Source organism: Luteimonas sp. A277, assembly GCF_054052045.1.
Genome location: NZ_JBSVRG010000010.1, coordinates 56,411 through 114,081 on the forward strand (window position 1 = coordinate 56,411; position 57,671 = coordinate 114,081).

The following is a 57,671-nucleotide window of genomic DNA, read 5'->3' on the forward strand; positions in this document are numbered from 1 at the left end:
AATAGCGCTGGATTACGCGCTGGACTACACGCCGGGCTGAACCCGCCGCCGCTGGCTCGTGCTCAGAGGTTCAGCCGCGTGCGCGATCGCATCCGCACGCCGGTGATGATCTGCAGCGCACCGTAGAACAGCGCGCCAATCCCCACCCAGGCCGAGATCGCCACCAGGCCGATATCCGGGCGCGCCAGGAACAGGATGCCCAGGGCAAGGGCCAGTGCGCCGCTCAGGGCCAGCAGCCATTCCCCACGGATCAGCTTGCGCACCTGGACCGCGAACACGATGCGGGCGATGCCGGCCAGGATCAGCCACAGCGCGATGACCCAGAGCATGGCGGTGGCCAGGTGAACCGGCCACATGAGCGCGGCAATGCCGAAGCCGATCGATATCAGGGCATAGGCGGCCAGCAGCCAGCGTGGCAGGGCCAGGTCGCGGCGGATGGCGCTGAGCAGGCTCACCAGGCCGTCGGCCAGCGACAGCACGCCGAAGGCCATCACCAGCGCCATCACCGAGTACGTGGGCCACAGCAACAGCGCCACGCCGAACACGATGGCCAGCAGTCCATATAGAAGGAAGATCCACCAACTGCGGCGCAGTCCCATCTGGAAACTCGATCCCATTGCCACACTCCATGCCGATGACAACCGTCCGGATACGCTGCCCGCGCCGCGCCGTCAAGGCGCGCGTGCGCAGATCCACGCGTCGACGCGGCGCACGCCGGCCTGGCGCAGGGCGTAGGCGGCGGCGTGCAGCGTGGCCCCCGTGGTCATGACATCGTCGATCAGCACCACGTGCGATGGCAGTGGGTCGGCTGGATTGGCCTGGAATGCGCGATGCAGGTTGCCCGCCCGTTCGGCGGCATCCAGCCGCGTCTGCTGGGCGGTGGCGCGCACCCGTCGCAGCAGATCGGCGCGGACATCAATTCCCAGCGCGCTGGCCAGCGGGCGGGCCAGTTCCAGGGCCTGGTCATAGCCGCGCTGGCGCAGTCGCGCGCGGTGCAGCGGCACCGGGACCAGTGCGTCGGGCCGCGGCAGGGCGGAGCAGTGTTCGGCCATCAGTTGGGACAGCAGCCGGCCTGCGGCCAGGTCATGGTGGAATTTGAACCGTGGCAGCAGGCGGTCGATGGGCGCGGCATACAGGCACGGGGCGTGCACTTCGGTCAGCGGCGGCGGATTGGCCAGGCAGGCGCTGCATGGAGCGGCCTCGCTCGTCCCGACGGCGGACAGTGGCAATGCGCAGCGCGGGCAGGCGGGCCCAAGCCACGGCAGGCTGGACTGGCAGGGAATACACAGGTCGATGGCCTCGGTGCCACCTTCTCCACAGGACAGGCAGCGGCCCGGCCACAGCAGGCGGGTGGCATCGTTGCTCAGCCAGAATCCGATCCGGCGACGCAGCTCGTCAACTTTTTCGCGGCCGGTTTGGTTGACAGTCGCTGGCATGCTTTCCAGACTGGCCGGCTTGTCCCATCCATTCCATCGGAAAACCGCCATGCCTGCAGTCAGTGAAACCCGCGATCTGCGCAACGACTGGTCGCGCGCCGAGATCGAAGCGCTGTTCGACCTGCCCTTCCCGGAGCTGCTGCACCACGCCGCCACCGTGCACCGGGCGCACTTCGACCCCGCCGAGGTCCAGGTCAGCACCCTGCTGTCGGTGAAGACCGGCGGCTGCCCGGAGGATTGCGCCTACTGTCCGCAGGCCCAGCGCTATCACACCGGCGTGGATGCGACCAAGCTGATGGCCACCGACGAGGTGCTGGAAAAGGCCCGCCAGGCCAAGGCCGCCGGTGCCAGCCGCTTCTGCATGGGTGCGGCCTGGCGCTCGCCCAAGGATCGCGACATCCCCAAGGTGGCGGAAATGATCCGCGAGGTGAAGGCGCTGGGGCTGGAGACCTGCGCCACGCTCGGCATGCTGTCGGGCCAACAGGCCGCTGCGCTCAAGGTCGCCGGGCTGGACTATTACAACCACAACATTGACACCGATCCGGAGTTCTACGACGAGATCGTGGGCACCCGCGATTTCCAGGATCGCCTGGACACCCTCGGCCACGTGCGCGACGCGGGGTTGAAGACCTGCTGCGGCGGCATCGTGGGCATGGGCGAATCGCGCGCCCAGCGCGCCGGCCTGCTGTTTGCGCTGGCTACCCTGCCGGCGCATCCGGATTCGGTGCCGATCAACCGCCTGGTGCAGGTGGCCGGCACCCCGCTGGCCGACAAGAACACCGCGGCCGAGCTGGATCCGTTCGAATTCGTGCGCACGATTGCGGTGGCCCGCATCCTCATGCCGCGCTCGATGGTGCGGCTGTCTGCAGGACGGGAAGAGATGAGCGATGAGCTGCAGGCGCTGTGCTTCCTGGCCGGGGCCAACTCGATCTTCTACGGCGAGAAGCTGCTGACCACCGGCAACCCGGATACCGAGCGCGACCTGGCGCTGTTTGAGCGCCTGGGGCTGCGGCCGATGCACGTGGAGGTCGATGCCGCCGATCATGACCACGGCGGCACCGTGCATGCGGATATCGTGGCCGGCGCCCGGACCTGCGCGGCGTGATGCCCTGGTACGCCTGGGCGTACCTGGTGATGCTGGCACTGATCGGGCTGGCCGGATTCCGGGCGCGCCTGCGCGCCGGCAAGCGACCGCCCGCGGCGCTGGGCTGGCTGGCGGCGATGGCCGTGGTGATGCTGGGCGTGGTGCTGTTCTATCGCGGCGCCGGCGCGGGCCTGCTGTTCATGGGGGCGCTGCTGCTGTCGGTGCTGGTGCTGGCGCAGCACTCGGTGGCCCAGGCACAGCGTATGCGTGAGGCGCCGATTCCTGCCGGTGAACGCCTGGTCACCTCGCTGGGCGGGCTGGCTACGCTGCCGGCGATTGCCATGGGCGCGATCGCGGTGTGGGTGCGCCAGCTTGTCTGAGCGCGAAAACCTGCGTACGCGCATTGCCGCGCAGCGGGCCGAGCGCGTCGCTCGTGACCGGCTGCGCACGCGCCGCACCGTGCTCCGCCGCGACGGCGTGCGCTGTGAACTGGCCGCCGAGGGCGGTGCGAGCCGCTGGCTGGTGAACTTCTGCGGTAATGATTACCTGGGCTTGGCCCAGCAATTTGCGGTGGCCAATGCGCTGGCCGACGGCGCCATGCGCACCGGTGCCGGGGGCGGGGCTTCGCACCTGGTCTGCGGCCATTCGCAGGAGCACGAACTGCTTGAACGCGAGCTGGCCGACTGGCTGCAGGCGCCGCGCGCGCTGCTGCTGGGCAATGGCTACATGGCCAACCTGGCGGTGTTGCAGACGCTGCTGGGCGATGGCGACGTGTGCGTGCAGGACCGTCTCAACCACGCCAGCCTGATCGACGCCGCGCTGCTGGCCGGCTGCCGCCTGCGCCGCTATCCACATGGGGATGCCGGCGGGGCGCTGCGCCAGCTGCGGGCCACGCCCGGCGGAGCGGCCATGCTGGCCACCGATGGGGTGTTCAGCATGGATGGCGACGTGGCGCCGCTGCGTGAGCTGGCGGTGGCGGCCCATTCGCAGCAGGCGCTGCTGTACGTGGATGACGCCCACGGCGTGGGCGTGCTGGGTCCGGAAGGGCGCGGCAGCGTTGCCGCCGCACGCCTGGGAGTGGAGCAGGTGCCGCTGCAGCTGGTTACCCTGGGCAAAGCACTCGGCGGCTACGGCGCTGCGGTGGTGGGCGAGGCGGACCTGATCGAACACCTGGCCGGTACCGCGCGTCCCTACATCTACACCACCGCCCTGCCACCGGCGCTGGCCACGGCGTCGCTGGCGGCGGTGAAGCTGGCCCGGCACGAGCACTGGCGCCGCGGCAAACTTGCGGCCCTGGTGCACCGGCTGCGGCGCGGTTTGGGGGCCCACGGCTTCGAGCTGATGCCTTCCGATACGGCCATCCAGCCGTTGCTGTGCGGCGAGGATGCCCACGCGCTGGCCCTCTCGCGGGCGCTGGAGGAGCAGGGTTACTGGGTGGCGGCTATCCGCCCACCCACCGTGCCCGAAGGCCGCGCGCGGCTGCGGATCACCCTGTCCGCGGCGCATGAAGAAGCCCATGTGGACGGTCTGGTGGAGGCGCTGGTGCGGGCGCGCGACGGACTTGAGGCGGGCCCGCCGCAATGACTCCACCGGCATTGGGCGTGGAGTCTTCGCCGGCGCGCGTCGCGCTGGTCGCCCTTGGCGTTGCCTTGCTGGCTTCGCTGTTTTTCACCATGACCTACGTGCTCAACCGCGCCAGCGCGCTGGAAGGCGGGCACTGGGCGTGGATGGCATCGCTGCGTTATCTCATCACCCTGCCGCTGATGCTGCCGCTGGTGTGGTTCCAGGGCGGCGCGCGGCCGGTGCTGCGGGCAATTGCCGCGCATCCGTGGGCGTGGATCCGCTGTGGGGCCATCGGCTTCGTGCTGTTTTACTGCATGCTCAGCCTGGCGGCGGCCAGCGGACCGGCCTGGCTGGTGGCCGGCAGCTTCCTGGTCACCGTGGTTACCGGCATGCTGTGCGCGCCGTTTCTGTACAAGGACGAGCGCCGCCGGATCCCGCCGGCAGGGCTGGCCGTGGCGGTGGTGATCCTGGCGGGGGTGCTGCTGATGCAGATCGGCTACGCCAGTTGGCCGCTGGATGGCTCCGCGTGGCTGGCGCTGGGCTGCGTGCTGGTGGCCGCGTTCGCGTTTCCACTGGGCAACCGCCTGCTGTTGCTGCACCTGGAGCGCAGCGGGGAAAACTTCAACGCCACCCAGCGCGTGTTCGGCATGACCCTGGCCAGCCAGCCGCTGTGGGTTGCAGTGGCACTGTACGCCGGAGTGCAGTCGGGCGTTCCGGCGGCCTCGCACGTGTGGCTGGCCGCCGGGGTGGCATTGTTTGCCGGGGTGATCGCCACCATCCTGTTTTTCCAGGCCACCGGCATGGTCCGCAACCAGCCGCTGGCGCTGGGCGGGGTGGAGGCCATGCAGGGCTCGGAAGTGGTATTTGCGGTCCTGCTGGGCGCGCTGCTGCTCGGTGAAGCCTGGCCCGGCCGGCTGTCGATGTACGGCGCGCTGGTGGTGATTGCCGGGATCATCACCTTCGCCTGGACGGTGGCGCGGCCCGCGGCCGGCAGCGCGAAGACGGTCCAGGTCCTGCGTACCGACAAGGGAGCATGATCAGGCAATGAGCACATTGCACGTGGAGACGACCGGCAGCGGGCCGGATGTGGTGCTGCTGCACGGCTGGGCGATGCACGGCGGCGTGTTCGCGCCGCTGGTCGAGCGCCTGGCAGCGGATTACACCCTGCACATCGTGGATCTGCCCGGGCACGGCCACAGCGCCGGGGCCGGGCTGCCGCTGGCGCCGGGACCGGTGGTGGACGCGCTGGTGGCCCAGCTGCCGCGCGCTTTGTGGCTGGGCTGGTCGCTCGGTGGTCTGTTCGCGCTGCAGGCGGCATTGACACGCACGCCGGCGGTGCGCGGAGTGGCGCTGCTCTGCTCAAGCCCGCGCTTCGTCCGCGATGGTGCCGGCGAAGGCAGCTGGCGCTACGGCATGTCGCCGGAAATCTTCCAGGACTTCGCCGCCGGCCTGCGCCAGGACTGGCGCGGCACGCTGGAGCGGTTCATTGCGCTGGAGGCGTTCGGCTCCGATCACGCCAAGGAAGAGTTGCGCACGCTGCGCGACGGACTGTTCGCCCGCGGCGAGCCGGCGGCGGGAGTGCTGGCCGATGGCCTGCGCCTGCTGCAGGAAGCCGACCTGCGTCCGGCATTGCCGGGTCTGCCGGTGCCCAGCTTGTGGCTGGCCGGCCGCCGCGACCGCGTGGTTGATCCGCGCGCCATGCGTGAAGCTGCGGCGCTGGCTCCGCGGGCGCAGTTCGAACAGGTGGAGCATGCCGGTCACGCCCCCTTTCTCACCCATGCCGATGTGGTCGCCAATGCGCTGCGCCGGTTTGAAGCCTCACTGGATCCGTAGATGTTTGATTCCCGCCACATCCGCCACGCTTTCGGCCGCGCCGCCGATGGCTATTCCGCCGCCGCCGGGCTGCAACGCGAAGTCGAGGACTGGCTGCTCGAATCGCTGATGTACCTGGACGACACCCTGCCGGACACCGTGCTGGATCTGGGCGCCGGGCCGGGCAACGCTTCCGTCGCCATGCGCAAGCGCTGGCCAAAGGCGCGCGTCGTGGCGATGGACCTGGCGTTGCCGATGCTGCAGCAGATCGATCGCCGCGCCGGTGGCGGTCTGGCCGCGGGCCTGGGCCTGCGCCGGGGCATCGACCGGGTCTGCGGCGACGCGGCAGCCCTGCCGCTGGCCGATGGCAGCGTGGACGTGCTGTTTTCCAACCTGTGCCTGCAGTGGGTGGAAGATCTGCCTGCTGCGCTGGCAGGCTTTCGCCGGGTGCTGCGGCCGGGCGGCCTGCTGCTGCTGTCCACCTTCGGCCACGACACCCTGCACGAGCTGCGCGGGGCGTTCGCGGCCGCAGACGAAGCGCCGCACGTGAGCCCGTTCGTGACTATCAGCGATTTCGGCGATGCGCTGATGCAGTCGGGCTTCCGCGACCCGGTGATCGACCGCGAGATGATGGTGCGCGGCTATGACGACCTGCCCACGCTGATGCGCGAGCTGCGTGCGATGGGAGCGACCAATGCGCTGGCCAGCCGTCGCCGCACCCTGACCGGGCGGGCCCGCTTCTCGCGCGCCGCCGAGGCCTACGAACCGCTGCGTGGCAACGGCAGGTTGCCGGCAAGCTGGGAGGTGATCACCGGCATGGCCTGGGCACCGGAACCGGGCGCGCCGATCCGTCTGGGCGGTGAAGAGGTGATCAGCTTTCCCGCCGACCGCATCCCGGTCCGCCGGCGCAAATAGCCTGTGGCCGGCGGCCACACCGGAGCGATTCATGTGCCGCTGCCTACACTCGGCGCCGTCATTCTCCCAACTGTTTCCGCCATGCGCGCACTGCTGCTTGCCCTGTCACTGAGCTGCCTGTCGCTGTCCGCCAACGCGCAGCAGCACACCTATGAGATCGACCTGTCCGGGATCGATCCGGCAATGGTCCTGGCCGGTGCCGAAGACGTGATGCTCCGGGCGTCGGACCGTGACATGGATGGCCTGTACCAGGCGGTGCTGCATGCCGCCGCCACGGATGAGGAGGCGCGGCTGCTGTGCGCCCTGTTCGATCCGGCCGCCGATCGCAGCCTGGTCGGGCTGCAGCGCGTGGCCAATGGTCTGGGCCCGGAAAGCAGGGCGCGCTTTACCGACGCCGCGGTCGCGATTGCCGTGGCGGGCATGCAGAACCCGCTGCAGCCCTACGACCAGGACCATGCCAGCCAGGTGCTCCGGCGTGCGGGCGCGACGGCCATGCTGGTGCACGACGGGTTCACCGCGGGCATGGTTGCCACCGGTGATGACCAACGCAGCCGCGAGGCCCGCTGCCGCTCGTTCCGCCAGTTGGTGGGCGTGCTGCAGGATTTCGAACTGGCCGAACGCGCCGCCGCCACCCGCTATCTGCTGCTGGAAGGAATGACCCGCTACGGCCGCGAGCTGTAGCCGCTCAGCGGTCGCTGGTCAGCTCGATCCAGCGGTCGCGGTGGAAGAAATACACCTCACGCAGCAGGAACTGCCAGCGCGACTCCAGGCTGCGGAAGCGGGTCGTGGGGGTGGCTGATCCCAGTGCCTCGATGCCCTGCCCACGGGCCAGCCGCAGCGCCCGGGCCATGTGCAGCGGATCGCTGACCACGATGGCCCTGCGCATGCCGCGCTCGCGCATCAGCATCGCGGCCTGTTCCAGATTCTGCCGGGTGGTACGCGAGACGGTTTCGATGAGGATCCGTTCCTCCGGCACGCCACGCTCGATCGCGTAGCGCCGCGCCACTTCCGATTCGGCAAAGCGAGCGCCCTCGCCGCCGAAGCCGCCAGTGAAGATGATCCACTCGGCCAGCCCCTGTTCGTGCAGGTTGATGCCGTGGGCGATGCGCTGCTCGAACACCGGCGACGGGCGGGCGTCGTAGGCCGCGGCGCCCAGCACGATGATCGCTTCCGCCGGCGCGGCCTGGTCGCGCGCACCGGTCCAGGCGATGTACGCCGCCACCCCGCCCAGCCACAGCAGGGCCAGCACGCCCAGTTTGAACAGGCCGCCCAGCAGCCGCCGGAAAATTCCTGGCCGGCGCCGGGCGCTCACCCCTGCTCCTCGGCCATCCGCAATATTTCCGGCGCCACCACGCTGCAGGTTACGCCGCGGGTGCTGGGGGCGGGGACGTTCTGGAGGCCGGCGGCAGGGAGCGAAGATGCCATCGGCCAAAGCGTAGCCGAAGCCGGGTCCGTTCAGCTATCACAACGCCGCTTCAGCTGAATTAAGCCATGATTCAATGGCCTGGGCCCATGCTGGACACCAGTCACAGAGGGGCGATCCAATGAAAATCCGCTATATCGTCGCCGTTGGGCTTGCCGCGCTGCTGCTAGGCGGCTGCGCCACCTACGGCTACCGCGGTGGCAGCGGTGACTACTATTACGACCGCTCTTCCACCGGTTACTACGGCGCGCCTTATGGCAGCGTGGGCTACGGGAGTGTTTACGGCGCCTACGGCAGCGTGGGTTATGGCTACCCCGGCTACGCCCGTTACGGTGATCGTTACGGTTACGGGTCGCGCTATTACGGCTATCCGTCCTACGGTTACTACCCCGGGGCCTACTACGGTCGCCCAATCGTTGTGCGCCCGCGTCCTGATCACAACCGACCGCCCCGCGAGAGTCGTCCCAATTCTCCTTGGCGAAATCTGCAGGGCGTCACCCGGGTTGAACATCGTGAGCGCGCCCAGCGCATCGGTCGCGGCAACACCGCGGGTCCGCGTCCGCAGAGCCAGCGACGCGAGCGCATCCAGCAGTCGAATCCGTCCACCAGGCCGTCCACCGGCCAATCGAGCCGCAGTTCTCCGTGGCGGGCGGGTCCTTCCCAGCAGCGGAGCTCGCAGCCGAACCGCAGTCGTCCCACGCCTGCCGCTACGCGTCAGTCTGTGACCCCGGCACGTCAGAATGCGTCCCCGCGGCCTGCACGCCGTCCGGCACCGGCTTCGCGATCGCGGGACGGTGACCGTCATCGCACTATTGAGCCCTAGTGCCCCTTGCACTGCCCAGATTGTGGGCGCAAGCTAGGGCCATGTGACAGCCAGCGTCGCATTGCGACGCGCGCAAGCCGTCTATGCCGACCCCCGGCGGGAGACTTCCGGATCCCCCCTGTTCCGCTCCCGCCGGGTGTCGGCAACCCGATCAAGAGGCCAGCAAGGCCGATCCGCAAAAAAAACGGGGCCGGATGTCCCCCGACATCCGGCCCCTTCGCTTCCCCGGGTTGCGCGTGGCCAGCCCCTGTTCCAGTCCAGCCGCGCCCTCTGGGCGCTTGCCTTCCCGGGTGCAGTGGATACGTACGCAGAATGCGTGCCAATCCCGCTGGAATTCATGAATGGGGGCGAGGGGCGATAATGGCCCGGCGCCGGCCTTTGGCCGCGCTTCGACACAGACAGGCAGACAGATGGGTACGGACTTTTTCAGCCATGACGTGATCGTGGTCGGCGGTGGCCATGCGGGCACCGAGGCCGCGCTGGCGGCCGCGCGTGCGGGTGCGCGCACCCTGCTGCTGACCCACAGCATCGAAACGATCGGCGCGATGAGCTGCAATCCCGCCATCGGCGGTATCGGCAAGGGGCATCTGGTCAAGGAGATCGATGCGCTGGGTGGGGTGATGGCCAAGGCCGCCGACGCAGCTGGTATCCAGTGGCGGCGGTTGAACGCATCGAAAGGCCCAGCCGTGCGCGCCACCCGCTGCCAGGCGGACCGGTCGCTGTACCGGGCTTTCATCCGCCAGGTCGTGGAGAGCCAGCCCGGGCTGACGGTGTTCCAGTCGGCCGTGGACGATCTGGTCATCGAGGGCGATGCCGTACGCGGGATCATCACCCAGGGCGGGCAGCGCTTCAGCGCGCCCACCGTGGTGCTGACCGTGGGGACCTTCCTGGCCGGCCGCGTGCACGTGGGGGAAGCGCAGTACTCCGCGGGGCGGGCCGGTGATCCGCCTGCCACCACCCTGGCCCAGCGCCTGCGCGAGCGGCCCTTCGCGGTTGGCCGGCTCAAGACCGGCACGCCGCCGCGGCTGGATGGGCGCAGCCTTGATTACTCCCGCATGACCGCGCAGCCCGGGGATGATCCACGCCCGGTGTTCTCGTTCATGGGCAGCCGCGCTGATCATCCGAATCAGGTGGAGTGCTGGATCACCCAGACCACCGGGCGCACCCACGAGATCATCCGCGGCGCGTTGCATCGTTCGCCGATGTATTCGGGACAGATCGAGGGCATTGGCCCGCGCTACTGCCCGTCGATCGAGGACAAGGTGGTGCGCTTCGCGGAAAAAGACAGTCACCAGGTGTTCGTCGAGCCGGAAGGCCTGGACGTGGCCGAGATCTATCCCAACGGCATCTCCACCTCGCTGCCGTTCGACGTGCAGCTGGAGCTGGTGCGCAGCGTGGTGGGATTCGAGAACGCACACATCACCCGCCCCGGCTATGCGATCGAGTACGACTATTTCGATCCTCGCGGGCTGAAGGCTTCGCTGGAAACCAAGGCCGTGGCCGGGCTGTTCTTCGCCGGCCAGATCAATGGCACCACCGGTTATGAAGAAGCCGCCGCCCAGGGCCTGCTGGCCGGAGTGAACGCCGTGCGCCTGCTGCGCGACGAGGCGGCGTGGTCGCCGCGGCGAGACCAGGCCTATATCGGCGTGCTGGTCGATGATCTGATCACCCACGGCACCACCGAGCCCTACCGCATGTTCACCAGCCGCGCCGAATACCGCCTGCAGCTGCGTGAGGACAATGCGGACCTGCGCCTGACCGCCATCGGTCGGGAACTGGGTCTGGTGGACGACGCGCGCTGGGCGCGCTTTGACGTCAAGCGAGAGGCGATCGAGCGCGAGACCGCACGGCTGGGTGGGCTGTGGGCTTCGCCCAACAACGCCGCCGGCCGCGAGGCTTCGCACACGCTGGGCATTGAGCTGACTCGCGAGAACAGCGCGCTGGACCTGCTGCGTCGCCCGGAGTTGGATTACGCGAAGCTGGTGTCGCTGCCGGCGTTCACCCCGGAGGTACCGGTGGTTGCGGATGTCGCGGAACAGGTCGAGATCGAAACCAAGTACGCCGGCTACCTGCAGCGCCAGCGCGACGAGATCGCCCGCCAGCAGCGCCACGAAGGCACGCCCATTCCCAACAGCTTCGAATACGGCCAGGTGCGTGGGCTTTCGGCTGAAGTGCAGCAGAAGCTCGAGCGCGTGCGCCCGGAGACCATTGGCCAGGCGCGCCGCATTTCAGGCGTCACCCCAGCGGCCGTCTCCCTGCTCCTCGTCCATCTGGAGCGCACCCGCCGCGCTACCGCCGCCTGATCCACCCAAATGCAGGAGCGCGCATGGCGCGCTCCTGCGTGCGCTCAGGCGATGGCTTCAGCGATCGGCGTGTCGCCGTCGTAGAAATCCACGGTCTGGCGACTGGCGGCAGCGGTTCTGATGACATGGGTGATCACCTCGGCCACGTTGTCGCGTGAGGTGACCCGCTTGTCCTCGGCCAACTCGGCGCCGGTCGTTTCCGCCCGCTGGATCCTGCCGGTGGCCGGCTCCAATGTCAGCAGGCCTGGGCCCAGGATGGTGTAGTCCAGCGCGCTCTCGCGCAGCTTTGCATCGGCATCGTGCTTGGCCTTGGCATAGGGATAGAACGAGTCGGAAGGGTCAAGCCGATGCACGTCCTTGTCGGCGCCGGCGTAGGACACCATCACGAACCGCTTCGCCCCGGCCTGTTCCGCCGCCTGCATGGCGCGCGTTGCGGCTTCGTAGTCGACGGCACGGGTTCGCTGCGGATTGCCGCCGCCCGCGCCCGCGGAAAACACGATGGCCGAAGCGCCTTCGAAGGCCTTGGCCATCGCGTCCACGTCGGCCGATTCGATATCGAACACCACGGGGTTGCCGTCCGCGGCACGCACGCTGTCGGCGTGATCGGGGTTGCGGATGATCGAATCCACACGGTATCCGGCGGCCTTCAATTTCGGAGCGGCCAGCAGGGCCACCTTGCCGTGGCCGCCGATGATCACGACGCGATCTTTGTCAGTCATGTCTTTTCCTCAATGGATGGATGCGCGTTAGCAGAATGCAATCGGGGCCGGCAGATGCCGACCCCGTGCATATGTCGTTTCTGCGGAAACATCAGAAATCAAAGCGTACCTGTACCTGCGCAAGGTCCACGTCAACGTCGTCCATTTCAAAGCGGCTGTACTCGCCGCGCAGGGCTACGGTGTCGGTGAAGCGGTACTGCAGGCCCAGGCCGTAGGTGGGATCGGTGCCATCGTCACTGACGCGGCCAACGCCGGGCATGTCCACATCGGCATCCCAGCGGTTGAAGCCGGCCTTGGCATAGCCGGAGAACCGCTCGGTGAAGGGCAGCGTGCCTACGGCGACCAGGGAGAATGCGTCGGCATCAAGCTCGCCGACCCCACCGGTCACGTCTACATCGCCGAAGTTGGTATAGGCCGCTTCCAGCCCGAAGTACGGGTTGAACTGGTAGCCGCCGAACACCTGAAACCCGACGTCTTCGTCATCGGCAAACCACTCGTCCACCATCGACTGGCCCACACCGGCGCCAGCGTAAAAGCCGGTCGGCTCGGCCGCCTGGGCATTGAATGACAGCGCGCCCAGCGCTGCGGCAAGGATGGAAGTGGCAATCAGGTTGGTCTTGGTCATGGGGGAACTCCTATCGATCATGCGGGGAAGCCCGCTCAGAGCAGATATGGAGTCCGGGCGCACGATTCAAACGATCGTTTGTGGGATCCACCGTCCCATGGGCCATGGAACGGTCTTTTGCCAAGGCGTTTTGGGTGAATTCCGCCCTCGGAATGTCGGTCTGCGGGTGGATGACGGATGTGCGCGCACTGCAGGAGAGGAGCAATAGCCGGCTCAGTAAAACTTAGGAACCGGTGAGCTATGTTTGAAGGCGTTTCTTCAGAAGGGATCGGCATGGATCCGCGAATTGATACGGTGATCGACTTCTGGCGCGACGTTGTCGCCGATGGCCGCTGGATGCAGAAAGACGATGCCTTCGACCAGCTGTTCCGCGAGGGCTTCCTTGGCCTGCACATGGACGCCGCTGCACGCCGCTGCGACGAATGGATCAAAAGCCCGGAGGGCGCGCTGGCGTTGATGGTTCTGCTTGACCAGTTCCCCCGCAATGCGTTCCGCGGTACCGCACACATGTACGCGACCGATGGCCTGGCGCGCATGTTTGCCTGGGAGTCCGAACGCAGGGACTACATGGCGCGGGCGGAAGAGGGCTTCCGCGTGTTCTTCATCTTCCCGTTCACCCACTCCGAGGAACTGGCGGACCAGGAAATGTCGATCGCCCTGAGCGCCCGGATCAGCGAGGAGCGGGCGCAGCGGGTCAGCGGACACCGCGACATCATTCGGCGCTTCGGCCGCTTCCCGCATCGCAACCCGGTGCTGGGCCGCGAACACACCCGTGAGGAAGAGGCGTTCCTGGCCGAAGGCGGGTTTTCCGGCTGACCGGCAGTTAGTCCAGTTTCAACGTGCGCAGGCGCAGGGCGTTGGCGATCACGCTCACCGAGGACAGCGACATCGCCGCGGCGGCGAAGATCGGCGAGAGCAGGATGCCGAACGCGGGATACAGCACGCCGGCGGCGATCGGGATGCCGGCGGCGTTGTAGATGAAGGCGAAGAACAGGTTCTGGCGGATGTTGGCCATGGTGGCTTCCGACAGCCTGCGGGCCTTGACGATCCCCATCAGGTCGCCCTTGAGCAGGGTCACGCCGGCGCTTTCGATCGCCACGTCGGTGCCGTGGCCCATGGCGATGCCGACGTCGGCCGCGGCCAGCGCCGGGGCGTCGTTGACGCCGTCGCCCGCCATCGCCACCACCCGGCCTTCGGCCTTGAGCCGGTTGACCACGGCGTTCTTTTCATCGGGCAGTACGTCGGCCTCGACCTCGTCGATGCCCAGCTCGCGCGCGACCGCTTCGGCGGTGGTGCGGTTGTCGCCGGTCAGCATGACGATGCGGATGCCGTCGGCGTGCAGCGCCTTGAGCGCCTGGGCCGTGGTTGGCTTGATGGGGTCTGCGATGGCGAAGATGCCCGCGGCCACGCCGTCGATGCCGATGTAGATGGCAGTGGCGCCGTCGTGGCGCAACCGGTCGGCGGCCTCGGCCAGGGCGGCGACGTCGACGCCGTGCTCCCGCAGGAAAGCCGCGTTGCCCAGCAGCACCGACCTGCCTTGGACCGTGCCGATAACGCCCTTGCCCAGCGGCGAGTCGAAGCCGGTGACCTGCGGTAGTTCGATGTCGCGCTCGCGCGCGGCGGCGACGATGGCCAGCGCGAGCGGGTGTTCGGAGACCTGTTCCACCGCGGCGCCCAGGCACAGGATCCCGGTCTCGTCGAAGCCCTGAGCGGCAGTGATCGCGGTCACCGACGGCTTGCCCTCGGTCAGGGTGCCGGTCTTGTCGACCACCAGAGTGTCCACTTTTTCCAGCCGCTCGAGGGCCTCGGCGTTCTTGATCAGCACCCCGGCACGCGCGCCCTTGCCCACGCCGACCATGATCGACATCGGCGTGGCCAGGCCCAGCGCGCAGGGACAGGCGATGATCAGCACCGACACCGCAACCACAAGCCCGTAGGCCATGCGCGGTTCGGGACCGGTCAGGCTCCAGACGATGAAGGCGACGACCGCGATCACGATCACCAGTGGCACGAACCAGCCCGAGACCTGGTCGGCCAGGCGCTGGATCGGCGCGCGCGAGCGCTGGGCGTCGGCAACCATCTGCACGATCCGCGACAGCATGGTGTCGCTGCCGACTTTCTCCGCGCGGATCACCAGTGCGCCGGTCTGGTTCAAGGTGCCGCCGATGACGTTGTCACCGGCCGTGCGGGTGACCGGCATCGACTCGCCGGTGACCATGGCTTCGTCGAGCGAAGAACGGCCATCCTCGACCACGCCGTCGACGGGAACCGATTCGCCGGGGCGGATCCGCAGCCGGTCGCCGGGCACCACGGCTTCGACCGGTACGTCTTCCTCGCTGCCGTCGTCGCCGATCCGGCGCGCGGTCTTCGGGGCAAGGTCCAGCAGGGCCCGGATGGCGCCGGAAGTCTGCTCGCGCGCGCGCAGCTCCAGCACCTGGCCCAGCAGCACCAGCACGGTGATCACCGCGGCGGCTTCGAAGTACACCGCCACCGTGCCGTCGACGGCGCGGAACGCGTCGGGGAAGATCCCCGGCGCCAGCGTCGCCACCACGCTGTAGCCCCAGGCCACGCCGGTACCCATCGCGATCAGGGTGAACATGTTGAGGCTGCGGTTGACCAGCGACGCCCACGCGCGCTCAAAGAACGGCCAGCCGCACCACAGCACCACCGGCGTGGCCAGCACCAGCTGGATCCAGATCGAGGTGCGCATGGGCACCAGTTCGAGCAACGCCGGAAACACGTGCCCGCCCATCTCGAGCACGAACACCGGCAGCGCCAGCGCCAGGCCGATCCAGAACCGACGCGTCATGTCGGCCAGCTCCGAGCTGGGCGCGCTGTCGCGGGTGACCGTCATCGTCTCAAGCGCCATGCCGCAGATCGGACAGCTCCCCGGGCCATCCTGGCGAACTTCCGGATGCATCGGGCAGGTCCAGATCGCGCCTCCGCCCGCGGCCGGGACTGCGGTGTCGCCGGCCTGGCCGAGGTCGTGTCCGTGTTCGTGCTCGTGATCGTGCTTGTGCTTGTGCATTCCAGTTCCCACGTGATCTTTGTTCCGAAGCCCCGAGGGTAGCCGCCCGGCCGGCCAGGCGCTGTGCGTGAACGAGGTGGCCACTGCACAACGCAGTGGTTTACAGCGAGCGCGCAGGCTTCACCGGCATCAGGCTGCCGGGCCGGGACGTCTCAGAACCGCCAGGTCGCCCGCACGTAAAGGTCGTCATCACGACGGGCGCCCGCGGCGGTGGCGGGCAGGTGGATCTCCTCGCGGCGACGCAGGCGGGCGTCGAACTGCCAGGCCGGCGTAGCCTGCCAGACCCAGCGCGCTTCGAGCAGCCTGTCATTCGGACGGAAGTCGCTCGACAGCAGCCAGCCGTCGGCGACGCGTCCGTAGACGATGCCGAAGTCGTGGTCGGGCCGGATGTCCATGAAGTTGAACGAGGCCTGCCAGGACAGCGCGTCTGCGTCGTCGGTGCCGGAGTTCATCGCCTCACGGCGCGGCGTGTCGGGCGCCCAGCCGACCTCTGCGCCCAGGCGGAATTTCGTCCCGGCTTCGCCCAGCGGCCACTCTGCGGCGGTCTTGGCGGTCACCGCCAGGTAGTCATCCAGCGCCGGGTCGGCCAGGCCGTTCGGGCGCAGCGCCGACGGCAGCCAGGTCAGCGTGACCATGCGCTGCACCAGCGGGCCGACCGCTGTCTTCGATTCGGCTGCGAGGAACAAACCCGCGCGCGAGTCACCGTCGGCGAAGTCCAGCGGCCGGCGCAGCGTGCCGGTGGGGCCGCGGCGGTCGTTGTGGCGCGCAATGACGTGCGTAGTCCAGTCGCTGCCGCGCCATTGCCACCAGATGCCGTCGGTCCAGGTGATATCGAAATTGGGACTGTCGTTCTGGTCCAGCGACTTTTTCATGATGTCGTCGATGCCGAACGCGGCCTGGAAGCGCCCGACGCGCAGGCTCCAAGGCGATTCCGCAGGGCGGTATTCAAGGTAGGCCTCGTCAATCGTGGCCTGGCCGTCCTGCAGGCCTGTAGGACCGGGTGCGTAGGTTCGCAACCAGAACTCCTCGTCCGACTGGTTGGTGTCCAGCCGCGCAGCCACCCGGCCGCTGGCGTGCCAGCCGCCGCCGACTTCGCCCCGCACGCGGAACCTGGCCCGGGTGCGGAAGCTGTCGGCATCAGAGGTGGCGTCGCTGCGGGTGCGGGTTTCGGAGGCAACGTAGCCAGCGCGGATGTCGCCACTGGTCTGCCATCTGTCGGCGGCCTGGGCACCGGCCGCCGACAGCGCGAGGGTCAGGGCCAGAATCGTGCGTGCGTACATGTGGACCTCCACGCAGGGGTGGCGCCGCGGTCCGACGGTGGAGAAGGTCGGCCCGGGTCGCAACACGATTGTGCTCGCGCACCGGGGCCGGACTCTTGATCAGGATCAAGCAGGTGCGCGACGCCGCTGCCAGATGATCACTGCGGTTCGCGGCGGATCGAACTCACGCGCATTTCCGGCACGGCGACATGGATGAAGGGCACGGCCTCCGCCAGGTGGCAGGCGTTGCAGCTCGCGGACAGGGCCTGGAACGCCTGCCCGAAAGCATCCGCGTCCTGCGCGGAGACCGCGGCCTTCACTTCGTCCAGGGCGGGCTCCAGCATGGCTGCGCTCGCGGCGCGGTTGGGCCGTCGCTGCAGTCCGTACCCGATGGCCTCCTCCATCTCCTCGATCTGGTATGCGGCGTAGTCCCAGTTCCGGTCCTGGCCGGCGAAGTACATCTCGCGGTAGCGATGGTCGACTTCCACCATGGCCGCGCCGAAGCCGCGCAGCTGGTCGGCCACGGTGTCCAGGCGCTCCTCCACCGTGCCTTGCAGCCAGCTGTCGGAAGGTGTGGCGGAGGCCTCCTCCGCGGCGTGCGACGCGCCAGGAGCGGGTGCGGTGACGGTGCACGCCGCAAGGGCGGCGGCCGTCAGGGCGGCCAGGCAGCCGCGTGCAAGGGTCTTGTTCATGGTTGCTCCCGGGGTGGGTTGATGGTGGCGGTCGCGTCGAAACGCTTGCGCAGGGTGCTGGCCAGGCTGGCGCGGGTGAGTTCGCCCATGTGGGTGTCCACCAGGCGGCCGCCAGCGTCGAAGAACAGGGTGGTGGGCAGGGCGCGCGCACCCATGTCGCGCATTGCCTGCGAGTGCGGATCGAGCAGGATGTGTTCCAGGACCAGGCCCTGCTGCTGCAGAAACGTCTGGATCTCATCGCGGCCTTCGCCCTGGTTGACCAGTACGAAGGCGACGCCGGGGTAGCGCCGTTGCGCGTCTTCAAGCACAGGCATCTCGCGCCGGCAGGGCGGGCACCAGGTGGCCCACAGGTTGAGCACGATTGGCCTGCCGGCGTGGGCATCGAGCGTGGTTGGGCTGCCGTCGAGCGTGGCCAAGGCGGTGCCCGGCAGCGGCGGTGCGGAGTGTTGCAGCAGCGCCAGGGTGCCGTTGAACGCCAGCCAGGCCAGCATGCCCGCGGTAATGCCGGCCAGCAGCGGCCGCCGCAGCGCAGGCAGTCGTCGTGCCCGCCACCAGGCGAAGGCAACAGCGGCCGGCAGCCCGACCCACCACAGGAAGCCACCATCGCCAATGGCGATGAGCGACATCGGCGCCGCAGCGTATTCTGGCCACCAGCGCAGCACGAAGCCCAGCCGTGCGGCCAGCAGGCCGACCAGCGCGGCGTCCAGCAACCACGCGCCGGCAGGCTTGTGCGGCGACTCCGGCAGCCGCCGTGCCCACGCGCGCACTACAAGCCAGGCGGCCAGCAGCGCCAGCGCGACAATCACCGCGCGCATCGGGAACGGCCCCAGTGCGCTCATGTGCGATATCCCATCAGGCAGCCCGCTTGCTCAAGGCGCGGATGATCCACTAATCGCCCTGGCCCGGGTTGCGCTCCAGCCACTTGGCCAGCTGCTGGCGGTAATACTGCAGCTCTTCCGTATAGCTGTCGTGCACGCACGGATCGCAGCCGCTGTCGCAGCAGTCGCTGGGCAGGGGCGCTTCGGGCGGCTCCGGGCGCGGATCGTCGTCGCGGACAAGGGCGAGGTTCAAGGGGGCGGATTGCTTCTCCATCGTCAACAGGATGGGGCTGGTGCGACAGGTTTCAAAGCCGGTGTTCAGTTTGAACGAGTTGCCCCGTCCCGCGGACGCCATGACCACAGCAGCAACAACAGTCCGGTGATGATGAAGATGGCCGCGCCCGACAGCAGGAACGGATCCACCCACCACGCCTCGGCCAGGCGGAACTCACCGGCATTGATCCGCCGCCAGTGCGAGAAATGCTGGGTGGCACCGACAACCATCCCGAAACCAGCCAGGGTGGCCGCCGGCCAGCGGACCAGCCAGTGGCGCGGATCCGGCACCAGCATCAGCAGGCCCAGCAGGCCGATCACCGTGCGCTGGGCGCGGCAGAACGGGCAGTTGTAGACCAGCCCGGCCAGGTCCACGGCCCAGGTGAGCGCGCTGAGCGCGATCGCCAGCGCGGCGATCAGGCGGAAGTGGCGGTGCAGGGTGTCCAGATAAGGCATGTAAGCTCCTGTTGCGTTGGTATTGATCGGCCGGGTGGTGCGGGCGGAAGGCAAGGAACGTATCAGTTTTCCCGGTATTCGCCCTGTCTTTCGGCCCGGGCTGGGATCCCGCCGATGGCGGAGAATCCGCACTCGAGCATCGTCTTGGTTAAAGGGGCTCGGAAAATCCGGCCCTCCATTGGTAGCGATCGACTGGGAGGGGAGCCGATGCAGAGCAATTTTGGGGTCCTGGCGCGGGCAATCCGGTTTGGGGTGCTGGCCACGGCGATGGCCGCGGGGCCGCTCATGGCCCAGGATGCAACGTTCGACGTTGCCGGCGGCAGCCTGGAGCAGGTGTTGCCTGAGTTCGCCCGACAGGCGGGGTTGCAGATCATTGCCCCGGCGGGGGATCCGACCGCATCCGTGGCCCGGGTCCGCCCCTTGGTGGGGCAGATGGACAGCAGGCAGGCGCTTGCGCAGCTGATTGCCGGAACCGGGCTGCGGGTGGCGGCCGATGACGGCGACACCATTACCCTGTACCGGCCGGATCTGCTGGCTTCGCTGGGAGGCGCCGGGACGCCGCGGCCGGCTGCCGTTGGCCAAGCCGCGCCGGCCGTGCCGGCTACGCCGCCTGTGGAGGCGGTGCCGGAAGCGGCTGTCGCCGCCCAGGACCGGTCCGACGTGGCGACCCTGGAGCAAGTAACCGTGGTCGGCACGCAGATCCGCGGCTCGAGCGCGGCCATCCTGCCGGTGATGACGATGCAGGCCGAGCAGATCGCGGCAACGGGTGCGATCTCCGGTGACGACCTGTTCCGCGCCATTCCGCAGATGGGCGATGTGTCCTTTGTCGGTACCAACGGCGGCAACAGTTCCAACTACGCCCGCGGCGATATCGCGTCGGTGAACCTGCGTGGCCTGGGGGTGGGCAATACGCTGCTGCTGATCAACGGCCGTCGCACCGTGGTGCACCCGACCAGCCAGGCCGACGGCAACCTGGTGCCGGTGCTCACCTACAACGCCAACGCCATTCCGGTGGGCAACCTGCAGCGGGTCGAGGTGCTGCTCGACGGCGCGGCGGCGATCTACGGGACCGACGCGGTAGCCGGCGTGGTCAACAACGTCCTGCGTGACGACATCCACGGCGGCGAGATCACCGTGCAGGGAGGCGTTGGCGAGGGCACGGACCTGCGCGACTTCGGCGTGAGCGGGATCGTCGGCCGCAATACCGATGACCTGCGCGGCAACGTGACGCTGTCGTTCAATCATTACCGGACCACCGGCATCGACTCGTTCGACTACGACTGGACCGCCACCGGAGACCGGCGGTTCGACTTCGTCGGCACGCAGTTCGAGGGCATCGGTACCCTGGACTCGCGCCACGCCACCAGCGCCTGGGGCAACTTCAGCACGCGCACGCTGGTGACGCGCGACGGGGCGCCGGTGACGTCTGCGGCGGGTGCCTTCCATGTACAGCCGGTCACCAATCCGGACTGCGCCGCGGAGCTGGGCGACGGCAATTGCGTGGCCAGCGGCAGCAAGGCCAGCTCCGGGGCGGACCGGAACCTGCGTTCGGACGCACAGGCGCAGTGGCCGCTGTCGGTGACGCCAGAAGTGCGCCGCACCAACCTGTTCCTGACGTCCAAGTGGGACTTCGACAGTGGCGTGACGTTCTTCAGCGAGCTCGGCTACTACCACGCGGACGCCGACAGCCTGCAGAATCCGGTCAATTCGATCGGCGCGCTTCCGGTGGTGGTCCCGGCCAGCAATTACTGGAACCCGTTCGGCAGCAGCGCCAGTCCCCATCGCCTGGACGGCCTGGACATCGGCCCCGACGGCCTGCCGGTCACGATCTCCTCTTACCGTTTCGAGCGGCCGACGATGATCCAGGTTGAAAACCAGCAAGCCCGGGCCCTGGCCGGCCTGCGTGGCCACCACTACGGATATGACTGGGAAAGCGCCCTGCTCTATTCGCGGGCCAAGGTGGTCGACACCCAGCAGGTCGTGAGCATGACGCTGTTCCAGCAGGCGCTGGCCGACCCCACCTCCGGCGCCTACAACCCGTTCTGCGGTGGTTGCAACGCCGACGGCGTGCTTGACCGCTTCTACGTTGACGGCGTGCGCAAGAGCCAGACCGAGCTGTGGCTGTGGGACCTGAAGGCCTCGCGCCCGGACCTGTTCACCCTGCCGGGCGGCGACGTTGGCCTGGCCGTTGGCGTGGAGGCCAGGCACGAGCGGCAGCGCGACGACCGCGACCCACGGGTTGACGGCACCCTGGGGTACATGGACGCGGTGACCGGTGCGGAGATGCCCAGCGACATGTATGGCGTCAGCCCGACGCCTGACACCGAAGGCTCGCGCACCGTGAGCGCCTTGTTCGCGGAGCTGTCGGTGCCGTTGGTCTCACCGGGCATGGCGGTGCCGCTGGTGCGGTCGCTGGAGATGCAGCTGGCCGGGCGCGCAGAGCACTACAGCGATTTCGGCAGCGTCGCCAAGCCGAAGCTGGCGCTGGGCTGGGAAATCGTCGATGGCCTGCGACTGCGCGCCTCCTGGGCGGAGGGGTTCCGGGCGCCGAACCTGGAGCAGATCAACGCGACCCTGATCAGCCGTTCCAACACCCGCACCGATTACATCCAGTGCGAGGCCGACGTGCGCAGCGGCGCATCCAGTGCGTTCACCAATTGCGCCCATGGGGCCTCCACCACGGCGCGCCGCTCGGGCAACCCGGACCTGGATCCGGAGAGCTCCACCAATACCAGCGCCGGCCTGGTCTGGCAGCCGCGCTTCCTGCCGGAAGGCGCGGGCCGGTGGTCGTTCTCTGTCGACTACTTCAAGTACGACCAGGAGGACATCATCGGGCTCTACGGCGAGGGCAACGCGCTGATCCTCGACTACCTGCTGCGCATGCAGGGGTCGTCCAACCCCGAGGTGGTCCGCGCCGATCCGACCGTGGACGACGTCGCCCGCTACCAGGGCACCGGGCTGGATCCGGCCGGACGGGTGCTCTACGTCAACGACCGCTACGTGAACATGCAGCCGCAGACCGTCCGCGGCGTGGACTACGGCATGACCTGGCGCTCGGCCGTGACCCGCTTCGGCGAGTTCGGCCTGGCCGTCAACGGCACCCGTGTGATCGAGTTCTACCGGGACCTGTCACCCGACATCCAGGTACTGGCCGACGCGCGTGATACCGGGCTCATCGATGGCTCGGTGTGGATCGCCGGCGGCGGTGACCTCATCGGCCAGAACGGCACGCCGGAGTGGAAGTGGAGCAGCACCGTCACCTGGCGGCGTGGCGGGCTGAGTCTGGGTGGCGGCGTCCGCTACACCGGCGCGGTCACGGACACCTGGCTGTCGGACAGCGATGGCAACCAGTGGCGCATCGATTCGCACACCGTCGCCAACCTGTTCGGGCGCTATGAGTTTTCGCAGGCGGGCGCGCTGGACGGCGTGTCAGTCAAGCTGGGCGTCAACAACATCGCCGATGACCGCCCGCCGGTCAGCTCGAGCATCTACGGCTACCAGTCCAACATGTATCAGCCCTACCCCCGGTACTGGTACATGAGCGTGAGCAAGAAGTTCTGATGTCCGCATGCGACTTGGATACACCGCTGCCGGCCGGGCGGGCGGCGTGGCTCGCGGAGCGGATCCTGCCGCACGAGCCGGCGCTGCGCGCATGGCTGGGCGGCCGGCTGGCGCTGCCGGCGCAGGACGTGGACGACATCGTCCAGGAAAGTTACGCCAAGCTGGCCGGGCTCGCCGACGTGGAGCACGTGCGCGAGCCGCGGGCCTACCTGTACACCGTGGCCCGTTCGCTGGTGCACCAGCACCTGCGGCGGGCCCAGGTGGTGGCTATCGAAACCATGGCCGAGCTGGACGGGCTCGGCGTACACGCGCCGAATGCCTCTCCCGAGCGGTTTGTCTCGTCCCGCCAGCAATTGGCACTGGCACAGCGCCTGCTGGCTGGGCTGCCGACGCGCTGCCGGCAGGTATTTCGGCTGCGCCGCATAGAGGGTCTGTCGCAGCGGGAGATCTCGACGCGGTTGAAGATCAGTCAGAGTACGGTCGAAAAGCACATGGTGAAAGCACTGCGGCTGCTGATGGCAGGCGTTCAGGCCGGTGACGGCAGCGTGTCCGCATCCCGCGACAGCGCCGACGTAGACAAGGGGGAGCGGTCGCATGGACGTGGCTGACCGCCAGGATATTCACGCTGCTGCGGCCGGCTGGGTAGTCCGCGAAGACCGTGGCCCGCTGACGTCGTTCGAGCGCGCTGAGCGCGAGCGTTGGCTGGCGGCATCGCCGCGGCATTTCGGCGCCTATGCGCGCGCGCGCGCAGTGTTGGCTTGGAGCGACCGCATGGCGGTGGCCGTGCCGCCCGCGCGCGCGTCGCGCGCGCCGCGCGGGCGGCGCTGGAGTCTGGCCGCCGCCGCCGTATTGCTGGTCGCGCTCGCGGGCGCGCTGCTGCTGGTGTCGCCGCGCGGGATGCTGCACCAGACCGCGCGAGGTGAGATCCTCCGGGTGGCGCTTGAAGACGGCTCCACCATGACGCTGGATGCGGATTCGCAGGTCCGCGTCCATTTCGGCCGCGATGGACGCAGGCTTCAGCTGCTGTCGGGCATGGCGCTGTTCGACGTGGTGCATGATCCCCAGCGCCCGTTCACGGTGACCGCCGACCGCACCCGGGTGGTTGCGGTGGGCACCCGTTTCACCGTCAGCATGGACAAGAGCCGCGGCGGTGGGCCGGGACCGGTGGAGGTGCTGGTCAGCGAAGGCGTGGTCGACGTGGCTGCGGCCGGATCGCATCCCGCGCCGGCACGGCTGCACGCCGGCATGCGCGCGCTGGCGCGCCCGGAGGTCGGGGTGGAGGTGGAGCAGGTCGACGAACAGGACCTCGGCCGCCGGCTGCTATGGCGCGAAGGCATGCTGGCCTTCAACGGCGATACGCTGTCGGTGGCGGCGGCGCGGTTCCGTCGCTATAGCGACTTGGCCATCATCATTGACGATCCCAGCGTCGGCAGCCGGCGCGTAGTGGGTCTGTACCCCGCCAACGATCCGGCGGGCTTTGCCCGCAATGTCGCCCTGAGCCTGGGGCTTGAAGTGGAGCAGCGCGCGGACGGCGTGCGGCTTTCGGCGCCGGCGCTGCGCGATGGCGTCAGCCCTTCCATGCCGCGCATGCAGTGAGGATTCCTTGAAGATGCACAGGCACCGTTTCCATCCGACCGCGCTGGTCGCCGTGCTGCTGGTCCTGTCGCTGCTTGCCGGCGCCGCACACGCGGGCCTGCTGATCCGCGATGCGAGGGTGTTCGATGAGGGCACACGGCAGCCTCGGACGGTGGATGTCCTGGTTGAAAACGGTCGCATCGTGCGGATCGGAAACGGCATCGCGGCCGTGCCTGGCACTCGGACCGTCGATGCCGACGGGCTGGCACTGGTGCCCGGCATGCTCGACCTGCACACCCACTGGACTCCCAATACCCGGCCGGCTGCATTGCCGGAGGTAGCCAACGCCTACCTGGATGCCGGAGTAACCACGGTGGCCGACTACCACCAGCCTCCGGAGGCGCACGCGCCACGGCGCGAGTGGCTTGCCAATCTGGCGGCGCCGACCGTCCATTTCGGTGCACGCATGAGCACACCGCTGGGCCACGGCGCGGACTGGGCCGACCAGGCCACCACGCGCTGGGTCAATTCGCCCGAGGCCGCGCGCGCGGCGGTGCGGGACATCGCCGCCTACCGGCCCGATTTCATCAAGGCGTTCACCGACGGCTGGCGCTACAACAACGCTGCCGACAACACGAGCATGGACGAGGCCACGCTGACCGCGCTGGTCGAGGAGGCGCACCGCCACGACATCAAGGTGTTCACCCACACGGTGACGGTCGAGCGCGGCAAGCAGGCGGCGCGCGCCGGCGTGGACCTGATCGCCCACAGCCTGCTGGACCGCGAGGTTGACGATGAGCTGATCGCGCTCATGCTCGAACACGGCACGGCCTACGGCCCGACGCTGGCGGTGTACGAGCCGGTGCGGGTCGGCGATGCGCCGCCGCGGGATCCGGACAGCCCGGTCCTGCGCCAGCGACGAATCAACTTCGACATGGCGCTGGCCAATGTGAAGCGCCTGCATGACGCCGGAATCCCCGTGGTGGTGGCGACCGATGCCGGTATGACCGGTACTCCGCACGGCCGGGCTACCAGCCGCGAACTGGAACTGCTGGTGCAAGCAGGACTGACCCCACGCCAGGCGCTGCACGCCGCCACCGTAGTGGCAGCCACGGTGTTGGGAACCACTGACCGGGGGGTGATCGCCGAGGGCAGGCGTGCAGATCTGGTTCTGGTGGAAGGTGCGCCATGGGATGACGTCGCCGCGATGCAGCGCGTGCAGCGCGTGTTCCTCGCGGGGGTGGAGGTGACCGGGCCGGATGCCAATCGTCCGTCGGAAAATGCCCATGCAAGCCTGCCGGCGGTGTCCTTGCCCGCACTGATCGACGACTTCGAGCGCGAGGATGGCCGGACCGCCGTGGATACCCTGCGCGTCACCGATGCCGACGGCGGCAACGACCGCACCTGGCAATCGAGCCTGCGCATTGCCCGCCCTGACGGGGACGGTCATGTGCTGTCCACTCACGCCCGTCTCTCGCATTCCGACCGGGCCAATGCGGCGGTGCTGCTGCCGCTCTCGCGTGGCTCGGTGGCACCGGCCGATCTGGACCCCTGGGCCGGGCTGTCGTTCCAGGCCCGTGGCGAGGCCGGGACCGCGCGGGTGGAAATCCGCGGCCAGGAGGGAAAGCGCTGGGCGCATGAGTTCACCCTTGGACCGGACTGGCGCGAGTACCGGATCCCCTGGACCGGCTTCGCCGGCCTGCCGCCGTGGCGGGGTGACGGTGATCCGCCGGCCTGGCGTGGCGATGATGCGGTGCAGATCGCCTTTTCCGTGGGCGGTGCGCCGGGCGATACGGCCTGGTTCGAGCTGGACGACGTGCGCCTGCTGGATCCGCAGGAAGGAGAGGGGTCTTGATCGGCCGCCAGCTCGTGGCCGGCCTGCTCGTCGCGGTCGGCATGTCTGTCACCAGCGTCAGCGCCGCAACAGGGGGTGCAGCGGCCATCAACGCCGGTCAGGCCATGGTGCGAGCCGAAGTGGAGGCCTGGGCCGCGCCCCAGGCGCAGCTGGCCCAGGCGATCTGGGAGCAGCCGGAGCTGGGCTATCAGGAGCAGATGGCTTCTTCGCTGCTGCAGGAGCAGCTGCGCCAGGCCGGGTTCGAGGTTGAGGCCGGAGTGGCGGGCATGCCGACCGCGTTCGTCGCCCGGGCCGGTCGCCGCGGTCGCGGGCCGGTGATCGCGCTGCTGGCAGAAATGGATGCGCTGCCCGGAATGTCGCAGCAGGCGGCACCTCTGCGTTCGCCGCTGCCCGGACACGACGCCGGCCATGCCTGCGGGCACAACCTGTTTGGTGCCGGGGCGGTGGGCGCCGCGCGCGCCGTGGCACGGTGGCTGGAAGACAGCGGCCAGGAGGGTGAGATCCGGGTGTACGGCACACCTGCCGAGGAAGGCGGCTCCGGCAAGGTGTTCATGGTCCGTGCCGGGCTGTTCGACGATGTCGATGTGGCCCTGCACTGGCACCCCTCGGACAGCAACTCCGCCGCGCAGTCCACCAGCCTGGCCAACATCAGCGGCAAGTTCCGCTTCCATGGTGTTGCCTCGCACGCCGCCATCGCCCCCGAGCGTGGCCGGTCTGCCCTGGATGGAGTGGAAGCGCTCAACCACATGGCCAACCTGCTTCGGGAGCACGTGCCCGACGGCACGCGCATCCATTACGCGATCACCGACGGCGGCCGCGCACCCAACGTGGTGCCGGCCTATGCCGAGGCGTATTACTACGTGCGGCACACGCGCGGTGAGGTGGTGGGGGAAGTCTTCGAGCGGCTGCACGCTGCGGCCCGCGGTGCCGCGCTGGGGACGGGAACACAAGTGGAGTTCGAGCCCCTGGGCGGGGTGCACGGGCTGTTGCCCAACGATGCCCTGGGGCAGGTGTTGGACCGCGCATTGCGCCTGGTTGGCGGGCTCCAGTACAGCCAGGATGAGCTCCAGTTCGCGCGTGAGCTGCAGCAGAGCCTTGAGCGTGCGCCGCCGCTGGAGTCAGCCACGCAGGTGGCGGAGTACCGCGCTGACGTGCAAGGGCTGGCTTCCACCGACGTAGGTGATGTCAGCCAGGTGGTTCCGACTGCGGGCCTGTCCACCGCCACCTGGGTGCCGGGCACGCCGGCCCACAGCTGGCAGGCGGTAGCCGCCTCGGGCATGTCGATCGGCCAGCGCGGCGCGCTCAACGCTGCCTCGGTGCTGGCAATGGCAGCGGTTGAGCTGTTCTCCAATCCGGAGCTGGTGATTGCGGCGCGTGCCGAGTTTGAGCAGCGCCGTGGCGACAATCCTTACGTACCGCTGCAGCGACGCGAGACGCCACCGCTCGATTACCGCGTTCCCACCCGCACGGGATCCTGAGCGGCTTCCGATGCGCTAGCCTGCCCGATGGGCGTGCAGGCGGAGAACGGGTCAATGGCGGTTGGGCGGTCACGGTGGCGGCTGGAGGTGGATACCGAGCAGGGCGTGCTGCGCATCTCGATCGCGGTGATCGTGGTGTTCGCCGTGCTGGGGGTGGTGTTCGGGCTGCTGTCGGGCTCGTTCGCCATCGTGTTCGACGGGGTGTATTCGCTGATCGATGCGAGCATGACCACAGTGGCCCTGCTGGTGGCGAACCTGATTGCCACGTCAACCGCCGGCGACCTGCGCAACAAGCGCCTGGTGGAGCGGTTCACCATGGGCTTCTGGCATCTGGAGCCGATCGTGCTGGGGGTGACCGGGCTGCTGCTGACCGGGGCGGCGATGTACGCGCTGATCAGCGCGATCGACTCGTTCATGACCGGTGGACGCGAGCTGCGTTTTGGACGCGCGCTGGTATATGCGGCCCTTACCCTGGTCACCTGCATTGTGATGTGGGTGTTCGAGACGCGTGCCAACCGGCGCATCCGCTCCAGTTTCGTGGCCCTGGATGCCAAGGGCTGGCTGATGGCAGCGCTGCTCGCCGGGGCGCTGCTGATCGCCTTTGTGGCTGGCCTGCTGGTGGAAGGGACGCAATGGGCGTGGATGGCGCCCTATATCGATCCGGCGGTGCTGATGCTGGTGTGCCTGGTGATCATTCCGATGCCGCTGGGCACCATCCGCCAGGCGCTTCGGGACATCCTGCTGGTCACTCCGCCGGACTTGAAGGAGCACGTGGATGCCGTGGCCAGGGAGGTGGTCCAGCGCCATGGCTTCATCGATCACCGGGCCTATGTGGCGCGGGTCGGGCGCGGTCGGCAGATCGAACTGGTGTTCATCGTGCCGGCCAATGGGCCCGCGCGCAGGGTGGAGGAGTGGGATGTCCTGCGCGAAGGCGTCAGCGAGGCCCTTGGCGGTGACGATGCCAACCGCTGGCTGACGATCGAGTTCACCGCTGATCCGGAATGGGCTGACTGACGGTCAGCCCTTCCGTATCCGCCCCTCAGCTGCGCTTGGCGCGGGCGAAGGCCTCGGCCAGGGCGTTGTTGGCCGGCGGCGCGGAGGTCTTGGCCCCGCCGCCGCCCGGACGTCCGCCGCGCGGTCCGCCACCCGGTCGGCCGCGTCCATCCCGCTCGTTGCGACGCGCATCCTGGCGCTCTTCCCGCGGTGCGGGCGCGTCGTCCAGGCGTCGGGTCAGGGCGATGCGCTTGCGCGCCACGTCGACCTCCAGCACCTTCACCTTGACGATGTCACCGGCCTTCACCACCTCGCGCGGATCCTTCACGTAGCGGTCGGACAGCGCGGAAATATGGACCAGGCCGTCCTGGTGCACGCCGATGTCGACGAACGCGCCGAACGCGGCCACGTTGCTGACCACGCCTTCCAGGATCATGCCTTCGCGCAGATCCTTGATGTCCTCCACCCCTTCGGCGAACACCGCCGCCTTGAACTCAGGGCGCGGGTCGCGACCCGGCTTTTCCAGCTCGGCGAGGATGTCACGCACGGTCGGCTCGCCGAAGCGCTCGTCCACATAGTCGCGGGCCTTGAGCGTGCGCACGAAGGAGGCGTCGCCCACCAGCGCGCGGATCGGCTTGCCGGTCGCGGCCACGATGCGCTCGACCACCGGATAGGTTTCCGGGTGCACCGCGGAAGCGTCCAGCGGCTCGTCGCCGTCGGCAATGCGCAGGAAGCCGGCGCACTGCTCGAACGTCTTCTCGCCCAGGCGCGGCACCTTCAGCAGGTCTTTCCTGCGCTTGAACGGACCGTTGGCATCGCGGTGGGCAACAATGTTCGTGGCCACCGTGGACGACAGGCCGGACACCCGCGCCAGCAGCGGTGCCGAAGCGGTGTTCACGTACACCCCCACCGCGTTTACGCAGTCCTCCACCCGGGCATCCAGCGCGCGGGCCAGCTTGAACTGGTCCACGTCGTGCTGGTACTGGCCGACGCCGATCGCCTTGGGCTCGATCTTGACCAGTTCGGCCAGCGGATCCTGCAGGCGGCGGGCGATCGACACCGCGCCGCGCAGCGATACGTCCAGGCCCGGGAATTCCTTCGCCGCCAGCTCGGAGGCCGAGTACACCGAAGCGCCGGCCTCGCTGACCACGATCTTCTGCATCTTCAGCTCCGGCACAAGTTTCAGCACGTCGCCGGCCAGCCTGTCGGTCTCGCGCGAGGCGGTGCCGTTGCCGATGGCGATCAGCTGCACGCCGTGCGCGGTGCAGAGTTTCTTCAGAGCGGCCAGCGACTGGTCCCACTGCCGGCGCGGCTCATGCGGGAAGATGGTGTCGGTGGCGACCAGCTTGCCGGTGGCATCGACCACCGCCACCTTGACGCCGGTGCGCAGGCCGGGATCCAGGCCGAGGACTGCCTTCGGGCCGGCGGGCGCGGCCAGCATCAGGTCCTTGAGGTTGTCGCCGAACACCGCGATCGCTTCGGCCTCCGCCTTCTCACGGGCTTGGCCGAACAGATCCAGCATCAGGTGCAGGTGCAGCTTGGCCTTCCAGGCCAGTCGGCAGGCGGTCCGCAGCCAGGCATCGGCCGGACGGCCCTGGTCCTGGATGCCGGCATTGCGCGCCACGCGGCCTTCGGCATAGGCGTGGCCGGCGTCGGCATCGGTGCCGGGCTCCAGATCAAGGGTGAGGAATTCTTCGCGGCGGCCGCGGAACAGGGCCAGCAGGCGGTGCGAAGGGATCTTCGCCAGCGGCTCGGCGTGATCGAAGTAGTCGCGGAACTTCTCGCCAGCGGCTTCCTTGCCTTCGATCACCTTTGCGCGGATTACGCCTTCGCGGGTCAGCCATTCGCGCAGCTCGCCCACCAGCGCGGCGTCTTCGCCCCAGCGTTCGATCAGGATCGCGCGCGCGCCATCCAGCGCCGCCTTGGCGTCGGCCACGCCCTTGTCGGTATCCACGAAGCCGGCGGCGAACTCCTCCGGCACCCGGGTTGGATCGGTCAGCAGGCCGTCGGCCAGCGGCTCCAGCCCGGCCTCGCGGGCGATCTGCGCGCGGGTGCGGCGCTTGGTCTTGTACGGCAGGTACAGGTCTTCCAGCCGCGCCTTGGTGTCTGCGGCTTCGATGTCGGCGCGCAGCTCGTCGCTCAGCTTGCCCTGCCCGTCGATGCTGGACAGGATCGCGGCGCGCCGGTCTTCCAGCTCGCGCAGATAGCCCAGGCGGGTTTCCAGGTCGCGCAGCTGGGTGTCATCCAGGCCGCCGGTGACTTCCTTGCGATAGCGGGCGATGAAGGGCACGGTCGCGCCTTCGTCAAGCAGGCCGACGGCGGCCTCCACCTGGCTGCGCTGGGCACCGATTTCCTCGGCGATGGTCTGGGCGATCTTGCGCATGAGCGCGGGGGCTGAATCGGACATCGGCATTCTGGGGCGGGCGGCAAGGGCCGCGGAGCCAGCCATTGTGGCCGCATGACGCAGGCGGGGGTACCCGTTGACAGCGGCCGGATGTGGGGCCCAGCGGAAACCGGGTAGGCTGCGTCGATGGCCCGTCTCATCGCATTGATGCTGTTGTCGTTCCTGCTCCTGGCCGCCTGTGGCGGTGAGGATGCGGGCGAAACTCCCACCGGCGAAGCCGGCCCCGGCCGGCTGCAGGTGCTGGATTGGCCGCTGCCCGGCGCGGTTGCGGGCACCAGCGCGCCGGACCTGGCGGTGGCTGCAGACGGACGGGTGCTGCTGTCATGGCTGGATTCCCAGCCCGGGCGCAGGCACCTGTTCCGCTTCAGCGTATGGAACCCGGCGCTGGAGCGCTGGCAGCACGCGCCGGCCAATATCGCGATCGGCAGCCGGATGTTCGTCAACTGGGCCGATACGCCGCATATCGTGGCGAGCCTGGACGGCGCGGTCTGGGCTCATTGGCTGCAGAAGAGCGGCAGGGCCAACGCCTACGACATTGCCTTGGTGCGTTCACGCGACGGCGCCAACTGGTCGGCGCCGCTGGTGCCCCATGCCGGCGGTACCAGCACCGAGCATGGGTTCGCTTCCATGTGGCCGCACGGCACCGATCTGCTGGGGATTGCCTGGCTGGACGGGCGCAGCACGGGCATCGATCACGATGGCCATGACGGCCATGAGGCCGGCGCGGGCGAGGCCGAAACCCGCGCCCACGGTTCTTCGACGCTGCGCGCTGCGCTGGTGGATTCCGCCCAGCGACTGGTGCACGAGGCGGTGATCGACACCCGCGTGTGCGAGTGCTGCCAGACCAGCGTGGCCCTGACCTCGCGTGGGCCGCTGCTGTTCTACCGCGGCCGCAGCCCCGATGAAGTCCGCGATGTGCTGGTGTCGCGCCTGGAAGGCAACGTGTGGACCGCGCCGCGCCGGATCCACGCGGACGGCTGGGTGATGTCCGCCTGCCCGGTCAACGGTCCATCAGCGCACGGCCACGGCCACAACGTGGTGGCGGGCTGGTACACGGAAGCCGGTGGCGAGCCGCAGGTGCGCCTGGCCTACAGCGCCGACGCGGGTGACAACTTCGGCCAGCCGCTGGTGCTCGACAGCGGCGCCGGGGTGCAAGGGCGCGTGGCGGTGGCCCTGGATGGCCATCAGGCCGCGGCGCTGTGGCTGCGGGAAGACGGCGATGGACAGTCGCTGTGGTACGCGCGCTTTACTCCCGACCTCTCACGTGAAATCGAGCGCATCCGGCTGGCCGGACTTGCAGGCCGGGGGCGCGGCACCGGATTCCCGCGGCTGGTGTTCCACCAGGGCGTCGCCCACGCGGTGTGGACCGATGTCATTGACGGCCGCCCGCAGCTGCGCGGTGCGCGCCTGGTGACCGGGCCCGACGACGGCTGAGCCCGGCCGGGTTCACCACTCGAACAGTTTGAAATAGGTCTGTGGCGGATTGTCGCCTTCGCGGGTGGAAATGATCTGGCCGTCGCGGTTGTACAGGTAGTAGGCCGGCCCGCGCGGCGGCTGCACCTTGAGCACGCGGACCTGGTCGGCAACGCGGTACTCGGTGATGACGTCGCCGTTGGGGGAGGTGCGGACCTGTTCGACCGCATCGGCGGGTATTTCAGGGATCCCCGCGATCCCGGCTCCCGTGCCGATGGTGGCGCAGGCGGCGAGCAGCATCAGCAGGACGGCGGACAGGAAGGCTTTCATTGCGGACTCCGGGGCGTGTCGATCCCCAAGTATGCGTGCTGGCGGGTGCCGGTGCCGAGAAGGGCAGCCGAGTAGAATCGGGTCCATGAAAAGACTCGTGCTGATCGACGGTTCCAGCTATCTGTACCGCGCCTTCCATGCCCTGCCGCCGCTGACCAATGCCCAAGGCGAGCCCACCGGCGCCCTGTTCGGCGTGGTCAACATGCTGCGCGCCACGCTCAAGGAAAAGCCCGATTACATCGCCTTCGTAGTCGACGCGCCGGGCAAGACCTTTCGCGATGACCTGTACCCCGAATACAAGGCCAACCGCCCGCCGATGCCGGACGACCTGCGGGTGCAGGTGCAGCCGATGTGCGACGTGGTGGATGCGCTGGGCATCGACATCCTGCGGGTCGAGGGCGTGGAAGCGGACGATGTGATCGGCACCCTGGCGGTGGCTGGCGCCGCTGACGGCCTGGATGTACTGGTGTCCACCAGCGACAAGGACTTCGCCCAGCTGGTGCGGCCCGGGATCTCGCTGATCAACACCATGAGCGGCAGCCACGTGGACAGCGACGAGGCCATCATCGAGAAGTACGGCGTGCGCCCGGACCAGATCGTGGACCTGCTGGCGCTGATGGGCGATACCGTCGACAACGTGCCGGGCGTGCCCAAGTGCGGTCCCAAGACCGCCGCCAAGTGGCTGGCCCTGTACGACAGCCTGGACGGGGTGATCGCCAACGCGGCCAACATCAAGGGCAAGGTCGGCGAGAGCCTGCGCGAGGCGCTGGACCGGCTGCCGCTCAACCGCGAGCTGGTGACCATCCGCACCGACGTGCCGCTGGATCGCGGCCCCACCGGGCTGCCGCTGCGCGAGCAGGATGTGGACACCCTGCGCGCGTTGTATACCCGCTATGGATTCACCCAGGCGCTGCGTGACCTGGACAGAGCCAATGGCGATGCGCCGGTGCCGGTGGCCGACATTCCCGGCAGCGTGCGCGGCACCGAGGCCGGCTACGCGCGTCCGGCGGCGAAGCCGGCTGACGGTGGCCTGGACCCAGCGCTGGCCGCGCCCGGCGTACACGAGACGATCTTCGACCGGGCGCGTCTGGACGAATGGATCGGGATCCTGGGCAAGGCCGACGAGTTCGCCTTCGACACCGAGACCGACGCGCTCGACCCGCTGCGCGCCAACCTGGTGGGCATGAGCTTTGCGGTCGAACCCGGCCGCGCGGCCTACCTGCCGCTGGGCCATGACTACGGTGGCGTCCCGGCCCAGCTCGATCGCAAGGAGGCGCTGGAAGCGCTGCGGCCGCTGCTGGAAGATCCGGGCAGGCGCAAGATCGGCCACCACGGCAAGTACGACCTGCACGTGATGCGCCGGCATGGGATCGAGGTGCGCGGCTACGCCGACGACACCATGCTCGAAAGTTTCGTATACAACGCCACCGCCAGCCGCCACGACATGGACTCGCTGGCCCTGCGCTACCTGGGCTACACCTGCATCAAGTACTCCGACGTGGCCGGCAAGGGCGCCAAGGCGATCCCGTTTTCCCAGGTGGCGATCGACGACGCCACCCCCTACGCGTGTGAAGACGCCGACATCACCCTGCGCCTGCACCGCGAGCTGTCGCCCAAGCTGGCCGAGGTGCCGGCGCTGGAGAAGGTGTACCGCGAGATCGAGATGCCGCTGGTGCCGGTGCTGGCGCGCATCGAGGCCCACGGCGTGCGCATCGACGGCGACGAGCTGCGCCGGCAGAGCGCCGATCTGTCGCGGCGCATGCTCACCGCGCAGCAGAAGGCCACCGAGCTGGCCGGGCGCACCTTCAACCTGGATTCGCCCAAGCAGCTGCAGGCGCTGCTGTTCGACGAGCTGGGCCTGCCGGCGCTGGTAAAGACGCCCAAGGGCCAGCCCAGCACCAATGAGGAAGCGCTGGAGGCGATCGCCGACCAGCACGAACTGCCGCGGATCATCCTCGAGTACCGCGGCCTGGCCAAGCTGCGCAGCACCTACACCGACAAGCTGCCGGAAATGATCAACCCGGAGACCGGCCGGCTGCACACCAGCTTCCACCAGGCGGGCGCGGCCACCGGGCGGCTGGCTTCGTCCGATCCCAACCTGCAGAACATCCCCATCCGCACCGAGGACGGGCGCCGTATCCGCCGCGCCTTCATTGCCGACGAGGGCAACGTGCTGGTGGCCTGCGACTATTCGCAGATCGAGCTGCGGATCATGGCCCACCTGTCGGGCGACGCGGGCCTGCTGGCGGCGTTCGCAGCAGGTGCCGACATCCACGCCGCCACGGCGGCCGAGGTGTTCGGCCGCAAGCTGGAAGAGGTCACCGCTGACGAGCGCCGCGCGGCCAAGGCGATCAACTTCGGCCTGATGTACGGCATGGGCGCCTGGGGCCTGGCCCGCAACCTCGGCATCGGCCGCGGCGAGGCGCAGGACTACATCGCCCTGTATTTCTCACGCTATCCGGGCGTGCGCGAGTACATGGACCGCACCCGCGAGCAGGCGCATGAGGCCGGCTACGTGGAAACCGTGTTCGGTCGCCGCCTGTATCTGGAAAACATCAGCGCCCGCAACCAGGGGCTGCGCGCCGGCGCCGAGCGGGCGGCCATCAACGCGCCAATGCAGGGCACGGCGGCCGACATCATCAAGCGCGCCATGATCGATATCGACGCCTGGCTGGCCAGCCAGGGTGGGCGGGCGCGCATGATCCTGCAGGTGCATGACGAACTGGTCTTCGAGGCCGATGCGGACTTTGCCGACACCCTGCTCGCCGAGGTGGTGCCGCGCATGACCGGCGCGGCTGAACTGCAGGTGCCGCTGACGGTCGAAAGCGGCGTGGGAGACAACTGGGAGGTAGCCCATTGAGGGGTGGAAACCGCAGAAATACGGCGGATTTCAGCGGGTTTTGTACAAATTCCGTTCAGTCCCCGTGAAATGTAAATGCCGGCTGAACTTTTCGCCGGGAAGCCGGGGATCTTCACGAACCATCAATGCTCGCGGTGGTCATATGTAACGCGACAGATGCAACGTCTGTCGCTGATCTCTCCCTTCCCCTGGAGTGATCTGGAACGGGACTTCTCCCCGAGCTCCCGTTCCACCGAGCCCCGCCGGCCCCCCCTGCCTGCGGGGCTTTTTTATGCTCGTCATCCGTGCCAGCCGGTCATTCTCCGCCGTGCTGGCGCTTGAACGTGGCCTCACGACGATACGACGAAGGATACGCCCCCACCTGCAGCACGGCGGGCCGCAGGTTCCAGTCGATGTGCAGCTGGTCGATGGTGCCGTCGCGGCCGCGGGTAAACCACACGAACTCCTCGCGCATCGCCGGGTTGCGCCACACCGCCCGGAAAGTGTCGTGGTGCCAGTGCTCCAGGTCGGCGACCTGCTCCGGATCGTCCCACAGCTGCAGCACCAGCCTCCCATCCGCCACCCGCACCGCGGCGTCGGCGTAAAGGGCGTCGTCGTAGCCGCCGGTGAAGTCGGCCAGCGGACCGGACGGGCGGGTGTTGCGAATGCGCGCGGCGTGGATCGCCTCGCGCTCCTCCTGCGCCTGCGCCTTCTGCCCGAGATAGCGCTCGAAGGTCTCCGCATGACGGTCGCGGCCATCGATGCCGAGGTAGGCGTCCACAATCTGTCGGGCCAGCGCGGTGGTGAAGTTGTTGAAGGTGTTGGTGGTGATGAAGATGCCCAGGCCTTCTTCGGGCACCAGCATCAGCAGCGAGTTCATGCCGTCCACCGCGCCCGAGTGCGAGGAGGTCTGCCGGCCTTCATGGCTGCCCAGGCGCCAGCCCAGGCCGTAGGCGGCCAGCGCTTCGAAAGCGGGAGTCTGGATCGGGGTCTGTGAGCGGTGCATTTCCGCCACCGTGCCAGGCGCGAGCACAACGTTGCCTTCGAATTCGCCGGGCGTGCCCAGGTGCAGGCGCATCCAGCTGCCGATCTCGCGCGCGCTGGAGTGGACCGAGGCCGCCGGGCCCACCGCGTCGAAATTGCGTCGCGGGATCTCCACCACGGTGCCGTCGATTTCCTGGTGTGGCCAGGCCACGTTGCCGGACTCGTCCAGGCGGCTGCCGCCTGCCAGGCTGCGGGTCATGCCCAGCGGCGCGAACAGGCGCTGTTCGACGAACTGCTCCCAGCCGGTGCCGGTGACTGCGGGCACCACCTCGCCGGCCACCATGTACAGCACGTTCGAGTACACGTAGCCCTCGCGGAACCCCTGCTCGGGCGGCAGGTGGCGCAGGCGGGCGATCTGTTCGGAGCGGTCGCGCGAAGAGATCCAGCGCAGCCGGTTGCCGGTCAGCCGACCCAGGCCCACCCGGTGGGCGAGCATGTCGCGCACCGTGGCCGCGCGGGTCACATAGGGGTCGTAGAGCTGCAGCTGGGCCAGGTGCTTCACCACCGGGTCGTCCCAGCTGATCCGGCCCTCGTCCACCAGCAGGCCGAGCGCGGCGGCGTTGAAGGCCTTGGACACCGAGGCGATGTTGAACAGGGTGTCGCCGTCGACCGGATCCGGGCGGCCGAGGCGGCGCACGCCAAAGCCCGTCGCCCAGACCAGCTCATCGTCCTTGACCACGCTCACCGCCAGGCCGGGAATGCCCCAGTCCTGCATGCCGCGCTCGACGAACTCCTCGATGCCTTCCAGCTCGGCGGGCGCCCCGGTCTGCGCCATGGCGCCCAGCGGCACCAGCAGCAAGCCGAACAGGAGGAACAGTGAGCGTTGGAGCAGGCGTGGTCGGGAAGAACGGCGGGTTGGTTGCATTGAGTCGATCGCACTGGTGAATGGGCGGGCAAAGACCCTAGCAGAGATGTGGCAACGCATCGCTGGCGGCGGGTGGGCGCGCTGGGCGACGTTGGCGCTGCTGTCACTGTGTCCGGGGTATTGGATGTGCCGAGCCCATGACCGTCCTGCCCATGCCCAGCGCACCAAGACTCCAGTTGCCGGCCTTGCTGGCCATTCTCTTTCTACTGGCGGCCTGCCGCCCGGCCGATCCGCAACCGCAACTGTCCAGTGAGACAGATGCCGACGCGCGCACCGAGTACACGCCGGGCGATGTCGCGGCCCCGTCCTGGCTCAACCCGCTGTCGGCCTCGATCAATGAAATCGACGCCGGCATGTCCGGACGGTTCGGGGTCTACGTGCGTCGGCTCGGACCTGACGCCGGCAGCCTGGACCTGGGCGACGGGCGCGCCTGGTACCTGTCGTCCACGGTCAAGGTGCCGGTGGCGATTGCGGTGCTGGAGCAGGTGGATGCCGGCACCCTGTCACTGGATCAGGAGCTGGAACTGGCCGAAACGGATTTTGTCGACGGCGCCGGTGACATGCTGGGCCATCGGCCCGGCGAGCACTTCAGCATCGCCACCCTGCTGGAAAAGTCACTGCGCGACAGCGACAGCACGGCTACCGACATGTTGATCCGCCAGGTGGGCGAGGTTGACCTCAACCGCCGGGTCCGTGACTGGCTCGGGCGTGGTTTTGGCCAGATCACCACCAACCTGCAGGTGCGCTATGACGTCTACGGTGACCTGCATCCGGGCGTGAGGACGCTCACGAGTGCGGATCTTTTGAAGGTGCAGCAGGCGGGCGACGGAGAAGCGCGGCTGGATGCGCTGGCCGGGATGCTCGAGGTTGAGCGGGATGCGCTGGACACCCCCGGCATCGAGGAGGTGTTCAGCCGCTACTACGACACCGGCACCAATTCCGCGCCGCTGGAAATGTTCGCCAACTTGCTGGAAATGCTGGTGTCCGGTGAGCTGCTGTCAGCGGAAAGCACCGCGCTGATGCTGGGGCACATGCGCGCGATCAGTACCGGAGAGCGGCGCATCCAGGCCGGACTGCCGCCCGGCACCGATTTCGCCCAGCAAGCCGGCACCCAGGTGGCACGCGCCTGCAACGTCGGGGTGATCAACCCGGACCAGGTCGATGAGGGGGCCACCATTGTGGTTGCCTGCGCGGAGGAGTTTGATGACATCGCCGACGCCGAGCGCGCCTTCCAGGCCTTGGGCCGGAAGCTGGCGGAAGCGGGCCTGGCGCCGTAGCCGCTACGCGGCCGCTGCATCAGTCCACTTCGCGGCGCCAGTTGATCGAGCCGCGGTTTTCCAGCGTGCTCGATTCGATTTCAAGATCAAAGCCGCGATCGAGCAGGTAGCGCAGGGTCAGCACCTGGCCGGTGCCAAGCAGCGAGACGCCAAAGCCCACGTACAGGCGCGGCGAGAGCTGCTTGCCTACCCCCAGCACGCTGCCGCCCAGCGCGCGCGAATGGCTCACGCCGGCATCGTCCAGGCCCAGTCCGGCGCCCAGCTGCGAGGCCAGGAGGCCGCCGCCCGCCTGCAGCGCCGCCGCGGCGGCGTCCAGCTCGCGGCCTTCGTCACCGGTCACGCTGGACAGCGAGCGGCCCAGCGCCAGGTAGGCCAGCGCCTCGGATTCGTCGCGGCTGGGATCGGTCCACACGCTCGCCTGTGGCGCGGACGCGCGGCCGGTGACGTCGATGCCGGCGGTCAGCTCCTCCGCTTCGATCCGGCGCACCGCGCGGATGTCCAGCACCGGGTCGGAGATCATGTCGTTGCTCCACGACAGGTTGCCGCGGGTGATGCGCAGCTCCTGGCCGTAGGCCTTGTAGCGCCCGCCCACCTGCAGTGAGCCGGTGCCGCGCATGTCGCGGCCCGGGTGCTGGCGCACCCGCAGCTTGCCGCCTAGGGTGCCCTCCAGGCCGAAGCCGTTGAGCACCACGTCATCGCCCATTTCCAGGGTCAGGTCGAGCTGCATCGCCAGCGGCGGGCCTTCTTCGGGGTCCACCGGGTCCAGCACCACCACGTCGTCGGAAGGCGCCACGCCGTCGCTCAGCCGCTCCAGGTCCATCCGCGCCTCGGGCACCAGCACGGTTCCGGTTACTTCCAGCGGCCTGCCCGCGGCGTACAGCACGCGGATATCGGGACTGGCCACGGCGCGCAGGTCGCGGGTGTTGGAGACCAGCACGTTCTCGCCGCCTACCTGGAGCACCAGCGGTGCAGCGGTTTCGCCGCTCCAGCCAAGGCTGCCGCTGATATCCAGCGTACCCTCGCCCGAGCGCACGCTGCCGGCGATGGTGGCGGTGCCATCCGCGCGCGCGTCCAGGCGCACGTCGCCGTCTTCCAGCAGGATCGCCAGCGCGGGCAGTTCAGTGCTGAATCCGGTCAGCCTCGCCTGCCCACCCAATACCGGTTCAGAGCGGGTACCGGCCAGGGTGATGCGTCCGGCCAGCTGGCCCTCCGGTTCCACGATGTCGGGAGAGAACAGTTCCAGCCACACCAACTCGCTGATGTCGATGTCGATGGCGCCGGACAGCGGCGACCAGGCGTCCCAGCCGGTTTCCACCTGGGCCTGGATACGGCCCTCGTCGTCCACCAAGGTGGTGAAGCTGGCCTGGATGGATTGGGGGCTGAATTCGGCTTCAAGCTGCAGACCGGAATAGCTGACCGTGTCGCGGCGGGCCCGCTGGCTGAAGCGCAGGCCGCCCTCTTCGGAGCGCACGTTGAGGTGGCCGGCGAACGCGTTGCCGGCCGGGCGCAGGCGCCCGTCAATGTCGATGTTGCCGCGCAGGGCCCAGGACTGGCCGTCGGCGCGCTCGGGCAGGTAGGGCTCGGCCAGTGCCAGCGGCAGGTTGTTGCCGCTGACGCCCAGGCCAGTGGCCGGCCAGTCGGCATCCAGGCACAGCGCGCCGCCGGCGGTGCTGGCAAAGCACGACTGCGACAGCCGCCAGCCGCTGCCGGTCTGGGCGAAGCTGGCCGGTGACTGCAGGTTCCAGGCGGCGCCGCGGGCCGGAGCAAGCCGCAGCGATGACAGCCCGCCCTGCCAGCGCTGCTGGCGGCGCTCGGCGTTGCCGGCCAGCTGCAGCTCACCGATCTCGCCGCGTGCGCTGGCGGTGGCGCGCAGCGATTCAACCGCGCCGCTGGCCTGGATCGAGACCGCATCCAGGGCCACGCCGGCGCTGATCGCTTCCGCATCCAGATCCAGCTGGCCGTTGCCGCCGCGCCAGGGCAGGCGGCCACGCAGGCTGGCGCGCCCCGCGCTGTAGTCACCCCAGGCGAGGTCGCTGCCCTCCAGATCGACATCGATATCCGGTGCGGTGCGGGCACCGGTGAGGTTCACTTCCCCGCTGAGCCGGCCGCCGGCGCCGGGCAGGATATCGGCCAGCAGCAGCGGCGCCAGGCGGGCATCAATGTCCAGGGACTGGCCGATCGAGGCAGTGGCGTCGATACGGCTCTCGCCAAGCGTCAGGGCCAGCTCGCCCTCATATGCAGCAGGCGCTTCCAATTCCGAGGCCGGTGGGGACCGCATGGTGAAGCGGCCGCTGCCGCCGAGCGCGCGCCCGCGCAGCTGCCCGCCAAGGTCGGCCACTTCCACCTGGGCCTCAAGACCGCCGTCGTCATGGGCGCTGCCGCTGCTGGTGATCGACCCGTCCACTGCCCCGTTCCAGTCGGGGAGGAAATAGCCGGGATCAAACGAGGCCAGCGCCAGATCGAGATCCCATGCCAGAGCCGGCGCCCAGGCCAGCCGCCCGCTGCCGTCCAGGCTGCCGCTGTTGCCGGGCATCGTCGCGTGCAGGCGGCGCAGGACCATCTGCGTCTGGTTGCCGCGCGCGTCAAGCTCCACCCGCGCCGCGAGGTCGCCGCGGGTCAGGTCGGCGTTGCCGATCGCGGCCCAGGCCTGCATCCGACCGGCCAGGCCGAGCCTGGCATCGGCCACAACGGCAGTTCCGGGCTCGCCGTTTTCGTCCTGCCCGCCGCCCCAGCGCACGCCTTGGGCATTGATGGCAAAGCGGCCGCTGGGACCGTCGTCGTCGCTGAAGTCCGCCCGGCCGGCCACCGTGACCCGGCCTTCGAGCAGTTCGACCACCAGCGGGTCAACCTCCAGCACTTCATCGTGCAGGCTGACGGTGGAGGGCAATACGGTGGCGCTGAAGTCCCCCTGGCTGATGCTGCCTTCCAGCACCATCGCTCCGTCCTGTCCGTCGGCCACAAGATCGAAGGCAACGGGGGTGCCGGGCTCGCCACCGGCGAGCAGGGCCGGGTCCAGCGCGTCCGAGCGCGCCTGCAGGCGCCAGTCCGGGCGCTCGCCGCCGCGCAGGGCCAGGGTGGCCAGCACCGGCGAGGGCGCATGGCCGGTCAGCACCAGGTCCAGGTGGCCGGCGTCGCCGCGTGCCACCAGGCCGAAGTTGGGGCGGGTGTGCCCGGCCGGGGCCGGCATCACCGCGCCAGCGGTCAGGTCCACCTGATAGTTGTCACGCGGCGCGTAGCTGCCGTGGGCGGTGAACCGGCCACGGTCGCTGTCCACCAGCACGTTGTCCAGCTCCAGCAGGCCCTCGCCGGCGTTGAGCCCGCCGCGCACCTGGTGGACGTGGATCACCGGGCTGTCGGCGCCAATCACCCGCAGGTCGTCCACCCGGATCGTGTCGGCCTGCAGCGACAGCGGCAGCGGGCCGATATCGGGCAGCGAATCCGGCCAGGAGGGCAGCTGGAACGGCTCGTCATCGTCCGCCGATGGCGGCAGCGACAGCACTGCGCCCTCCACTTCCAGCACGTCCAGCCGCAGCAGGCGGCCCAGCAAGGGCAGGACGGCCGGATCGATCATTGCCCGCTCCGCAGTGAACACCAGCGTGCGGTGCTCGTCGCAGTTGTCGTAAGCCACCGGCTCGCCGTCGCGATCCGGGCAGCTCAGCTGCACGAAGCGCAGTCCGTGCAGGGTCAGCGGGCCGGAGGCGGGGCCTTCGGCGTGGCGCCACTCAAGCGTGGTCCCGGCCGGCAGTCGCGCGGTGATCTGCGACAGCAGGAAGTCGCGCCCGCCCAGCGTCAGCAGCAGCCACCAGGCCAAGGCCATGACCAGCACCGCCAGCACCAGGCTGACAATGCCGGAGCGGATCGCCAGCCAGCGCAGCCGCGCCTTGCGCCGCTCGCGCAGGGCGGCGATCCGGGCCTCGCGTTCCTCGGGGCTCAGGTTGGGGTCGATCCGGCGGCGCAGTGTGGGTGCCATGGCTCAGAATGCGGTGCCGATATCCAGGTGCAGGGTAAAGGGCGAGTCGGGATCGTCCAGCCCGCGGGCGATGTCCAGCCGCAGCGGGCCGACCGGGGACGCCCAGCGCACGCCCATGCCTACGCCGGTGTGCCAGTCCGGGCTGTTGTTGAAAGCGCTGCCGCTGTCGGCGAATACGGCAAAGCCGAATCCGCTCTGGAAGTAGTGCTCGTACTCCGCGCTGCCGGTGAACACGTGCTTGGCGCCCACCGCGTAGTCACCCAGGCGCGGCCCTACCTCGCGCCAGTCATAGCCGCGGATGCTGCGGTCGCCGCCGGCGTAGAACCGCAGGCTCGGCGGCATGTCCACCAGCGCGTCGGTGTAGGTGTGGCCGGCTTCGCCGCGTACGATCAGGCGATGGCGTTCGCCGATGCCCCGGTACCAGCTGGCCCGGGCGTGGATCTGGGCGAAACTGGCATCCGACCCCACGTCTTCAAGCCCGCCGCGCAGCACCACGCTGCCGCCGATCCCGCGGCGCGGGAACAGCTGGTCGTCGACGTCCACGTATTCGGCGCGCAGCGACGGATAGCTGAAGGTGGCGTAGCGGTATTCCGCGGGAACGTCGGGATTGTCCTGGTCCACGTACGACCAGCGCTCACGCAGCACGTGGGCGGATGCCACCAGGTTGAGATTGCGGTTGTACTGGCCATTGCGGCTGGCCACCAGTTCCACTTTGCGCGCGTCGATGTAGCGGGTCTGCTCGTCGGCCGCCTGCAGGCTGACCGTGTACCAGCCGTCGTACCAGGCAAAGGCGGGGATGCGGTACTGCAGGGTCAGCGTTTTCCGCTTCTGCGCGTAATCCAGCTGCGCCAGCGCCTTGTGCCCACGGCGGTTCACGTAGCGCCGCTCCTCGCCCAGGCGGAAGCCGGCGCCGCTGTCGGTGCCGTAGCTGAGGCCGGCGGTCTGGATCTTTCGCGGCGCCGGGGTCAGGCGTACGTCCACCGGCACCCGCAGGTCGTCATCGGCGTCGTCGGGACGCGGCTCGATCTCGATGGAGCCGAAATAATCCAGCCGCTGCAGCGAGGTGCGCAGCCGGTCCAGCCGGCCCTGGTGGTAGTAGCCGCCTTCTTCCCAGTAGACCAGGCGCTCGAGCAGGTCGTCGTTGATGACCTGGCGCGGCGCCTGGGTGAAGGTGGTCGGGCCCATGTTGTAGCGCTCGCCGCTGGTCCACACCAGTTCGATATCTGCCGTCTGCGCGGCCCGGGTCACCTCCACCCGGCGGGCGCTGAAGTCGGCGTCGAAGTAGCCGCGCTCGGCCAGGCGGCGGCTGATCCGCGCCTTGCTGGATTCGTAGGGCCGGTGGTCGAACACCGAGCCGGGCGCGGGCAGGAAATCCGCCAGGTCCTGCGCCAGGTAACGGTCGCGGTTGCCGGCGCCGATGATCGCCACGTCGGCGTTGCGCACCCGTACGGGCTCACCCGGATCCACCGTCACGGTCACGTTGAAGCTGCCGTTGACGCGCTCACGCTCGACCTGGATCTCCGGGGAGTAATAGCCGAACGGCTCCAGCGCCTCGCGGGCTTCCGCTTCCGCGGCGCGGATGAGATAGGCCAACCGGCGCATCGACACGTCGTCACCGCGCGCATCGTTCAGTGACAGCGACACCCGCACGTTGTCGGCCATTTCCTCATCCAGCCCGCGGATGACCACCTCACCCACTTCCACCGCATGCGCCGCACCGGACAGGAATAGAAGAAGCGCGGCGAAGGTGGGGGCGAGCGTGCGTCCTGGCATCCGCGCAGGATACTCAAGCAGACGTCCAGGTTGGCTTAACAACAGCCTCCGGCTGCGACCGTGGCGCATGCGTGCGGACTTTCAGGAAACGTGCCCGGCACGCTTGCCAGGATCCGCAACGGCACGTGCACCGCTCCAGGGGGTCGGCACATCCGGTGCCGGGGACCACGACATGGGCTTGTTCCCGCTGATCGCGATCCAGCCCTGTGCCAGTGCATGTTGCGGATCCTCCCGCACGCTGAACAGGTCGACGTCCCTGCCTTCTTCCAGCCCCCAGACCCCGGCCCAGGCATTGCGGCCCGCGTGCTTGGCCACGTACAGGGCGCGGTCGGCCATGCCGATGGCTTCCTGCCATGGTCCGGCCTTGCCAGGGAAGAACGGCGACGGTGCAAGGCCGATGGAGATGGTGACTGCCAGGGACAGGCCCCCCGGCAGCTCGAACGCCTGGCCTTCGATCCGCCGGCGAAGATGGTCGGCGAAGGCGAACGCTGCTTTGCGCGAAGAGTGCGGGCGGACCACGAGGAATTCCTCGCCACCCCAGCGGACGAGGATGTCGCCGCTGTCGCAGGCTTCCTGCAGGTGACTGGCAACCTGTGCCAGGACCCGATCACCAGCCCCATGGCCGTGGCTGTCGTTGACCGCCTTGAACCTGTCGATGTCCACCACGAGCAGGGCGTGGCGGGCCTCGCCCGACGCTGCCAGTGGCGCCAGTTCCTCGATCAGCCGCACGCCTTCGCGGCGGTTGTACAGGCCGGTCAGCGGGTCCACTGCGCTTTGCGTGGCCAGCAGGTTTTGCCGGCGCCGGCTGCGCAACAGCAGGACCGCGCCGACGACCAGCAGCAGTGCCAGGACCCCGATGGCGGTGTCGCGCAGCGCGTTGGCGCGGGGCGAAGAGGACCGCGCAGCCTGGGCCGCGTCAGCCCGTGCCTGCAGTGCGGCAAGCCGCTCCAGGTCCACCACGCGCGCCGATTCACGCTCGAACGCCAGCGCCCGGCTGGTGAAAGCGATGACCTGCGCGTGGTCCTCCAGCGCCGAGTGGACGTCGACCAGGGTGTCCAGCGCGGCCCGGGTCTCGGCCACGTAGTTGCCGCGCTCGGCCAGCTCCAGTGCGCGTTCGGCGTACGGCAGCGCCTGCTCCGGGGCATCCAGGTCCAGGTGCACGCGGGCCAGGCGGGTGAGGGTGACGGTTTCGCCCTGCGCATCGCTGTTGTCGCGCTGCCATGCATGGGCCCGCTCGAAGCGTTCCAGCGCGCCAGTCGCGTTGCCCTGCGCGCGCTGGATTTCACCGCGATGGCTGAGGATGCGATGGTAAAGCTGCTCCTGCCCAGGCAATTCGGGCGCAAGCTCGAGCGCGCGCGCCAGCGCGGATTCCGCCTCGTCGTGGCGCTGCCCGAGCAGCAGGGTGTAGCCGTAGTTGTAGTGGAGCATCAGCTCAACCATGGAGGGCGGCATCGGGTGGCGTTCCAGCAGTGCAAGTGCGCGCTGGAAATACTGCTCCGCACCCGCGTTGTCATTCATGCCCACCGCACGGGTCAGCGCAATGCTCTGGAGTGCGGCCAGCTGCTCCTGCGGAGAACCATCCTGGCCTGCCAGCTCCAGTGCCTGATCGAAGAGCTGCAGCGCCTGACGGGTCTGCCCCAGACTTTGCAGCATGCCGCCGAAATTCATCATCGCGGCGAACCGCTGTTGCGCCGAGACCCCGGGCGAGTCGACCAGCGGCAGGCCCTGCTCGACGGCTGCGCGCGCCGCGTCGCCCTCGCCGATCATCATCAGGCTTTCGGCCCTGCACAGGAACGCGCCCAGCCGCGGGCCGTCCGGCAGCTGCAGGGTGGCAAGCAGGGCGTCGGCCAGCAGCAGCGCTTCGTGTGGAGCCTCCTGGCGGGTCTTGAGGCAGTGCTGGATCCGGGCTGCGTAGGGATCGTGGAGCGGGACGTTCTGGCCGTGCGTCGTGGATGCAAAGGCCATGGCGCTGATTGCCACCAGGGTGAGCCACCAGCTCCGGGTCGGTTCCATGTGTGAAAGCTCCAGGTGCGGCGCTGCCGCTTGTTCACTCCGGGTGAGTATCGCACTCCGTTTGGACCGGGTCCGCGACGGCGGCGCGTTCTCGTCTAAAGTAACGACGATGGACCCGCAAGCTTTCCGCCCGTCGTGGTGGCGCTGGGCCCGCGGTGCGCTGGAATGGCTGCGCGCGGTGCCGATCGTCGACCCGGTGGGTCGCAACCATGCTGCGATGCTGCAGCTGCTGCTGGTGTTCATGGGGGTCTACCAGCCGCTGTTACTGCTCAATTCCATGTGGCGTGGCAGCGGCCAGGATCCGCTCCTGATAGGGGCGGCGCTGCTGAACACGGTGGTGATGTGGGCGTGTTTCGTACTGCTGCGTCGTGGCCATCTGCGCTTTGCGGCGGGGCTGTTCGTTGCCGTCTCGCTGTTGCTGGTCGGCTATGGATACCTGCGCTGGGGTCTGCAGGCACAGCTGTGGGGGCAGTTGGGCCAACTGCTTCCGATCCTCGTAGGCGGACTGGTACTCAGCCGCCGCGCGCTGTGGCTGGCGGTAGGAAGCCTCGCGTTGCTGATCCTGCTCGGCGCGTGGCGAGACGCCGGTCTGTATCTGTTCGATCCTTTCATGGTCCAGGCGGTCCGCGACCGCGCGTTGCACATGGTAGTGGTGCTCCTGGCCATCACCGCGGTGCTGGATCTGGCGGTAGCCGGGCTGCGCACCAGCCTCAAGGCCCTGCAGCAGCGCAACCTTGAACTCGCACGCACGCGCGACCGGCTGCAGCTGGAGATGCGGGAAAAAGACCGGGCGCGCGAACAGCTCGTGCACGCGCAGAAGATGGAGGTGGCCGGGCGCCTGGCCAGCGGCGTGGCACACGATTTCAACCACCTGCTGGGCTTGGTGATGGGCTATGCGGCGCAGGGGCCCCAGCTGGACGACGTGGATGGGCTGCGGAAGGCTTTGGCCGGTGCCGAATCGGCTGCCCGCCGGGCGGCTGCGGTCAGCCGGCAGCTGCTGGATTTCAGCCGGCGCGAGCCGCCGCGGCTGGATGCGTTCGACCTGGTTGACCTCCTGCAGCGCACGCAGCCGATGCTGCAGCAGATCTGTCCGCCCGGAATTGCCCTGGAACTGGATCTGCCAGCGACGCCGCAACCGGTGCGGATGGATCGTGCGCAGCTCGAGCTGGTGCTGTTGAACCTGGCCGCCAACGCGGTACAGGCGATGGAAGACGGGGGCCGGCTAAGGATCGGGCTGGAAGCGGCGGTGCCGGGGTCTGTCGACGTGCTGGTCAACGACACCGGGCCGGGCATGGGCGCCGAGGTGCTTGTGCGCTGCTTCGAACCATTTTTCACCACCAAGGCCAGCGGTCATGGCACCGGCCTTGGACTGGCAGTGGCCGCGAACATGATCGAGGCCTCGGGGGGCGAGCTGTCGGTCGACGGTCCGGGTCCGGGCTGCACCATGCGCATCCGGGTTCCACGGTGGGTGGGCGGTGCCGCGCACGCGCCCACCATGATCGGCTCAGCCCGATAGCTGGCCGATCACCGCCACGCTGCCGAGCCGGTCGGCGAGCCGCTGCAGCAGCGCCAGGCGGTTGCCGCGCACTGCCGGATCCTCGGCGTTGACCATCACCGCGTCGAAGAAGGCATCCACCTGTGGGCGCAGCTGCGCCAGCCGCGCCAGCACTTTGCCGTAGTCGCCATTGGCCAGGGGCTGATCGGTGTCAGTGAACGTCTGGTCCACCGCTTCGGCCAGGGCCAGCTCCGCCGGCTCCTGCAGCAGCGCGGGATCCACGGATGCCGGCACGTCGTCGCCGGCCTTGCGCAGGATGTTGCGGATGCGCTTGTCGGCCGCGGCCAGTGCTTCGGCCTCGGGCAGGGCGGCAAAGCTGCCGATTGCTGCCAGGCGGCGGTCGAAATCCAGCAGCGAGCGCGGGCGCAGGGCTGCCACCGCGTTGAAATGCTGCACCGGCACGCCCTTGTCGGCGTAATAGCCGCGCAGGCGCTCGAGGATGAAGTCGTACAGCTCCGCGACCGCGCCAGCCGGATCCGCCTGGCGTTCGGTGGAGGCCTGCTCCAGGCGCTTGTTGGCCTGGGCCTGCTCCTTTTCGGTGTTCGCGCCAGCGAGCGCTGCTTCGGCAGCCACGAACGCGGCGTCCAGTGCCAGCGCGTGGGCGCGGGCCAGCAGCGCGTGCAGATCAAGCTGCAGTCCGCTTTCGATGATCGTGCGGGCCAGTCCCAGCGCGTTGCGGCGCAGGGCGAAGGGATCCTTGTTGCCGGTGGGCTTCAGGCCCGCGGCGAAGCCGCCGGCCAGGGTGTCCAGCCGTTCGGCGATCGCCAACGTGCGGCCCAGCGGCGAGGGCGCGATCGCCTCACCGGAATGGCGCGGCGCGTAGGCTGCGTCGATGGCGTCGGCAAGGGCGGTTCGGTCGGCATCGGACAGCTCCTGCAGCGATGGGTCCTGCTGCGCGTAGTAGCGCCCGGCGATGCCCTGGAGCTCGGGGAATTCGCCCACCAGGCGCGACTGCAGGTCGGCCTTGGACAGGCCGGCGGCGCGCGCGGCCAGGTCAGGGTCGACGCCGGCCTGCGGGGCGATGGCGCGGGCCAGCTCGCCCACGCGCGCCACCTTGGCGGCCAGCGAGCCCAGCTTCGCCTGGTAGGTCACCGATTCCAGGCCCGCGTTCATCGCGCCCAGGCCCTGCTTGAGGTCTTCCTCGAAGAAGAACTGCGCATCGGCAAAGCGCGGCCGGATCACCCGCTCGTAGCCCTGGCGCACCTGGGTCACGTCGGTTGATTCGATGTTGGCGATGCCGATGAAGCGCTCCGTCAGCTGGCCGTCGGCATCCAGCACCGGGAAGAACTTCTGGTTGGCTTCCATGGTCACCACCAGCGCCTCGGCCGGTATCGCGAGGAAGCCGGATTCGAACGAGCAGGCGATGGCGCTGGGCCATTCCACCAGGCAGTTCACCTGCTCCAGGTTGTCCGGATCGATGCGCGCGCTGCCGCCCTGCGCGGCGGCGTTGACCTGCTCGACGATGCGCGTGCGGCGCTCGTCCGCGTCCACCAGCACGCTCGCGGCGCGCAGGGTGTCGACATAGGCATCCGGCCGGATGATCAGCACCGGGCCTTCGTGCATGAACCGGTGGCCGCGGCTTTCGCGGCCGGCGCGCACGCCAAAGGCTTCGCAATCGACGACGTCGCTGCCGTGCAGGGCCACCAGCCACAGCACCGGGCGGGCGAAGGCGTGCTCATGCGCGCCCCAGCGCATCGGCTTGGGGATGGGGATGGCCGCGATGGCTTCCGCCAGGATCTCCGGCAGCAGCTGTGCGGTGCTGGCCCCGGGCTTGACCGAGCGGTGCACGAAGCGCTCGCCGCGGGCGTCGCTGGTGCGCTCCAGCGCGGTCCATTCCACGCCGGCCTTGGTGGCGAAGCCCTGCAGGGCGCGGCTCGGCTGGCCGTCCGCGTCCAGCGCGATGTTGAGGTAGGGCCCCAGCACTTCGGAGGCCTGCTCCGGCTGTTCGGGAGCTACTCCCGGCAGCAGCACGGCCAGGCGACGCGGCGTGTACAGCGGCTTGGCGTCGCCGCGTTCGACCGCGATGCCGCGCTTGTCCAGCGCGGCCAGCACGCCGTCGAAAAACGCCTGTGCCAGCCCCGGCAACGCCTTGACCGGCAGTTCCTCGGTGCCCAGCTCGATCAGCAGCGGCTGCATGGTGTCGGCCATCACGCTGCCTCCCCTGCCTGACGCAGGGCCGGGAAGCCGAGCTTCTCGCGCTGCGCGTAGTAGCCCTGGGCCACCGCCTGCGAAAGCCGGCGCACGCGCAGGATGTAGCGCTGGCGCTCGGTGACGCTGATCGCGCGGCGCGCATCGAGCATGTTGAAGCTGTGGCTGGCCTTCATGACCTGCTCATAGGCCGGCAGCGGCAGGCCCAGTTCGGCCAGTTTCAAAGCCTCGGCCTCGCAGGCGTCGAAGCGATGGAAGAGTTCGGCCACGTCGGCATGCTCGAAGTTGTAGGTGCTCTGCTCCACCTCGTTCTGGTGGTACACATCCCGGTAGGTGATCGGGGCGCCGTCCGGGCCGTGGGTCCAGACCAGGTCGAACACGTCGTCCACGCCCTGCAGGTACATGCACAGGCGCTCCAGACCGTAGGTGATCTCGCCCATCACCGGCCGGCACTCCAGGCCGCCGGCCTGCTGGAACCAGGTGAACTGGGTCACCTCCATGCCGTTGAGCCAGACCTCCCATCCCAGGCCCCAGGCACCCAGCGTGGGCGATTCCCAGTTGTCCTCCACCAGGCGCAGGTCGTGCACCTTCGGGTCCACGCCCAGCTCCTTCAGCGACTGGAAATACAGCTCCACGATGTTGTCGGGGCTGGGCTTCATCACCACCTGGTACTGGTAGTAACGCTGCAGGCGGTTGGGGTTTTCGCCGTAGCGACCGTCGGTGGGCCGGCGGCAGGGCTGCACGTAGGCGGCGTTCCACGGCTCGGGGCCGATCGCGCGCAGGAACGTGGCCGGATGGAAGGTGCCGGCGCCCACCTCCAGGTCCAGCGGCTGGATCAGCACGCAGCCGTGTCCGGCCCAGTAGGCATTGAGGCGCTGGATCAAGTCCTGGAAAGTCGGGCCGCTCATCCGGAAGGCTCGCATTACGGGGCGCGCTAGTATAGCGGCGAGCCCACCCCGGCCCAGCCGCAATCCGCGAGAGGACGCCTTGAACGAACCCCGCCCAAGCCGCGTTCCCCTCCGTCCCGTGCGGCTGCCTTCGGGCCGGCTGGAGCTGGCTGCGGTGGTGGACGCGCTGCTGGCCGACGGCGCGATCTCGCCGGCGGACGCCGAGCGGGCCAAGGTGTCCGCCCGCCAGGGACGGGCCAATGATGCGGTGCATCCGCTGGTGTTCCTGGCCAACCTCAAGCTGGCTTTCGTACCGAGGCCTGGTGCCGAACTGGGCCTGGAGCAGCTCACCGAGTGGCTGGCGGAAGAAACCGGCCATCCCTACCGGCGGATCGATCCCACCCGGTTGGACGTGGCCGGGGTAACCGACGTGGTCTCCCATGCCTATGCCCGCCGCCATCGGATCCTGCCGCTGGAGGTGGCGCCGGATCGCGTGCTGATCGCCACCAGCGAGCCGCTGGCGCTGGACTGGCTGCCCGACGTGGCCCGGCTGCTGCGGCGCGAGATCGACCTGGTGGTGGCCAGCCCGCTGGATCTGCACCGCTACACGATGGAGTTCTACGGCGTCACCCGTTCGATCCGCGGTGCGCGCGATCACCGCGACGCCGATGGCGAAGGCCATGCGCCCAGCTTCGAGCAGCTGGTGGAACTGGGCCGCGCGGGTGACGTCAACGCCGACGACCACCACATCGTCAACATCGTTGACTGGCTGTTGCAGTACGCCTACGAGCAGCGCGCCTCCGACATCCACCTGGAGCCGCGGCGCGATGTGGGCGGGGTGCGTTTCCGCATCGACGGCGTGCTGCACAAGGTGTTCGAGATGCCGCCGCCGGTGATGACCGCGGTGGTCAGCCGGATCAAGGTGCTCGGGCGCATGGACCTGGCCGAGCGTCGGCGCCCGCAGGACGGCCGCATCAAGACCCGATCGCCCGGCGGGCGCGAGGTGGAGATGCGGCTATCGACCATGCCCACCGCGTTCGGCGAGAAGTGCGTGATGCGCATTTTCGATCCGGACACCGCGTTCAAGCCGATCGACCAGCTTGGCTTCGACGCCGTAGAAGCAGCCACGTGGAACGCGCTGGTGGAGCAGCCCCACGGGATCATCCTGGTCACCGGGCCGACCGGATCGGGCAAGACCACCACGCTGTACTCGACCCTGCGCACCCTGGCCACGCCCGAGGTCAACGTGTGCACGGTGGAAGATCCGATTGAGATGGTCGCCCCCGAACTCAACCAGAGCCAGGTTCACCACGGCATCGACTTCGGCTTCGCCCAGGGCGTGCGCACCCTGCTGCGCCAGGATCCGGACATCATCATGATCGGTGAGATCCGCGACCTGGACACCGCACAGATGGCCGTGCAGGCCTCGCTCACCGGCCACCTGGTGCTCTCGACCCTGCACACCAACGACGCACCCTCGGCGGTGACCCGCCTGCTTGACCTTGGTCTGCCGCATTACCTGATCGCCTCCACCCTGACCGGCGTGCTGGCCCAGCGCCTGGTGCGCACCCTGTGCCCGCATTGCAAGCAGCCGCGCGCGGTGAAGACGGGCGGCTGGGATGCGCTGCTCGGCCCGGACGAGCCGGTGCCGGAGGGCGAAACCATGGGCCCGGTCGGCTGCCTGGAGTGCCGCAAGACCGGCTACATGGGTCGGGTGGGGCTGTACGAACTGATGCCGCTCACCCCGGCCCTGCGCGCGCTGATCCGGCCGGACATGGAGCTGGCCGGGTTCTCACGCGCGGCCCGCGCCGGCGGCCTCCGCACCCTGCGCCTGGCCGGCGCCGCCAAGGTCGCCCAGGGTCTGACCACGGTCGAAGAGGTCCTAACCGTCCTCCCGCCCCGGGAATGAACCGCTCCCCATGCTTCCGCCCGGAAATAGGGCGCGCCCCGCTTTCGCCTCGGGATGAACGCCCCCGCGGGCATTCACTCCGGAAACGAATCGTGTCCCGGCTTTCGTTCCGGCGATGAACCCTGCCCGGTAGGAGCGCGCCATGCGCGCGAAGCCGCGTGAATACCGGCGGCACTGCGTGGCTCCGGCAACCACGCGATTATCGAAGCCCCGGCCCATAGGAAGTGTCACGCGGTTTCGCGCGCGTGGCGCGCTCCTACAGAGGGTCCGCGGGCAGTGGATCCGCAGGCAGAGGACCAACAGCGCGCGGACGGTTCCAGTCGGGAGTGGGCTGGCCAAGCAGGTGGCGAACGAAGAAGTCGAATTTGCGCCGCTGCAGCCAGTTCACCGGCTCCTCGGAGCGGCCCACGCCGTGGCCGGCGCCGGGCATGGTGACCAGGTCGAAATCCTTGCCGGCGCGGATCAGCGCATCGGCCACCTGGTAGGTGGAGGCGGGGTCGACGTTGGCATCCTGCTCGCCGACCACCAGCAGCAGCCGGCCTTGCAGCAGGTGGGCGTTGTCCACGCCCGAGGCGCGCGCATAGCTGTCGTCCACCGGCCAGCCCATCCACTGCTCGTTCCAGCTGATCTTGTCCATGCGGTTGTCGTAGCAGCCGTTGTAGGCCACGGCGACGGTGTAGAACCCGGGATGGAACAGCAGCGCATGCAGCGCGTTCTGGGCACCGGCGGACGCGCCGTAAATGCCTACGCCGCGACTGATGTCATAGGACGGGTCCCTGGCAGCCAATGCCCTGTGCCAGGCGATGCGGTCGGGGAAGCCGCCGTCCTGCAAGTTCTTCCAGGCCACGTCATGGAAAGCCTTGGACCGGTACATGGTGCCCATGCCGTCGATCTGCACCACGATGAAGCCCAGGTCCGCCAGCGCCTGCGCGCGCACCAGCCGCTCGTTGCTCGACTGCGGATCGTAGGGCCAGAACTTCTTCTGCACCGACGCGTTGTGCGGGCCCGCGTAGATGTTCTCGATCACCGGATAGCTGCGGCCGGAGTCGTAATCGGTGGGGCGAACCACCAGGCCCCAGATCTGCGTGTGGCCATCACGACCCGGTGCAACGAAAGTCTCCGGCGGGCGATAGCCGGCGGAGAGCAGTGCGCTGGCATCACCCTCCTCGATCCGGGCCAGCAGGCTGCCGTCGCGTGCATCACGCAGCTCGGTCACGTCCGGCTGGTCCAGCCGCGACCAGGTGTCCACGTAGTAGCGCCCGTCGGGCGACAGGCTGGTCTCGTGCCAGCCGTGGGCTGGGGTCATGTGGGTCAGGTTGGCCCCGTCGAAATCGATCCGGTACACGTGGCGCAGGTAGGGGTCGCCCGGCTCGCGGCCGTTGCCGGCAAACCAGATCTCGCGCCGCTCCTCGTCCACCCGCAGCACCTCGCGCACCACCCATTCGCCACGGGTGAGCTGCCGTGCCTGTCCACTGGTCCCGTCGATCATGTACAGGTGGTTCCAGCCGTCGCGCTCGGACATCCACACGATCTCGCGGCCCTCGCTGCCCACGTCGTGGAAGAAGCTGCGGTGCCACCAGTCGTTGACGAAGGTGTCGGCCTGCTCCTCGGCCACGGTGCGCCCTGACCCGCTATGGGCATCGACTTCGATCAGCCGGACCCGCTGGTGGCCGCGCTCGATGAAGCGGAATGCCAGGCTGCGGCCGTCGGCGCGAAAGGCCAGCGGGGACAGCCGGAACGGGTTGGTGAACAGGGCTGTTGGCACTTCGATGCGCCGGCCCGTGGCAATTTCGAAAATCACCGGCCGCTCGATATCCACCGCGTCGCCGGGCTTGGGATAGAGCTGGGTATGCACCTTCGGCTGCAGTTGGTCGCGGGGCGAACTCTCCACCCGGGTGACCAGGCGCTGATGGCCGGGCCGCACCCGGTACAGGGCGAAGCGGCTGGAGTCGGGTGACCAGGCGATGGTTTCCGCATCGTAAAAATCATCCGCCGCGCCATCGGAGGTGAGCAGGCGCACGCTGCCGTCGGCACGGATGCGCAGGGCCACGTTGCCGTCCTGCACGAATGCCTCGAAGTTCCCATCTGGCGAGGGATGGGGCGTGTCGTCCGCCGGCACCGAAAGGTCACGCACCACCCCGAAGGCGCGTGGGCGGCGCTTGCCGGACTCGCGTGCCGTCGTGGTGCAGGTCATCGCGGCGCCCAGCTCGCAGCGCATCCACTGGGGCATGGCGTGGTCCGTGGCGCGGAAGCGGATCGCGGCCTCGCCGTCGATGAATTCGTAATCGTCAAGCGGCAGCCGCCGCGCGTCATACGGTTGATCGAGCGCCTCGCCCAGCGCCCGGGCAAGCCCGGCGTGGTCGAAGGCAGGCCGTGCATCCGTCTCGTCCACATGGCGCAGCAGGAATTCGAACCCGCCCTCCACCGTGCGTCGGTAGCGGTAACGGCTGTCATCGATCCAGCTGACCGGCCCGGCGATGCCGCGGGTGAGGTGCTGCCATTGCTCCGGCAGTTCCAGCGAACGCTGGTAGGCGGCGGCATCGGGCGCGGCGGCCTTTGCGATCGGCGCGGTGAAGCAAACCAGCGCCAGCAGGCAGGCGGCGATCCAGTTGATCGCATGGGAACGGGCTGCGGCTGCGGGCATCTCGGGTCCAGGAATCGGGCGGGCGGCCATGTTGGCAGCAAGCGGACGGGGCTGCATCTGCAAGTGGATGGCATCGTCGGTGCGGTATCGTCGCTGGCTCCTTCCCACCTTCTGCCCTGGAATGTCCGCGATGTCCGTTGCTCCCCTTCCGTTGCTCATCATCGCTGCCGGTCGTCCGGTGGAATCACTGCGCCGCCAAGGCGATTTCGCCCACTGGATCCGCGTGGCCGCGGGTCTGCAGGCCGGGGAGGTGGCAGTGGTCGACGTGGAGTCCGGCGAATCCCTGCCACCGCACGACGGGTTTTCCGGGGTGATCATCAGCGGCTCGGCCGCGATGGTCACCGAGCGCCTGGAGTGGAGCGAGCGCTGCGCCGGCTGGCTGCGCGCGGCGGCCGAAGCGGACGTTCCGATGCTTGGCATCTGCTACGGCCATCAGCTGCTCGCCCATGCGCTGGGCGGCGAGGTGGGCGACAACCCGGAGGGACGGCGGATGGGTACTTTCGAGGTCGAGCTGCTGGAAGCGGCGGCTGAGGATCCGCTGTTCTCCGGGCTGCCTTCCCGCTTCCCGGCCCATATGACCCACGTGCAGGTCGCGCGCCGGCTGCCGGAAGGCGCGGTGCTGCTGGCGCAGACCGGGCACGATCCGCTGCACGCTTTCCGCTGGGGCAAGGCGGTGTGGGGCGTGCAGTTCCACCCCGAGTTCAGCGTGACCCACATGCGCGGCTACATCCGCGCCCGTGCGCATGTGCTGCGCAGCGGAGGCGCTGATCCGGAGGCCCTGCTCAAGGCGGTGCGTGCCGCGCCGGTGGCGCGCGGGGTGCTGCGCAGGTTCGCGCAACTTGCGCGTACTACACTTGCGCCCTCACACACGGATTGACGGGCCGGATCAATGGGTAATGGCAACAGGGTGAAAGCGGGTGCGGGCGCGGAGTGGCTGCTGGGCGGCTTCGGCCTGTTGAAGAAGGCGCCGCTGGCGCTGGGCCTGGTGGGTCTGGTGTTCGGAATCGTATCGGTGCTGCCGCTGCTGTTCATGGGCGCGGGGCCGCTGCTGTCGATGCTGGCGCAGCTGGTGCTGGTGCTGCTCACGCCGATCATGCTGGGCGGGCTGGTCTACGCGGCCCGCGAAGTGGACCAGGGCCGCGATGCAAGCCCGTCGCACCTGTTGCAGGCGTTCCGCGAAGGCAAGGCGGCGTCGCTGGTGGCGCAGCTGATCCCGCAGATGCTGGGTGGCCTGGCGGCCATCGTGCTGCTGGCGGTGATGGTTGGCCCCACCGCGCTGCAGAACATGATGGTGGCGATGGAGCAGGCCCAGGGCCAGAACCCCGATCCGGCCCTGTTCGAAGGTTTCCCGATGGGCCGGTTTGCGCTCTGGTTCCTCGGCGCGATCGTGATCGGGGTCGTGGCCTACACCTTCACCTTCCTGTTCCCGGCCCAGGTGATGTTTGAAGGTGCACGGCCGTTCGCGGCAATGAAGCGCAGCTTCCAGGCCTGCATGGCCAACATTGGCGCCTTCCTCGTGTTCGTCGTGCTGATGCTGATAGTGGCCGTGGCCATCCTGATCGGCGCCCAGATCGTGGGCATGATCCTGGGCATCTTCGGTGGCGAGGTGGCCGCCGCCATCGGCGCGCAGCTGCTGATGATGACGGTGCTGATGCCGGTATTGATGGGCGCGGTCTATCACGCTTGGCGCCAGCTGCTCGGAGGCCAGGCAACCGCTGGCGCAACGCCGCCGCCGGCTACCGGTATCGAACTCTGACAACAGGTCCCGCGGCTTGGCCGCCGCGGGGGCTCAAGGCGTCGGGCGACCGGCTTCGTCGCCGGCGTCTCGCTGCCGCTTGGGCCCCAGGATGCGCGAGGCGATGATGCCAGCCTCGTACAGCAGGATCATCGGGATCGCCAGCATCAGCTG

General features: G+C 68.9%; 45 protein-coding genes (2 of these 45 running past the window's edge). 24 read left to right on the top strand and 21 right to left on the bottom strand.

Annotation, left to right across the window (positions count from 1 at the left end; genetic code table 11):
• Window positions 1-40, top strand: partial view of a 4-hydroxybenzoate octaprenyltransferase gene (gene ubiA, locus ACW7G2_RS11060; RefSeq protein ID WP_456975705.1) — the final stretch only. The gene continues 869 nt to the left of window position 1, outside the view; 40 of the gene's 909 nt are visible here — the last part of the coding sequence; the start codon falls outside the window, past its left edge; the stop codon is at window positions 38-40.
• Window positions 41-62: 22 nt separating this feature from the next.
• On the opposite strand, the gene ACW7G2_RS11065 is transcribed toward ubiA, so the two are convergent.
• Together ACW7G2_RS11065 and ACW7G2_RS11070 are read right to left on the bottom strand one after the other, a co-directional pair.
• Window positions 63-617 (bottom strand): HdeD family acid-resistance protein, encoded by a 555-nt coding sequence (locus ACW7G2_RS11065; protein WP_456975707.1) that lies wholly within the window; start codon window positions 615-617, stop codon window positions 63-65.
• Between the two features lie 54 nt (window positions 618-671).
• Complete coding sequence (locus ACW7G2_RS11070; protein WP_456975709.1) at window positions 672-1,436, bottom strand: ComF family protein; 765 nt, start codon at window positions 1,434-1,436, stop codon at window positions 672-674.
• Window positions 1,437-1,485: 49 nt separating this feature from the next.
• Between ACW7G2_RS11070 and bioB the strand changes: the two genes are divergently transcribed.
• The 7 genes from bioB to ACW7G2_RS11105 all read left to right on the top strand — a co-directional run bounded on the left by bioB (window position 1,486) and on the right by ACW7G2_RS11105 (window position 7,491).
• Window positions 1,486-2,541 (top strand): biotin synthase BioB, encoded by a 1,056-nt coding sequence (gene bioB, locus ACW7G2_RS11075; protein ID WP_456975711.1) that lies wholly within the window; start codon window positions 1,486-1,488, stop codon window positions 2,539-2,541.
• Window positions 2,538-2,900, top strand: coding sequence for a hypothetical protein (locus ACW7G2_RS11080; protein WP_456975713.1), 363 nt, complete (start codon window positions 2,538-2,540; stop codon window positions 2,898-2,900). Before bioB ends, ACW7G2_RS11080 begins: the two co-directional genes overlap by 4 nt.
• On the top strand, window positions 2,893-4,104 hold the full coding sequence (gene bioF, locus ACW7G2_RS11085) for an 8-amino-7-oxononanoate synthase (RefSeq protein WP_456975715.1): 1,212 nt from the start codon (window positions 2,893-2,895) through the stop codon (window positions 4,102-4,104). Before ACW7G2_RS11080 ends, bioF begins: the two co-directional genes overlap by 8 nt.
• Window positions 4,101-5,120 carry a multidrug resistance efflux transporter family protein gene (locus ACW7G2_RS11090; protein WP_456975717.1) on the top strand — a complete coding sequence of 340 codons (1,020 nt, stop codon included), beginning with the start codon at window positions 4,101-4,103 and terminating at the stop codon, window positions 5,118-5,120. Before bioF ends, ACW7G2_RS11090 begins: the two co-directional genes overlap by 4 nt.
• Window positions 5,121-5,136: 16 nt before the next feature.
• Window positions 5,137-5,916, top strand: a complete 780-nt coding sequence (gene bioH / locus ACW7G2_RS11095; RefSeq protein WP_456975894.1) for a pimeloyl-ACP methyl ester esterase BioH — start codon at window positions 5,137-5,139, stop codon at window positions 5,914-5,916.
• Complete coding sequence (bioC, locus tag ACW7G2_RS11100) at window positions 5,917-6,810, top strand: malonyl-ACP O-methyltransferase BioC (RefSeq protein ID WP_456975719.1); 894 nt, start codon at window positions 5,917-5,919, stop codon at window positions 6,808-6,810.
• An 81-nt stretch (window positions 6,811-6,891) separates the two neighbouring features.
• Entirely contained in the window at window positions 6,892-7,491 is a 600-nt protein-coding gene (locus ACW7G2_RS11105) for a hypothetical protein (protein ID WP_456975721.1), read from the top strand.
• Between the two features lie 4 nt (window positions 7,492-7,495).
• Here ACW7G2_RS11105 and ACW7G2_RS11110 read toward each other — a convergent pair whose 3' ends face one another.
• Window positions 7,496-8,146: a YdcF family protein gene (locus tag ACW7G2_RS11110; RefSeq protein WP_456975896.1), complete on the bottom strand. Its 651-nt coding sequence runs from the start codon at window positions 8,144-8,146 to the stop codon at window positions 7,496-7,498.
• Window positions 8,147-8,354: 208 nt separating this feature from the next.
• On the opposite strand from ACW7G2_RS11110, the gene ACW7G2_RS11115 reads away from it, so the two are divergent.
• Both ACW7G2_RS11115 and mnmG read left to right on the top strand, forming a co-directional pair.
• On the top strand, window positions 8,355-9,056 hold the full coding sequence (locus ACW7G2_RS11115; protein ID WP_456975723.1) for a hypothetical protein: 702 nt from the start codon (window positions 8,355-8,357) through the stop codon (window positions 9,054-9,056).
• 410 nt (window positions 9,057-9,466) lie between these two features.
• Window positions 9,467-11,359, top strand: coding sequence for a tRNA uridine-5-carboxymethylaminomethyl(34) synthesis enzyme MnmG (mnmG, locus tag ACW7G2_RS11120; RefSeq protein ID WP_456975725.1), 1,893 nt, complete (start codon window positions 9,467-9,469; stop codon window positions 11,357-11,359).
• A gap of 44 nt (window positions 11,360-11,403) precedes the next feature.
• Here the strand turns inward: mnmG and ACW7G2_RS11125 are convergent, their stop codons facing one another.
• Window positions 11,404-12,078, bottom strand: a complete 675-nt coding sequence (locus ACW7G2_RS11125) for an SDR family oxidoreductase (protein ID WP_456975727.1) — start codon at window positions 12,076-12,078, stop codon at window positions 11,404-11,406.
• 91 nt (window positions 12,079-12,169) lie between these two features.
• Window positions 12,170-12,703 (bottom strand): outer membrane beta-barrel protein, encoded by a 534-nt coding sequence (locus ACW7G2_RS11130; RefSeq protein ID WP_456975729.1) that lies wholly within the window; start codon window positions 12,701-12,703, stop codon window positions 12,170-12,172.
• 273 nt (window positions 12,704-12,976) lie between these two features.
• Between ACW7G2_RS11130 and ACW7G2_RS11135 the strand changes: the two genes are divergently transcribed.
• On the top strand, window positions 12,977-13,519 hold the full coding sequence (locus ACW7G2_RS11135; protein ID WP_456975731.1) for a DUF924 family protein: 543 nt from the start codon (window positions 12,977-12,979) through the stop codon (window positions 13,517-13,519).
• Window positions 13,520-13,526: 7 nt separating this feature from the next.
• Here ACW7G2_RS11135 and ACW7G2_RS11140 read toward each other — a convergent pair whose 3' ends face one another.
• From ACW7G2_RS11140 to ACW7G2_RS11165, 6 genes are all read right to left on the bottom strand, one after another.
• Window positions 13,527-15,731: a copper-transporting P-type ATPase gene (locus ACW7G2_RS11140; RefSeq protein WP_456975733.1), complete on the bottom strand. Its 2,205-nt coding sequence runs from the start codon at window positions 15,729-15,731 to the stop codon at window positions 13,527-13,529.
• A gap of 152 nt (window positions 15,732-15,883) precedes the next feature.
• Window positions 15,884-17,011, bottom strand: coding sequence for a porin (locus ACW7G2_RS11145; RefSeq protein ID WP_456975735.1), 1,128 nt, complete (start codon window positions 17,009-17,011; stop codon window positions 15,884-15,886).
• Window positions 17,012-17,148: 137 nt separating this feature from the next.
• A complete protein-coding gene (locus ACW7G2_RS11150) occupies window positions 17,149-17,682 on the bottom strand; it encodes a hypothetical protein (RefSeq protein ID WP_456975736.1) in 534 nt (177 codons plus the stop codon).
• Window positions 17,679-18,521 carry a prolipoprotein diacylglyceryl transferase family protein gene (locus ACW7G2_RS11155; RefSeq protein ID WP_456975738.1) on the bottom strand — a complete coding sequence of 281 codons (843 nt, stop codon included), beginning with the start codon at window positions 18,519-18,521 and terminating at the stop codon, window positions 17,679-17,681. The genes ACW7G2_RS11150 and ACW7G2_RS11155 overlap by 4 nt, the downstream gene beginning before the upstream one ends.
• Window positions 18,522-18,570: 49 nt before the next feature.
• On the bottom strand, window positions 18,571-18,753 hold the full coding sequence (locus tag ACW7G2_RS11160) for an oxidoreductase-like domain-containing protein (protein ID WP_456975740.1): 183 nt from the start codon (window positions 18,751-18,753) through the stop codon (window positions 18,571-18,573).
• A 65-nt stretch (window positions 18,754-18,818) separates the two neighbouring features.
• Window positions 18,819-19,229, bottom strand: coding sequence for a disulfide bond formation protein B (locus ACW7G2_RS11165; protein ID WP_456975742.1), 411 nt, complete (start codon window positions 19,227-19,229; stop codon window positions 18,819-18,821).
• Between the two features lie 207 nt (window positions 19,230-19,436).
• Here ACW7G2_RS11165 and ACW7G2_RS11170 point away from each other — a divergent pair, with 207 nt between their 5' ends.
• From ACW7G2_RS11170 to ACW7G2_RS11195, 6 genes are read left to right on the top strand one after another with little or no spacing between them, the layout of a single operon-like run.
• Window positions 19,437-22,790: a TonB-dependent receptor gene (locus tag ACW7G2_RS11170; RefSeq protein WP_456975744.1), complete on the top strand. Its 3,354-nt coding sequence runs from the start codon at window positions 19,437-19,439 to the stop codon at window positions 22,788-22,790.
• On the top strand, window positions 22,790-23,398 hold the full coding sequence (locus ACW7G2_RS11175; protein WP_456975746.1) for an RNA polymerase sigma factor: 609 nt from the start codon (window positions 22,790-22,792) through the stop codon (window positions 23,396-23,398). The genes ACW7G2_RS11170 and ACW7G2_RS11175 overlap by 1 nt, the downstream gene beginning before the upstream one ends.
• Window positions 23,385-24,386, top strand: coding sequence for a FecR family protein (locus ACW7G2_RS11180; RefSeq protein WP_456975748.1), 1,002 nt, complete (start codon window positions 23,385-23,387; stop codon window positions 24,384-24,386). Before ACW7G2_RS11175 ends, ACW7G2_RS11180 begins: the two co-directional genes overlap by 14 nt.
• A 13-nt stretch (window positions 24,387-24,399) precedes the next feature.
• Window positions 24,400-26,220 (top strand): amidohydrolase family protein, encoded by a 1,821-nt coding sequence (locus ACW7G2_RS11185; RefSeq protein ID WP_456975750.1) that lies wholly within the window; start codon window positions 24,400-24,402, stop codon window positions 26,218-26,220.
• Window positions 26,217-27,698 (top strand): amidohydrolase, encoded by a 1,482-nt coding sequence (locus ACW7G2_RS11190; protein ID WP_456975752.1) that lies wholly within the window; start codon window positions 26,217-26,219, stop codon window positions 27,696-27,698. Before ACW7G2_RS11185 ends, ACW7G2_RS11190 begins: the two co-directional genes overlap by 4 nt.
• Window positions 27,699-27,752: 54 nt before the next feature.
• Entirely contained in the window at window positions 27,753-28,712 is a 960-nt protein-coding gene (locus ACW7G2_RS11195; RefSeq protein ID WP_456975754.1) for a cation diffusion facilitator family transporter, read from the top strand.
• A 25-nt stretch (window positions 28,713-28,737) separates the two neighbouring features.
• Here the strand turns inward: ACW7G2_RS11195 and ACW7G2_RS11200 are convergent, their stop codons facing one another.
• Window positions 28,738-31,098 carry a Tex family protein gene (locus ACW7G2_RS11200; RefSeq protein ID WP_456975756.1) on the bottom strand — a complete coding sequence of 787 codons (2,361 nt, stop codon included), beginning with the start codon at window positions 31,096-31,098 and terminating at the stop codon, window positions 28,738-28,740.
• Between the two features lie 123 nt (window positions 31,099-31,221).
• Between ACW7G2_RS11200 and ACW7G2_RS11205 the strand changes: the two genes are divergently transcribed.
• The gene (locus ACW7G2_RS11205) at window positions 31,222-32,529 is read left to right on the top strand and encodes a hypothetical protein (protein ID WP_456975758.1); all 1,308 of its coding nucleotides are present in this window, start codon (window positions 31,222-31,224) and stop codon (window positions 32,527-32,529) included.
• 12 nt (window positions 32,530-32,541) lie between these two features.
• On the opposite strand, the gene ACW7G2_RS11210 is transcribed toward ACW7G2_RS11205, so the two are convergent.
• A complete protein-coding gene (locus tag ACW7G2_RS11210) occupies window positions 32,542-32,838 on the bottom strand; it encodes a DUF2782 domain-containing protein (RefSeq protein ID WP_456975760.1) in 297 nt (98 codons plus the stop codon).
• Between the two features lie 85 nt (window positions 32,839-32,923).
• Here ACW7G2_RS11210 and polA point away from each other — a divergent pair, with 85 nt between their 5' ends.
• Entirely contained in the window at window positions 32,924-35,698 is a 2,775-nt protein-coding gene (polA, locus tag ACW7G2_RS11215; RefSeq protein WP_456975762.1) for a DNA polymerase I, read from the top strand.
• Window positions 35,699-35,993: 295 nt separating this feature from the next.
• Here polA and ACW7G2_RS11220 read toward each other — a convergent pair whose 3' ends face one another.
• On the bottom strand, window positions 35,994-37,586 hold the full coding sequence (locus tag ACW7G2_RS11220) for a serine hydrolase (protein WP_456975764.1): 1,593 nt from the start codon (window positions 37,584-37,586) through the stop codon (window positions 35,994-35,996).
• Between the two features lie 137 nt (window positions 37,587-37,723).
• Between ACW7G2_RS11220 and ACW7G2_RS11225 the strand changes: the two genes are divergently transcribed.
• Window positions 37,724-38,863 (top strand): serine hydrolase, encoded by a 1,140-nt coding sequence (locus ACW7G2_RS11225; RefSeq protein ID WP_456975766.1) that lies wholly within the window; start codon window positions 37,724-37,726, stop codon window positions 38,861-38,863.
• A gap of 19 nt (window positions 38,864-38,882) precedes the next feature.
• Here ACW7G2_RS11225 and ACW7G2_RS11230 read toward each other — a convergent pair whose 3' ends face one another.
• The 3 genes from ACW7G2_RS11230 to ACW7G2_RS11240 form a co-directional block, all read right to left on the bottom strand.
• A complete protein-coding gene (locus tag ACW7G2_RS11230) occupies window positions 38,883-42,833 on the bottom strand; it encodes a translocation/assembly module TamB domain-containing protein (protein ID WP_456975768.1) in 3,951 nt (1,316 codons plus the stop codon).
• Window positions 42,834-42,836: 3 nt separating this feature from the next.
• Window positions 42,837-44,606 (bottom strand): autotransporter assembly complex protein TamA, encoded by a 1,770-nt coding sequence (locus ACW7G2_RS11235; protein ID WP_456975770.1) that lies wholly within the window; start codon window positions 44,604-44,606, stop codon window positions 42,837-42,839.
• 81 nt (window positions 44,607-44,687) lie between these two features.
• Complete coding sequence (locus ACW7G2_RS11240; RefSeq protein WP_456975772.1) at window positions 44,688-46,619, bottom strand: diguanylate cyclase; 1,932 nt, start codon at window positions 46,617-46,619, stop codon at window positions 44,688-44,690.
• 109 nt (window positions 46,620-46,728) lie between these two features.
• On the opposite strand from ACW7G2_RS11240, the gene ACW7G2_RS11245 reads away from it, so the two are divergent.
• Window positions 46,729-48,135 (top strand): sensor histidine kinase, encoded by a 1,407-nt coding sequence (locus ACW7G2_RS11245; RefSeq protein WP_456975775.1) that lies wholly within the window; start codon window positions 46,729-46,731, stop codon window positions 48,133-48,135.
• Here ACW7G2_RS11245 and glyS read toward each other — a convergent pair.
• Window positions 48,124-50,322, bottom strand: a complete 2,199-nt coding sequence (gene glyS / locus ACW7G2_RS11250) for a glycine--tRNA ligase subunit beta (protein ID WP_456975777.1) — start codon at window positions 50,320-50,322, stop codon at window positions 48,124-48,126. The genes ACW7G2_RS11245 and glyS overlap by 12 nt on opposite strands.
• Window positions 50,322-51,230, bottom strand: coding sequence for a glycine--tRNA ligase subunit alpha (glyQ, locus tag ACW7G2_RS11255; protein WP_456975779.1), 909 nt, complete (start codon window positions 51,228-51,230; stop codon window positions 50,322-50,324). Before glyQ ends, glyS begins: the two co-directional genes overlap by 1 nt.
• A 79-nt stretch (window positions 51,231-51,309) precedes the next feature.
• Here glyQ and ACW7G2_RS11260 point away from each other — a divergent pair, with 79 nt between their 5' ends.
• Window positions 51,310-53,118 (top strand): GspE/PulE family protein, encoded by a 1,809-nt coding sequence (locus tag ACW7G2_RS11260; protein ID WP_456975781.1) that lies wholly within the window; start codon window positions 51,310-51,312, stop codon window positions 53,116-53,118.
• Window positions 53,119-53,374: 256 nt separating this feature from the next.
• Here the strand turns inward: ACW7G2_RS11260 and ACW7G2_RS11265 are convergent, their stop codons facing one another.
• Complete coding sequence (locus ACW7G2_RS11265) at window positions 53,375-55,762, bottom strand: DPP IV N-terminal domain-containing protein (protein ID WP_456975783.1); 2,388 nt, start codon at window positions 55,760-55,762, stop codon at window positions 53,375-53,377.
• A 130-nt stretch (window positions 55,763-55,892) separates the two neighbouring features.
• On the opposite strand from ACW7G2_RS11265, the gene ACW7G2_RS11270 reads away from it, so the two are divergent.
• Window positions 55,893-56,639, top strand: coding sequence for a glutamine amidotransferase (locus ACW7G2_RS11270; protein ID WP_456975785.1), 747 nt, complete (start codon window positions 55,893-55,895; stop codon window positions 56,637-56,639).
• 12 nt (window positions 56,640-56,651) lie between these two features.
• Entirely contained in the window at window positions 56,652-57,518 is an 867-nt protein-coding gene (locus tag ACW7G2_RS11275; protein WP_456975787.1) for a BPSS1780 family membrane protein, read from the top strand.
• A 33-nt stretch (window positions 57,519-57,551) separates the two neighbouring features.
• Here ACW7G2_RS11275 and tatC read toward each other — a convergent pair whose 3' ends face one another.
• Window positions 57,552-57,671 carry the 3' portion of a twin-arginine translocase subunit TatC gene (tatC, locus tag ACW7G2_RS11280; protein WP_456975789.1) on the bottom strand. 654 nt of this gene lie beyond the right edge of the window, so the window shows 120 of its 774 coding nt (coding positions 655-774); the start codon falls outside the window, past its right edge; it ends in the stop codon at window positions 57,552-57,554.

Bases quoted from the DNA above. Each gene is read 5' to 3' on its own strand.
- ACW7G2_RS11265 (WP_456975783.1), bottom strand. From the start codon at position 55,762: ATGCCCGCAGCCGCAGCCCGTTCCCATGCGATCAACTGGATCGCCGCC.
- ACW7G2_RS11170 (WP_456975744.1), top strand. From the start codon at position 19,437: ATGCAGAGCAATTTTGGGGTCCTGGCGCGGGCAATCCGGTTTGGGGTG.
- ACW7G2_RS11185 (WP_456975750.1), top strand. From the start codon at position 24,400: ATGCACAGGCACCGTTTCCATCCGACCGCGCTGGTCGCCGTGCTGCTG.
- mnmG (WP_456975725.1), top strand. From the start codon at position 9,467: ATGGGTACGGACTTTTTCAGCCATGACGTGATCGTGGTCGGCGGTGGC.
- ACW7G2_RS11155 (WP_456975738.1), bottom strand. From the start codon at position 18,521: ATGAGCGCACTGGGGCCGTTCCCGATGCGCGCGGTGATTGTCGCGCTG.
- ACW7G2_RS11065 (WP_456975707.1), bottom strand. From the start codon at position 617: ATGGGATCGAGTTTCCAGATGGGACTGCGCCGCAGTTGGTGGATCTTC.
- ACW7G2_RS11275 (WP_456975787.1), top strand. From the start codon at position 56,652: ATGGGTAATGGCAACAGGGTGAAAGCGGGTGCGGGCGCGGAGTGGCTG.
- ACW7G2_RS11115 (WP_456975723.1), top strand. From the start codon at position 8,355: ATGAAAATCCGCTATATCGTCGCCGTTGGGCTTGCCGCGCTGCTGCTA.
- bioB (WP_456975711.1), top strand. From the start codon at position 1,486: ATGCCTGCAGTCAGTGAAACCCGCGATCTGCGCAACGACTGGTCGCGC.
- glyQ (WP_456975779.1), bottom strand. From the start codon at position 51,230: ATGAGCGGCCCGACTTTCCAGGACTTGATCCAGCGCCTCAATGCCTAC.
- bioC (WP_456975719.1), top strand. From the start codon at position 5,917: ATGTTTGATTCCCGCCACATCCGCCACGCTTTCGGCCGCGCCGCCGAT.
- ACW7G2_RS11125 (WP_456975727.1), bottom strand. From the start codon at position 12,078: ATGACTGACAAAGATCGCGTCGTGATCATCGGCGGCCACGGCAAGGTG.
- ACW7G2_RS11135 (WP_456975731.1), top strand. From the start codon at position 12,977: ATGGATCCGCGAATTGATACGGTGATCGACTTCTGGCGCGACGTTGTC.
- ACW7G2_RS11175 (WP_456975746.1), top strand. From the start codon at position 22,790: ATGTCCGCATGCGACTTGGATACACCGCTGCCGGCCGGGCGGGCGGCG.
- ACW7G2_RS11210 (WP_456975760.1), bottom strand. From the start codon at position 32,838: ATGAAAGCCTTCCTGTCCGCCGTCCTGCTGATGCTGCTCGCCGCCTGC.
- ACW7G2_RS11195 (WP_456975754.1), top strand. From the start codon at position 27,753: ATGGCGGTTGGGCGGTCACGGTGGCGGCTGGAGGTGGATACCGAGCAG.
- ACW7G2_RS11200 (WP_456975756.1), bottom strand. From the start codon at position 31,098: ATGTCCGATTCAGCCCCCGCGCTCATGCGCAAGATCGCCCAGACCATC.
- ACW7G2_RS11240 (WP_456975772.1), bottom strand. From the start codon at position 46,619: ATGGAACCGACCCGGAGCTGGTGGCTCACCCTGGTGGCAATCAGCGCC.
- ACW7G2_RS11270 (WP_456975785.1), top strand. From the start codon at position 55,893: ATGTCCGTTGCTCCCCTTCCGTTGCTCATCATCGCTGCCGGTCGTCCG.
- polA (WP_456975762.1), top strand. From the start codon at position 32,924: ATGAAAAGACTCGTGCTGATCGACGGTTCCAGCTATCTGTACCGCGCC.
- ACW7G2_RS11225 (WP_456975766.1), top strand. From the start codon at position 37,724: ATGACCGTCCTGCCCATGCCCAGCGCACCAAGACTCCAGTTGCCGGCC.
- ACW7G2_RS11205 (WP_456975758.1), top strand. From the start codon at position 31,222: ATGGCCCGTCTCATCGCATTGATGCTGTTGTCGTTCCTGCTCCTGGCC.
- ACW7G2_RS11245 (WP_456975775.1), top strand. From the start codon at position 46,729: ATGGACCCGCAAGCTTTCCGCCCGTCGTGGTGGCGCTGGGCCCGCGGT.
- ACW7G2_RS11090 (WP_456975717.1), top strand. From the start codon at position 4,101: ATGACTCCACCGGCATTGGGCGTGGAGTCTTCGCCGGCGCGCGTCGCG.
- ACW7G2_RS11140 (WP_456975733.1), bottom strand. From the start codon at position 15,731: ATGCACAAGCACAAGCACGATCACGAGCACGAACACGGACACGACCTC.
- ACW7G2_RS11230 (WP_456975768.1), bottom strand. From the start codon at position 42,833: ATGGCACCCACACTGCGCCGCCGGATCGACCCCAACCTGAGCCCCGAG.
- ACW7G2_RS11070 (WP_456975709.1), bottom strand. From the start codon at position 1,436: ATGCCAGCGACTGTCAACCAAACCGGCCGCGAAAAAGTTGACGAGCTG.
- ACW7G2_RS11150 (WP_456975736.1), bottom strand. From the start codon at position 17,682: ATGAACAAGACCCTTGCACGCGGCTGCCTGGCCGCCCTGACGGCCGCC.
- ACW7G2_RS11130 (WP_456975729.1), bottom strand. From the start codon at position 12,703: ATGACCAAGACCAACCTGATTGCCACTTCCATCCTTGCCGCAGCGCTG.
- ACW7G2_RS11235 (WP_456975770.1), bottom strand. From the start codon at position 44,606: ATGCCAGGACGCACGCTCGCCCCCACCTTCGCCGCGCTTCTTCTATTC.
- ACW7G2_RS11165 (WP_456975742.1), bottom strand. From the start codon at position 19,229: ATGCCTTATCTGGACACCCTGCACCGCCACTTCCGCCTGATCGCCGCG.
- glyS (WP_456975777.1), bottom strand. From the start codon at position 50,322: ATGGCCGACACCATGCAGCCGCTGCTGATCGAGCTGGGCACCGAGGAA.
- ACW7G2_RS11105 (WP_456975721.1), top strand. From the start codon at position 6,892: ATGCGCGCACTGCTGCTTGCCCTGTCACTGAGCTGCCTGTCGCTGTCC.
- ACW7G2_RS11180 (WP_456975748.1), top strand. From the start codon at position 23,385: ATGGACGTGGCTGACCGCCAGGATATTCACGCTGCTGCGGCCGGCTGG.
- ACW7G2_RS11220 (WP_456975764.1), bottom strand. From the start codon at position 37,586: ATGCAACCAACCCGCCGTTCTTCCCGACCACGCCTGCTCCAACGCTCA.
- ACW7G2_RS11145 (WP_456975735.1), bottom strand. From the start codon at position 17,011: ATGTACGCACGCACGATTCTGGCCCTGACCCTCGCGCTGTCGGCGGCC.